Source organism: Streptomyces sp. NPDC058239, assembly GCF_042882185.1.
Taxonomy (GTDB): domain Bacteria; phylum Actinomycetota; class Actinomycetes; order Streptomycetales; family Streptomycetaceae; genus Streptomyces.
In genome coordinates, this window is record NZ_JBHVWS010000027.1 from 18,686 (window position 1) to 76,164 (window position 57,479).

The window sequence follows — 57,479 nt, forward strand, 5'->3', positions numbered from 1 at the left end:
GCGGGCCGGGGCCGCGTCGCCGGGGGGGGGGGCGGGGCCGGGGGGCGGTCTCGGGCCCCCCCCCCCCCCGTCGCCCCCCCCCCCCCCCGCCCGCCACCCCCTCCCTCCGCTGCTGCGGAATCACCTCGTCCGCCGTCACCACCACCGTCGCCGCCGACCACCCGTGCCGGTCCACCGCCCGCACCAGCGCCCGCACCATCTGCGGATCGAACTGCGTACCCGCACACCGCTTCAGCTCTTCCAGCGCCGCGGGCACCGGCCTCCCTGGCCGGTACGACCGGGTCGACGTCATCGCGTCGAAGGCGTCCGCCACCGCGACGACCCGCGCGAACTCGGGGATCTCCCGCCCGCTGAGCCCGTACGGGTAGCCGCTGCCGTCGAGCCGTTCGTGGTGGTGCAGGATCGCGGCCCGCGCCTCGCCGAGGAAGCCGATGCCGCGGACGATCTCGTGCCCGTACTCCGGATGCAGTTCGATCACCCGCCGCTCCTGAGGGGTGAGCGGTCCGTCCTTGCGGAGCACCCGGGTGGGGACGCCGAGCTTGCCCACGTCGTGCAGGATGCCGGCGAACCGGAGAACCTCCAGCCGGTCCTGGTCCATGCCCAGTTCGCGGGCGATGAGGACGGAGGCCTGCCCGACCCGTTCGCTGTGACCGCGGGTGTACGTGTCCTTGATGTCGACTGCCTGTACCAGTGCCCTGATGGTGGCGCGGTGGGCGGCGTGCTCGCGGTGGTACTGGGCGAAGACCCAGCAGGAGATGTACATCGGCAGCAGGACGATGAGCGCGGACAGCGGCCCGTACGGACCGCGCCACAGGACGGCCATCATCAGCCCGGCGAGGCCGTGCACCAGGTGCGGTCCCAGCGAGCGGGACAGCAGTCCGCTCCAGGCACGCCGCACGGGCAGCCGTTCGGCCGCGACCAGGATGGAGCCGTCCAGAGTGGTCAGGACGAGACTGAAGGCCAGGGCGGCGGCACAGGCGGGCAGCAGGGCGTACGGAAGGTCGGGGAGCCGGTCGGGGCCGGTACCGGTGCCGCCGAGCGTGGCGGCACCGCCGAGCAGACCGTGTACGGACGAGGCCGCCCAGACGGTGACGGCGAGCTGCGCGGTCCGCCAGACACGCCGTGCGGTGGCGGGCGGGGCCTCCACCCGGCCGACGAGTGATCCGGGGATCGCGACCAGGGCGGCCGCGGCGGGCGGCAGCAGAAAGGCGGCGGCGAGCAGCAGCGGAAAGAACGATCCGGCGCCGATCGGCACGGAGCTGCCGAAGAAGGGGCAGCGCCCGGGGAGTTCACGGACCAGATAGAGCCCGGTGAGCAGTCCGACGGTGGCCCACGGGGTCCCGGCGTCCGTTCCCAGCGCGGGGAGCACACATAACAGGGCGCCGACCGCGGCCGTCAGAATGTACGCGCGCGCCGCCCCGCGTGTGGCTCTCACCCGCCCCGCCCGCCCCCCAATATGGTCAATGAAGGCGCCAGGCTAGCGAGTTGTATGTCCCGTCGAGCGTCAATGAGCCCGATTAGCACATTCGGGTGATGTGCGCGGGACGCGGACGATACGGGGGGGCGCGGCTACGAGTGACAGCCGCCGGGCGTCACTCCTTGGCGACGGTCGGCTGACCGGTCTCCGACGCCGTCACGTCCTGCTCGGGCACCGCCTGCCCCGAGCGGATCAGGTCGATCCGGCCCATCACCTTGGAGCGCAGATCGGTCGGCACGTCGTCCTGGCCGCAGCAGCGCTTCACCAGCTTCTTCACGGCCTGTTCCAGGCCGTACTTCTCCAGGCACGGGGAGCACTCCTCGAAGTGCACCTCGAACTTGGAGCAGTCGCTGTCGGGCATCTCGTGGTCGAGAAACTCGTAGAGATGATCGAGGACCTCTGAGCAGTCCGTCTCATGCGGCTCTCCGCAGCTCATGAGCCCGAGCCTTTCCGATCGTCCGACTCTCCGGCACCGGCCGGGACGAGCCCGCGCTCACGGGCGTAGTCCTCCAGCATGCCGCGCAGTTGGCGGCGGCCCCGGTGCAGTCGGGACATCACCGTACCGATGGGAGTCCCCATGATGTCCGCGATCTCCTTGTAGGCAAAGCCCTCTACATCGGCGAGATACACGGCGATGCGGAACTCTTCGGGGATCGCCTGCAGAGCGGACTTCACATCCGAGTCGGGAAGGTGGTCGAGAGCCTGCGACTCCGCGGAGCGCAGGCCGGTCGACATGTGCGACTCGGCGCGCGCCAGCTGCCAGTCCTCGATCTCCTCGGCGGCGCTGCGCTGGGGTTCGCGCTGCTTCTTGCGGTACGAGTTGATGAAGGTATTGGTGAGGATGCGGTACATCCATGCCTTGAGGTTGGTGCCCTCACGGAACTGGTGGAAGGATCCGTACGCCTTGGCATACGTCTCCTGGACCAGGTCCTCGGCGTCCGCGGGGTTGCGCGTCATGCGCAGCGCGGCCGAGTACATCTGGTCGAGGAAACCGAGAGCGTCCCGCTCGAAACGCGCATTGCGCTCGGCAGTCGTCTCCTGTGCGCGGCCGTCGTCGGTCCCTGTGTCGGTCCCAGTGACCGGACCCACCTCCTCCAACGCTGTGGCGGAGCCGAAACCGGACCCGCTCGAATCGGAGAATAGTCGACCTTGCTTCGAGACGGGCTGTCGATCCGATCCGCTCAGTGCCCGCTCGGGAGTGGTCTTGGCCGCATGCAGGACCGTCCACTCCAGGTCAGCGGCGTTCGAGCGGCGCGGGCAGATGGTCGAACCCATGCGACGGACTCCCTCTCCACATACGACGTTGATGTACCGATGTCACCGACAACAGTGGCCCCTCGCTCAACATTCCCGGGGGTGTGCCCGGGCTGCCGCCGCGGGTGTGACCGGGCTCCACCCGCAGGAGGGCGTACATCAGACGAGGGTGGACAGCCACTCGATCACGGCGGCGGTGAGGATCTCCATCGCCTGATCCTCGGTCAGGCCGGACTTCTTCGGTACGGCGAACCCGTGGTCGCCGTGCGGCACCTCGGTGATCTCGTACTCCCCCGGAGGGAATTCGGCGGGCCGCCCGAACGGGTCATTGCCGCCCTGCACGACGAGCGTGGGTACTGCGCATCCGAGGAGCTCGTCCTTGCGGGACTTCTCCGGCTTCCCCGGCGGATGCAGCGGAAAGCTGAGCGCGAGGACGGCGTGGGCACCGAGCTCCGCCGCCGTACGGCAGGCCACCCTTGCCCCTGCGCTGCGCCCTCCCGCGACGACGGGCAGCCCCGCGGCGGTGAGCGCGGGCCACAGGCCCCGCCATCCGGTGTCCAGGGTCTTCGGGGCGGGCGCGAGTTTCCTACCGGCGACCCGCCACGGCTGCTCCACCAGGGCGACGGTCACCCCGTGGGCGGGCAGCGCGGCGGCCAGGGCGCGCAGGTCGCGGGTCTCGATGCCGCCACCCGCGCCATGGCTGACCGCGAGCACCAGGCGGGCGTTCTTCGCGTTCTCGGCGGGCAGCCAGGTGATCCTGGCCGGCCCGGCCTCCGTGTCGACCGTCTCGGTCCTGCGGCCTGTCTCTGCGGTACTCACGCACCCCATCCTGCCCGGTCGGAAGAGACTCAGAAGAGCGTGCTCACTTCCGGCGCGGCCAGCTCCTCCAGCAGCTCGGGACCGTTGTTGCGGACGTTGCTGACGGCCGTGGCCACCGGATAGGCCCGCATCAGCCCGCCCGGCGGCGGGGTGAGCAGCCCCTTCAGCTCCTCGATGTCGGTGCGCGACGGGTCGAGCCAGGCGTCCCACCGGTCCGGGGTCAGCATCAGCGGCATCCGGGGGTGGATGTCGGCAAGTGCGGCCGGGCCCTCGGCGGGGGCGACGGCGAGCGGGGTGGTCTCCGCCTCGGTCGTGATCACCGAGCAGGTCACCCACCAGGCCATCGGATGATCGTCCGGCAGGGTCCGGTCGCGCCAGAACTCGTACAGTCCGGCCATCGCGAAGACCGATCCGTCGGCGGGTGTCACGAAGTAGGGCTGCTTGCGGGGCCGCTTCTTCCTGCCCTTCTCCTCCAGCTGCCGCTCATCCGCACCGGTGACCCACTCGTAGTAGCCGTCGGCGGGCAGGATGCAGCGCCGGGAGACGAAGGGGCGGCGGAAGGACGGCTTCTCGTGGACGGTCTCCGCACGGGCGTTGATCAGGCGTGCGGCCCCCTCGGGGGACTTCGCCCAGGACGGTACGAGCCCCCATTTCAGGGCGCGCAGCTGGCGAACCGGACGCTGATCATCTGCGTCTTTCACAGGACGTTCCAGTACGGCGTAGACCTCCTTGGTCGGCGCCACGTTCCAATCGGGCGCCAAGGTCTCCGCCGGTTCCCACTTCTCTACCTGGAAGAGTCCGGTCAGATCCTCGGGCCGCCGACTCGCTGCATACCGTCCGCACATAAGTGCCAGACTGCCACGACTGTCACGACGACAGGACGCCGATACCGCAAGGAGCCGCCCACGCCATGGACAGCACCGATCTGGGCAATCTGTGGGACCGCGTCTTCGGCACCCAGCCCGCGCCCGAGCAGTGGCTGGTGGTGGTGACCGGAACGCTCGCACTGATCGCCGTCGTACCGAATCCGATATGGCGGCTGAGCCGCAACGCGATCACCATCGCGCACGAGGGCGGGCACGGGCTGATCGCACTGCTCACCGGACGACAGCTGTCCGGCATCCGGCTGCACTCGGACACCAGCGGGCTGACGGTCAGCCGCGGCAAGCCGACCGGAATCGGGATGATCCTGACCGCGGCTGCGGGCTACACCGCCCCGCCGCTGCTGGGCCTGGGCGGGGCGTGGCTGCTGGTCAACGGCAGGATCACACTGCTGCTGTGGGTGGCCACCGCACTGCTCGCGGTGATGCTGGTGATGATCCGCAATGTGTACGGGGCACTGACGGTGATCCTCACCGGGTCGGCCTTCCTGCTGGTGTCCTGGCTCGCCTCGCCCGCCGTGCAGTCACTCTTCGCCTACACCGCGGTCTGGTTCCTGCTGCTCGGCGGCGTACGCCCGGCCTTCGAGCTCCAGTCGAAGCGGCGGCACGGCGGTGCGCCCGACTCGGACGCGGACCAGTTGTCGCGGCTGACGGATGTGCCGGCCGCGCTGTGGCTGTTCCTCTTCCACGCGGTGTCGCTCTGCTCACTGATCGGCGGCGGGCGCTGGCTGCTCGGCATGTGAGGGCCGGCGCCGACCGGCGACACCTACCACGCTTTCGTTACGTACCGGTTTCGTCTTATTTGATCGAGATTCGGGTTTGCCATGAGCCACTAAAGTGAGGTCCATGACCGAAAGTGCCGTGCACCCCGCCCTCTGGCCCGCCCCCCGAGCGAGCGGCGCCGTCGACGCGACCGTCACCGTGCCCGGATCGAAATCGGTCACCAATCGCGCCCTCGTCCTCGCCGCTCTCGCCGCCGAGCCCGGCTGGCTGCGCCGCCCGCTGCGCTCCCGCGACACCCTGCTGATGGCCGAGGCGCTGCGCGCGATGGGCGCCGGCATCGAGGAAGGCGTCGGCCCGGACGGCTCCGGCGAGGCCTGGCGGGTCATCCCCGCCGGGCTGCACGGCCCCACCACGATCGATGTCGGCAATGCCGGGACGGTCATGCGCTTCCTGCCGCCGGTCGCGGCCCTCGCCGACGGCCCGATCCGCTTCGACGGCGACCCCCGTTCGTACGAACGCCCGCTCAACGGCGTGATCGACGCGCTGCGGGTACTGGGCGCCCGGATCGACGACGACGGGCGCGGCTCACTGCCGATGACCGTGCACGGCGGCGGTGCGCTGGACGGCGGACCGGTGTCGATCGACGCCTCCTCGTCCTCCCAGTTCGTCTCGGCGCTGCTGCTGTCGGCGCCGCGCTACAACCAGGGAGTGGAGGTGCGCCACACCGGCGCGAGACTCCCCTCCATGCCGCACATCCGGATGACCGTCGACATGCTGCGGGCCGTCGGCGCCCAGGTGGACGAGCCGGAGACGGGCGGCGAGCCGAACGCCTGGCGGGTCTCCCCCTCCGCCCTGCTCGGCCGCGATCTGACCGTCGAGCCCGACCTCTCCAACGCCCAGCCGTTCCTCGCCGCCGCACTGGTCACCGGCGGCCGGGTCACCATCCCCGACTGGCCCGAGCACACCACCCAGCCCGGTGACGCCCTGCGGGAGATCTTCACCGCGATGGGCGGCAGCTGCGAGCTGACCGAGCGCGGCCTCACCTTCACCGGTTCGGGCCGTATCCACGGCATCGACGTCGACCTCGGCGAGGTTGGCGAGCTGACCCCGGGCATCGCGGCGGTCGCGGCCCTCGCCGACGGCCCGTCCACCCTGAGCGGTGTCGCTCATCTGCGGCTGCACGAGACGGACCGGCTGGCCGCGCTCACCAAGGAGATCAACGGACTCGGGGGCGACGTCACCGAGACCGCCGACGGGCTCCACATCCGGCCCCGGCCGCTGCACGGCGGTACCTTCCATACGTACGACGACCACCGGATGGCAACTGCGGGGTCGATCATCGGCCTTGCCGTCCCCGGAGTGGAGATCGAGAACGTGGCGACAACCGCCAAGACCCTGCCGGACTTCCCGCAGATGTGGACCGGAATGCTCGGGGCCTGAGACATGCGCCGCTACGGCAAGAACCCCGACGAGGACGACATCCGGTTCCGCCCCAACCCGAAGGGCAACCGGCCTCGCACTCATACCCGCCCGAAGCACGAGGACGCCGAGGAGGGCATGGTCCTCACCGTCGACCGCGGCCGCCTCACCTGTCTCGTCGACGGCCGTACGGTCATGGCGATGAAGGCCCGTGAGCTGGGACGGAAGGCCGCCGTGGTGGGTGACACCGTCTCCATCGTCGGCGATCTGTCCGGCGACAAGGACACCCTCGCCCGCATCGTCCGTATCGGTGAGCGCCGCTCGGTGCTGCGCCGGACCGCGGACGACGACGATCCGTACGAGCGGGTGGTCGTCGCCAACGCCGACCAGCTGGCGATCGTCACCGCGCTGGCCGATCCGGAACCCCGCCCGCGGATGATCGACCGCTGTCTGGTCGCCGCGTACGACGGCGGGCTCTCCCCGCTCCTGGTGCTGACCAAGTCCGATCTGGCCTCCCCGGACAAGCTGCTGGAGGCGTACACCCCGCTGGGCGTCCCGTTCATCGTCACCAGCCGCGAGGAACTGGAGAACGGCGACGCCGCGGAGCGGGTCCGCGAGCAGCTGCACGACCGGGTCACCGCATTCGTCGGGCACTCCGGTGTCGGGAAGACGACCCTGGTCAACGCACTCGTGCCGAAGGACCGGCGGCGTACCACCGGGGTCGTCAACGCGGTCACCGGCCGTGGCCGGCACACCACCACATCGGCGCTGGCGCTCCCCCTGCCCGACTACCGCGGCTGGGTGATCGACACCCCCGGTGTGCGCTCCTTCGGGCTCAACCACATCGACCCGTCCCGGGTGATCCACGCGTTCCCCGACCTGGAGCCCGGCACCGAGGACTGCCCGCGCGGCTGCACCCACGACAGCAATCAACCGGAATGCGCCCTTGATGCCTGGGTGGCGGACGGACACGCAGATCCGGCGCGGCTGGAATCGCTGCGGCGCCTGATGTCCACCCGGGAGCGGCGCGAAGGCGACTGACCCCGGCACGTTTGCGATCTGCTGACGCAGGTAAGTGCATAATCACGCCCAGCGAGGCAAGGCGGTCACCGACGTGGGAGGGCACTGACGATGGCGTGGCTGCTGGTCGTGGTCGCAGGACTTCTGGAGACCGGCTTCGCCGTCTGTCTGAAGCTCTCGCACGGCTTCACCCGGCTCTGGCCGACCATCGCGTTCTGCATCTTCGCCCTCGGCAGCTTCGGTCTGCTGACACTGTCGCTGAAGAAACTCGACGTGGGGCCCGCCTACGCCGTATGGACGGGCATCGGCGCGGCGGGCACCGCGATCTACGGCATGGTCTTCCTCGACGACGTGGTCTCCACCCTCAAGCTGGTCTCGATCTCGCTGGTGATCGTCGGAGTGATCGGACTGCAGCTCTCGGGCTCGTCCAACTGACCGCGCGTCACGCTCACCCCACGGCAACCGTCAGCGGGAAGTGGCACGCGGAGGTGCGACCGGCGCCCGCGCCGACCGGCACCTCGCTCTCGCACCGGCCACGCGCTCCACGCCCAGTAGGACGTCGCTGCTCATCGTCCCGTCCCCTCTGCCTCTTGCTGGACTGTGGCGGTGCGGCCGTGTCCGCTCGTCGGGCAGAGGGCGTCGCGCAGACCGTCGCCGACCGGATTCACCGCCGGTACGAAGACGATGAGCAGCGCGGCGGGGAAGAAGAACATCCACGGGTAGGTCACCGCGGCGCCGGTCGTCGACGCGATGAGCGTGCCGAGCGAGACATCGGGGGCCCGGACCTGGCCGGCACGGACTACGCGAAGGTCGGCCGGCTCAAGCAGGGCCCGGCGGCTCCCGGTCCGCCGGTGCTGCTCCGTCTCGCGCACCGAGCGTTCGCCCGGCCGGCCGCCACTCCGCCACCTCGCGCACCAGCGGTGCCGCCTCCCCCTCCGTCCCCGGAGGAGCCGGCACCAGCGCGTAACTCAGTGCGAGCCTCAGTGCGATCTCGCAGGTGGCGGCCAGTACCTCCGGGTCGTGCGGTGGCCGTCCCTCGTCGAGGGCGGCCACCGCTCGCGCTCTGACCTGGCCGAGCAGCTCGGCGGGCGTCGGTGTCCCGGCATCGGCGCGCCGCTGGGCGGGCACGAGCGATGCAGTCGGCGCCGCGGGGTGTGCGGGACGGGGTAATCGCTCCCCCCAGCAGCCCGTGAGCAACCCCCTGACCAGGGCATCCGCCCGAACGGCGCGGATGGTCCAGGCAGCGGTGGCCGCCAGCCTGTCCCCCGTACCGCCTGCTGATCCCAGTGCCCGTTCGACACCGGCCAGATAGCCGTCGGCGGCGCTCCGGACCAGGGCGCGGGCCAGGCCGTCCTTGCTGCCGAACTCGTTGTAGAGGGTCTGCCGGGAGACTCCGGCGGCGGACGCGACATCGACCATGCGGACCGCCGACCAGGGCAGGCCTGCCAGCGCCGAGAGGGCGGCGTCCAGCAATGCATCTCGCGCTGTGGGCATCATCGCCTCCCGCGCCAAGGGCTCTGCGTCCCAGAGTTGACTCGCTTGCGAGGACTGTCAATGGTCCGAGCGGCCGCGGGGTCCTGTAGCTCTGTTCACCTGCGGTCGATACTGTGACGACATGCCCGATTACCACGATGATCTGCGCCTCGCCCATGTGCTGGCGGACGCCGCCGACGCGGCGACGATGGACCGGTTCAAGGCCCTGGATCTCAAGGTCGAGACCAAGCCGGACATGACGCCGGTGAGCGAGGCCGACAAGGCCGCCGAGGAACTGATCCGCGGCCACCTCCATCGGGCGCGCCCGCGCGATGCGATTCTGGGCGAGGAGTACGGAATCGAGGGCACCGGCCCGCGGCGCTGGGTCATCGACCCGATCGACGGCACCAAGAACTATGTACGCGGTGTGCCGGTCTGGGCGACGCTGATCTCCCTGATGGAGGCCGGCGAGGACGGGTTCCAGCCGGTGGTCGGCGTGGTATCGGCCCCCGCACTGAACCGGCGCTGGTGGGCGGCGAAGGGTGCGGGGGCGTTCTCCGGCCGCAGTCTGACGTCCGCGACCCGGCTGCATGTGTCGAAGGTGGAGCGGATCACGGACGCCTCGTTCGCGTACGCATCGCTGAGCGGCTGGGAGGAGCAGGGCCGGCTCGACGGGTTCATGGATCTGACCAGGGCCTGCTGGCGCACTCGCGGGTACGGGGATTTCTGGCCGTACATGATGGTCGCCGAGGGATCGGTCGACATCTGCGCGGAACCGGAGCTCTCGCTCTGGGACATGGCCGCCAACGCGATCATCGTCCAGGAGGCGGGCGGGAAGTTCACCAGCCTGGACGGAGTGTCCGGCCCCGGCGGCGGCAACGCCGCGGCCTCGAACGGACTGCTCCACCACGAACTCCTGGGCTATCTGAACCAGCGCTACTGATCCGGATCACGCCCCCGAGGGGCGTCGCGCACCACCGCACGCCCCTCGGATGATCTCGTCCCCCCTTGTTCCGGTCACGTATCGGTGCAACTCTGAGAGTCCCCCCGCTTGTGAACTTGTGAACCGGCTCACGCAGTCGCTTCACGAAGGAGGTGGCTCTCTTCATGCTCGTCCGTGACGCCATGAGCACGCTGGTCCTCACCATCGGACCGACCCATACGCTCCGCCAGGCCGCCCGGCTGATGTCGGTCCGCCGCATCGGAGCCGCAGTCGTCCTCGACCAGGACACCAGCGGGCTCGGCATTCTCACCGAGCGCGACATCCTCAACGCGGTCGGCTCCGGCCAGAACCCCGACGTCGAGACCGCCGCCACCCACACCACCACCGATGTGGTCTTCGCCGCGCCCACCTGGACCCTGGAAGAGGCCGCGGAGGCCATGACGCACGGCGGTTTCCGCCATCTGATCGTGCTGGACGACCACGGGCCCGTCGGCATCGTCTCGGTCCGCGACATCCTGCGCTGCTGGGCGCCCACCAGGCGCCGCCACCACGCGGATCTCGTCGGCTGAGCCCCCATGAACGACCGGTGGGCCGGCCCCTCCGAAGAGGGAGCCGGCCCACCGTCGACGACAGGCGTCCTCATCAGCCGCGCAGGGCCTGGACCGCGGCCTCCAGACGCTTGCCGAAGTCGCCGTCCGCCTGGCGGAAATTGTTGATCGCGCGCTCGGCGATGTCATCGCGCGACACCTTGGCGATGAACCCGGCGAGGTTGTCGATCAGCCGGGCCTTCTCGTCCTCGGAGAAGAGCCGGTAGAGGTTTCCGGCCTGCACGAAGTCGTTGTCCTCGGCGTGGCTCGGGGCCTCGTGCGTGCCGATCTCACCCGTGACCGAGGTGGGCCCCCACAGGGGCCGGTCCGTCTGGACGGGACCACCGAAGCTGTTCGGCTCGTAGTTCTTCGCACCCTTGTGGCGGCCGTCGTACAGGTAGCCGTCACGGCTGTTGGTGCGCGCCTCGGTGGCGTGCGGGCGGTTCACCGGCAGGTGGTCGGCGTTGATGCCGACGCGGTAGCGGTGGGCGTCGCCGTACGCGAAGAGACGGCCCTGGAGCATCTTGTCGGGGGACGGACCGATGCCCGGCACGAAGTGCGCGGGGCTGAAGATCGACTGCTCGGTCTCCGCGAAGATGTTCTCCGGGTTGCGGTTGAGCTCCAGCTTCCCGATCTCGATCGGCGGGTAGTCCGCGTGCGGCCACACCTTGGTGAGGTCGAACGGGTTGAAGCGGTACGTGGCCGCCTCGGCCGCCGGCATGATCTGGACCTGCACCGTCCAGGACGGGAAGTCGCCGCGCTCGATCGCCTCGCGCAGATCGCGCTGGTGACTGTCCGGGTCCTCACCGGCGAGCTTGTTGGCCTCGGCCTGGGTGAGGTTCTTGATGCCCTGGTCGGTCTTGAAGTGGTACTTGACCCAGAAGACCTCACCGGCCTCGTTGCTCCACTGGTACGTGTGCGAGCCGTACCCGTTCATGTGACGCAGCGTGGCCGGGATGCCGCGGTCGCCGAACAGCCAGGTCACCTGGTGGGTGGACTCGGGCGACAGGCCCCAGAAGTCCCAGACGTTGTCCGCCTCCTGCGAGCCGGTGTACGGGTCGCGCTTCTGGGTGTGGATGAAGTCCGGGAACTTGATGGCGTCCTTGATGAAGAACACCGGGGTGTTGTTGCCGACGAGGTCGTAGTTGCCCTCTTCGGTGTAGAACTTCAGCGCGAAGCCGCGGGGGTCGCGCACCGCGTCGGCGGAGCCGAGGTTGCCCGCGACGGTCGAGAAGCGGAGGAACGTCTCGGTCTGCTTGCCGACATCGGAGAGGAACTTCGCCCGCGTCCACTGCGAGACGTCGCGGGTCAGCGTGAACGTGCCGTAAGCACCGGCGCCGCGGGCGTGCACGATGCGCTCCGGAATGCGCTCGCGGTTGAAGTGCGCGAGCTTCTCCAGCAGCGACTGGTCCTGCACCAGGACCGGACCGCCGACGCCCGCGGTCTGACTGTTCTGGTTGTCGGCGACCGGCGCGCCGGCCTCCGTGGTGAGCGGTCCCTGCGTCACGTGCGCCTCCTGCGTCGTTCCTGCACATTCGTCATGTCCTGCACAGCCTGTCCCTTGGCGTATGCCGGTCCCGATCCTACAATGGACATAGTCCAAGTCAAGTGAACATCCAAAGTCACACCCGTTCGGGACCTGGTCCCCCCACTGTTAGGCTTGTTCCCATGAGTGACCTGTTGGAACGACTTCGCGGACGCGGCTGGCGCATGACTGCGCAGCGGCGTGTCGTGGCCGAGGTCCTCGACGGGGACCATGTGCATCTGACGGCTGACGAGGTCCACGCCCGGGCCGTCGCCAAGCTGCCCGAGATCTCCCGCGCCACCGTCTACAACACCCTGGGCGAGATGGTGACGCTCGGCGAGGTCATCGAGGTCTCCACGGATCGCCGGGCCAAGCGGTACGACCCGAACGCACACCGCCCCCACCACCACCTCGTCTGCGCGAGTTGCGGCGCCATCCGCGATGTGCACCCGGCGGGCGACCCGCTGGCGGATCTGCCGAGCGACGAGCGGTTCGGTTTCACGGTCTCCAATGTCGAGGTGACCTACCGCGGCATCTGCCCGAACTGCGCCGCGACGACCTGAGTCCTGCCACGGAAGGCCCCGGTGCGAGCATCACGCGCACCGGGGCCTTCCGCATGAACACTCGCAGGGGATGACACGCATCCCCACCCCCACCACGCGCGCACCCCCTTCCCGAATCTGACGGGTAGTCATATCGTCGGCGGCGATCACGTCCGCCCCGCGGCGGATCCGCACCTCGATACGCGCGAGGAGAGACCCGTGGGAGATCCGCACCCGACCCCACCCACAACCGCAGCCACCAGCCCCAAACTCCGCGCCGACGCGCTCACCCGCTCGTTCGGGCGCGGCGCCAAGGCCCTGTCCGCCCTCGGCCCGCTCGATCTCTCCATCGCACCGGGCGAGTTCACCTGCATCGTCGGCCCGTCCGGCTGCGGCAAGTCCACGCTGCTCAGGATCGCCGCCGGACTGCTCCGCCCCAGCTCCGGCGAGCTGTCCATCCGTACGACCTCACCCCGTCCGGCGGCGATGATCTTCCAGGACTACGGGATCTACGACTGGAAGACCGTGCTCGCCAATGTCCGGTTCGGTCTCGACATCCAGCGCGTACCGCGCAAGGAGGCCGATGCCAGGGCGCGCGACTGGCTGGCCCGGATGGGGCTCTCCGACTTCGCTGGGGCATATCCGGCCGCCCTCTCCGGCGGGATGCGGCAACGGGTCGCGATCGCCCGTGCCCTCGCCGTCGAACCCGGGATGCTGCTGATGGACGAGCCGTTCGCGGCGCTCGACGCCCAGCTGCGCACGATCCTCCAGGACGAGCTGCTCGACCTCACCCAGACCACCCGTACCACCACCCTCTTCATCACCCACAGCCTCGAAGAGGCGATCGTGCTCGGGGACAGGGTGCTGGTGATGTCCGCCAGACCGGGGCGGATCATCGCCGAGCGCCGCCCGCCGTTCGGCCGACCGCGCACCGGCGGGGTCCGGTCGGCACCCGAATTCACCGCGCTGAAGAGCGAGTTGTGGGAACTTCTGCGCGGCGAGGTACGCAGGGAGGCGGTCCCGGCATGACCACCACCGTGAACGCCACGAAGCCCGACGACGGCGTCCTGATCCGCAGACCGGGCCCGCAGGAGCTGCATCCGGTACGCACCCACCGCAGGCGCCGCGCCCTGGAACTCACGCTCGCCGTCGCCGTACCGCTGCTCCTCGTGCTGCTCTGGCAACTGGCCGCGGCACAGTCCTGGATCGACGACCGGGTCTACCCCGCCCCCTCCACCATCCTGGCGGACGGCTGGGACCGGGCGGCCGCCGGTGAACTGTGGCCGGATGTGTGGGCCACGCTCAAGCGGGTCCTGGGCGGCTATGCGATCGGCACCGTCGCGGGATACGCGCTCGGCCTGCTGATGGGCTCGCTCTCACTCGTACGGGCGGCGCTGGAACCGTTGCTCGATGCGCTGTACGTCGTGCCGAAGCTGGCCCTGCTGCCGGTCTTCCTCAATATGTTCGGCCTCGGTGAAGGACCGCAGATCGCTCTGGTCGCCGCGACCGTCTTCTTCTTCGTCTGGATCTCCACCATGGCGGCCGTGCTCGCCGTCCCGGTCGGCCACCGTGATGCCGGTCAGGTCTTCGGCGCCTCGCCCTGGCAGATGTTCCGCCATGTGCTGCTGCCCGCGTCGCTGCCCGCGGTCCTGGTCGGGGCACGGATCGCGGCGGGGGTGGCCGTGCTCGTCATTGTCGCCTCCGAACAGATCGCCGCGGCCGACGGTCTCGGCCATCTGATCTTCGACTCCCGGGCGCTGTTCCAGAACGACGTGATGTTCGTCGGCATCGTGTGTGTGGCGGTCCTCGGTGTCGTCTTCTCCGAAGTGGTGCGGATCGCCGGGCGACTGCTCACACCGTGGGCCCCGCGCGACCGCGGCCGCAGCCAGTCCTGAACGGCTCCCCATGTTCTTCGTACGGAGGCACTGTGCGTACACATACCCCCTTCACCTGCACCGTCGTGCTCGTCACGGCATCCCTGCTCGGCGCGGCAGGCTGCGCCGGGAACGACTCCGCCGAGGACAGCGCCGCCGCGCCGCGCACCGTCAAGCCCGTCGTGGGCTGTGGCGCCGGCAGTTGGACCGACCCTGCCGACCTCGCCCCCGACCGGAAACCGGCCCGCTGCGACAAGGGCACCCCGGCGGCCCAGCCCCTGGCGAAGAAGCGGAAGATCACCGTTGCCACCGGCACCCTGAGCGCGGAGTACGTAGCTCCGCTCCAGGTCGCGGTGGCGAAGGGCGAGTTCGCAAAAGAGGGGCTGGATGTCGAACTGAAGGTACTGCCCACCCCGGACGCCCTGCCGCTGCTCGCCAAGGGCGATGTGGACGCCCAGTGGGCGGCTCCCGAGGCAGCCGTGATGAACGGCATCAACGGCGGCTTCGACATCAAGTGGGTGGCAGGGAACTTCTCCCCCGACCCCACCTCCAAGAGCGGCCTGTGGGTGCGTCTCAAGGACGGCGAGAGCGCCGATCACGTCGAGATGGCGGGCCGGAAGATGGGCACGATGATCGGCAAGGGCTCGGTCATCGCGTACCCGATGGACACCTCCCTGAAGAAGCACGGCGGCGGCCTCGACAAGATCAGCTTCCAGCAGCTCGGTTCCGCAGACGTGCTGACCGCGCTGCAGAACGGCGGCGTGGACTCGGCCTGGCTGCTCGACCCGATCTGGCGCAAGGTGGACGGCGACAAGAAGTACGCGTTCCTGGGCGGCCAGCCCGTCGGTGAACCGCTCGGCGGCCTGCTCTTCGGCCCGACGCTGCTGGACGAGGACCCAGACGCGGGCGTCGCCTTTCTCCGCGCCTACATACGAACGGTGAACACCTATTTCGCCGGTGACTACAAGTCCGATCCCGCCTTCGTAGCCGAGCTGGCGAAGCTGATGAAGACCGACGAGGCCACGCTGCGGTCGACCCCGTCGATGCGCATGGACTGGGAGATACGGAAGGGCACGACGGACCGGCTGCAGAAGGCGTACGCCGATTCGGGCGTCTCGAAGGGCACTCCGGTGCCGGAGACAAAGGCCGTCGACCGGGCGATGTACTCGGAGGCGGTGGGCCACAAGCTCTGACTCGCGCGCATGCGTATGCGCAGAAGGCCGGATCCCCTAAAGGATCCGGCCTTCTGCGTTCAGTAGCGGGGACAGGATTTGAACCTGCGACCTCTGGGTTATGAGCCCAGCGAGCTACCGAGCTGCTCCACCCCGCGTCGTTGAACCCAACAGTACGTCACGCCCTGGACCAGCGCAAATCCGTTTCTGCGGGCCGTGCGGGGCCGCCGCGCACGGCTACGCGGTCAGCTCCTGATGCAGCGCCTCGCGCAGCCGGGCAGCCCGCTCGGAGACCTCCGCCGGGCCCAGTTCGACTGCCCGTGCGCACCAGCGCTGCCCCTCGGCGAGCTCCCCGCGGCGGGCGGCCAGCAGGGCGAGGCGCAGGGCCGCCCGACCGTGCCCGTCGTTCGCGGCACGGCTCCACCACAGCGCGGCCTCGCGCTCGCTGCCCTCGCGGGCCAGCAGCAGCCCGAGGTTGAAGGCGCCGTTGCGGCTGCCCGACTCGGCGGCCTCGCGGTACCAGCGGGCCGCGCTGTCCACGTCACCACGGGCCGCGGCGAGCATCCCGACACGCACCTGGGCGCGGCGGTGCCCCTGCTCGGCGGCCCGCTCGTACCACTCCTCGCACTCGGTCTTCTCCGGCATCGGCTCGCCGAGCGCGGGAGGTCCGGGCGGCGGCTGCCGCGAGTCCAGCACCCCGGCCAGCCGGAAGGCGGCCTCGGCGCTGCCGCCGCCCGCAGCGCAGCGCAGATGGCGCTCGGCCGCCTGCTCCTCGCCGTGGTGCAGCAGGGCCATGCCGACCTGGAGCGCTGCCTCGGTATGGCCTGCCGCAGCGGCCCGCTCGTACCAGACCAGTGCCGTACGGTCCTCGTCGCGTCCGGCGTACAGGATGCCGAGATTGAAGGCCGCGTCGACGCTGCCCGCCTCGGCCGCCTTGGAGAACCAGGGCTCGGCGCCGGTCGCGTCGCCCGCCTGGAGCAGGAGTACGGCCAGCGCATTGGCGGCCTCGCGGTGGCCCGCGTACGCGGCGCGGCGGTACCACTGCTCGGCCTGCGGCGTACGGTCCTGGGCCGCGCAGAGCAGCCCCAGGTTGTAGGCCCCGTTGACGTCGCCCGCATCCATGGCAGCGCGGTACCAGCGCTCGGCGGTCTGCTGCTCGCCACGGGCGGCGTGCAGGGCGCCCAGGGCGTTGGCGGCGTTCCCGTCGCCGTCCTGGGCGGCGCGCAGCCACCACACGGCGGCGCTCTCCTCGTCGCCCGCGTCACGCAGCAGGAATCCGAGCGCGCAGGCGGCCCGCGCCTCGCCGGCCTTCGCGGAGATGAGGTACCAGCGGCCGGCCTCCTTGGGCTCGCCGCGCTGTTCGAGGATGGCGCCGAGGTGCAGGGCGGCACGCCGGTGGCCACGCGCGGCGGCCTGCCGGTACCACTGCTCGGCCTCGCCCACGCGCCCGGTCGCCGGACCGGCCACGGGGCCGTCGTCCGAGCGCACCGCGGACCGGGCGGCGGCATCCGGACGACCGGCTGCGCCCGCGCCGGGTCCGGGACCAGGTGCGGGACCCAGGCCCGGGCGGCCGAAGGCGTCGTGCGGGTCGTCGGCGGTGTTGCGGTCCAGCATGCGCGCGAGGCGGTACGCGGCCTCCCGGTGCCCCTGCTCGGCGGCGGCGCGCAGCCAGCGCTCGGCACCGACGTCGCTGCGGTGTTCCAGCAGGTCGGCGAGGGCGTATGCGCCCAGGGCATGGCCCTGCTCGGCGGACTGCCGCAGCCAGTACTCGGCGCCGGGCTCATCGCCCCGCTCGCGGTAGTGGCGACCGAGGGCGTGCGCGGCTGCGGCGGAACCCGCGACGGCTGCGATACGCCACCAGCCGGCCGCGTCGTCGGTGTATCCGCGCTGGTGGAGGAGGACGCCCAGGTTGTTGGCCGCGGCCCGGTCGCCGTCGGCGGTGGCCGCTCGCAGGTAGGGCTCGGCACCGTCCAGATCGCCGCGGCGCAGCAGCAGGGCACCGAGGACGCTCATCGACGTGGTGTCGCCGGCGTCGGCGGCGCGACGGTGGCGCGCCTCACTCTCGGCGCTCTCCGGGCTCTCCGAGGTCTCGTGACTCTCTGCAGCCTCAATGGCCCCGGAGCTCCCGGCGACCCCGGTACTCCCCGTGCTCTCTGCACTCTCCGTGCTCTCGACGGTCGCGGCACACCCCACAGTCTCGGCGGTCTCGGTCGTCCCGATGATGTCGGTGGTTTCAGTGGTCTCGCTGTTCTCCGCGGCGGCAACACCAAAAGCCGCATTCATCACGCTATCCGGCCGATGGACGCGACGCCGCACAAACCGCCCTGTCTCCAACAGAGTTGCCCTGTCCCCCATAAATACCATCGTCGCACCACCTACAACCCGCGTACACCTGGTATATCGCGGCCAGTGAGGTCACTTCAGCGTTTTGTCGACATGCCCACAGAGAGATAAGTCAAACACGTCCGGGCTCAACTCGTGCCCCGCGAACCGCACTTCACACCCACCACACATAAAAGTCGTCACGGCACGACGAAGGCCCGGATCCTCGAAAGGATCCGGGCCTTCGTCTTTCAGTAGCGGGGACAGGATTTGAACCTGCGACCTCTGGGTTATGAGCCCAGCGAGCTACCGAGCTGCTCCACCCCGCGTCGTTGTGTTCAAACCGTACCACGACGCGGGGGTGGGTCTTTACCGGGTTACTCAGCCACCACTGCCGGCATCGGATGCTTTATCCGCACTATCCGAATTGCCTGCATTATTTGCACTGCCCGACTTGGGCTGAGCGGCCGCCGCACGCTGCAACGCGTCCTGCAGATCCGCCTGGGCCTTGCCGTAAGCGCTCCAGTCCTGCTTCTTCAGTGCTGCCTCGCCTTCCGCGTAGGCCTTCTGCGCATCCGCGATCGCCTTCTTCAGCGCCGCGTCACCAGTGGCCGGTGGCTGCGTGGTGCCTGGTGGCCGGGTGGTGTCCGCAGGCGGCTCGGTGGTGCCGGAGTCCGTCACCCCGAAGACCGCGTTGAGTGCCTCTCCGAGGCTGTTCTCGAAGACGGTCTTCGACCCGTAAGAGGCGGCGACCTTGCGCAGCAGCGGGTAGTTCTGCGTGCCACCGCGCGTATACACCGGCTCGATGTAGAGGAAGCCTCCTTCGAGCGGCACGGTCAGCAGGTTGCCGTACTCGATGTCGGAGTCGGTTCCCTTGAGGTTTCTCACGAACTCGGCGACATCGTCGTTGCCGTTGAGCTCACTCTGTACCTGACCGGGGCCCTTCACCGTGGTGGTGACTCTCAACAGCCTTATCGTGCCGTAGTCCTTGCTGGCCGCATCCGCGTCCACCGCCATGAACGCCCCGAGGTCGGGCCGCCCCTTCGGGGTGAACGTCGTCGTCAGCGAGAACTTCTGGGCCGTCTGGTCCGGCATCTTTATGCTCAGGTAGTACGGCGGGACGGCACCGGACTCCTTGTTGGTCGGGTCGTCCGGGACCTGCCAGGCGTCACTGCCGCTGTAGAACTGGGCGGGGCTGGTGACGTGGTAGCGGGTGAGCAGCTCGCGCTGCACCTTGAACAGGTCCTGCGGGTACCGCAGGTGGTCCATCAGGTCCTTGGGGATGTCGGACCGCGGCTCCACCGTCCCCGGGAACGCCTTGCGCCAGGTCTTGAGGACCGGGTCCTCAGTGTCCCACTCGTAGAGCTTGACCTTGCCGTCGTACGCGTCGACGGTGGCCTTCACCGAGTTGCGGATGTAGTTGACCTGGTTCTGCTGGGCAACGACCGCACGCTGGTTGGTGGTCAGCGAATCGGCCGTGGTGTCACCGAGCGTCGTACGCGAGGCGTACGGGTACCCGTTGGTGGTGGTGTAGGCGTCGACGACCCATTGGATGCGGCCGTTCACCACGGCCGGATAGGCGTCGCCGTCGATGGTCAGCCACGGGGCGACCGCCTCGACGCGCTCCTTGGGTGTGCGGTTGTAGAGAATCCGCGAGCCCTCGCCGATGGCCCCCGAGTAGAGGATCTGCGGCTCACTGAACGCCACGGCGTACGCGGCGCGGTTGAAGGCATTGGAGAGACTGACCCCGCTGTTGCCCTGGTAGCTGGTGGTCTTCTCGCCGTCCTCCTCGTAGTCGAGCTCCTTCTGGGGCCCGCCGACGATGGAGTACTGCTCGGTCTTCTCGCCGTAGTAGATCTGCTGCTCGTACTTGCCGAGCTCACCCGTGGTCGGCAGACCGGACTCGGTGAAGTCCGGGGAACCCTTCGGGTTCTTGCCGGTCGTCGTGCCCCGGGCCGCGATGGCACCGTAGCCGTGGGTGTAGGTGAAGTGGTCGTTGATCCAGTTGCGCTTGGGGATGCCGTCGAGGTTGAGCTCGCGCAGACCGATGACCGTGTCCTGGTCCTTGCCGGCGGCGTCCTTGTAGCGGTCCACGTCCAGCGTCTTGGGGAACTGGTAGTAGTTCCTCTTCTGCTGGAGCTGCTGGAAGGCCGGGGAGACGACGTTGGGGTCCATCACCCGGTAACTGGCGGCATCGTCCGCGCCGGCGCGCAGCTTGGCGTCGTCGTTCGTCGTGCTCTTGCCCGAGTAGTCGTCGACCTGCGCGTTGTCGATGTCGTACGCGTCACGCGTCGCTTCGATGTTCTTCCGGATGAACGGCGCTTCCTTGGCCTGCTCGTTCGGCTGGACCTGGAACTTCTGCACGATCGCCGGGTACAGCCCGCCGATCAGAATCGCCGAGAGCACCATCAGACCGAAGCCGATCATCGGGAGCTGCCAGGTGCGGCGCCAGAGCGTGGCGAAGAAGAGCACGGCGCAGATCGCGGCGATGCAGAACAGGATGGTCTTCGCCGGAAGGTAGGCGTTGGCGTCGACGTACCGCAGGCCCGTCCAGTTGTCCGTGGCCTTGAAGTCGCTGGACTTCACGGCCAGGCCGTACCGGTCGAGCCAGTACGCCACGGCCTTCAGCGAGACGAAGACACCGAGCAGCACCGACAGATGGCCGGTGGCCGCACCGGTCGCCCGCGCGCCGGGGCTGGTGATGCGGAGGCCGCCGTACAGATAGTGGGTCAGTGCGGCGGCGATCAGCGAGAGCACCGTGGCCGCGAAGCCGAAGCCCAGCAGGAAGCGGTACCAGGGCAGATCGAAGGCGTAGAAGGACACATCCAGATGGAACTGGGGGTCCTTCTGGTTGAACGCCACGCCGTTCACATACATCAGCCAGGTGCGCCACTGACCGGAGGCGGATGCTCCGGCGATCAGTCCGACGAGCGCGGTGATCGCGAGCAGCACCCACTTCTTGTACGGGGCGAGACTCATCCGGTAGCGGTCCAGGCTCTGCTGCTCCAGCGACATCGCGCTCAGCGGCGGCCGGAGCCGGTGCGCGAGCCAGATGTTCAGGCCGACGGCGATCGCCATCAGCAGTCCGAAGACGAGGAACAGCCCGATCTTGGTCCACAGGGTGGTGGTGAAGACGGACGAATACGCGACCGACCGGTACCAGAGCCAGTCCGTCCAGAACCCGGCGAACATGACGAACGCCATGGCGAGAACCGCCAGGACGCCCAGTGTCATGAGCAGGGTACGGGCACGCCGGGACGGGCGGCCGACTCTGATCCGTGGCCCGGTCGGGCCTCCGCCGCGGTCCGGCATCTGGAAAGCCAACGTGCGCACCTCGAAGTTCGCGGGTCGTGTGAAGCGGGCCCAGCGATCGTAGAGCCCACCTATGCAACTTACTGAGGCTTTACCTAGTTCCCGTTCCCGGGGCGGAAGGAGGCAGGATGTTGGCCATGCCCAACGTTTCCCCCTCAGGCCCCCCGATGGCCGCGAGCCCCCTCACCGTCGCCGTGCTCGAAATCGACGAGTACATCTCCGGCCTCGGCTGGGACCAGCCGGCCCGGCTGTTCGCTCTCGTCGACACCGCCCGGCTGCGGACCCAGGAGCCGGGCCTCGCCGCCCAGCTCGGTCTCGACAGCTCCGACTCCCCGACCGCCTCACTCACCCCCATCGAGCAGGAGGAGCTTCCGCCGGGCACCGCCCTGGACGAGTTCCTCGCCACGATCGCCTGGCCCGACGCGGTGATCGGATGCGCGATGACGGTGGAACGGCTGATGCTGCCGCCGTCCGCCGAGGGCTCCGTGCCGGAGGGGCTCAGCGATGCCCAGCTGACCAAGTGGGTCGCCAAGCACCCGGAGCGCCAGGAGGTGCGGATGACCGTGGCCGTCCTTCGGGACGGCACGCGCGAGTCTGCCGTACGGCTCCGCGAGAAGGACTCCCCCAGCGAGGTGCGGACCGGCGCCGGACTGGTGCCCGGACTGGCCGACGCCCTGGCCGCGACCTTCGAGGCCTGACCCAGCCGCGTCCCCGCCGAGGGGGCGCGGTCAGCCTGCCGAGCAGCTCGGCAGGCCGGCCGTGTCCCCCGCCCGGATCTTCTCCAGCGACTTCTTCGCGTCGTCGATCGTCTTCACCTTCACCAGCGTGAGTCCGCTCGGGGTGTCCGAGGCTGCGGCCTTGCAGTTGTCGTTCGGCGTCAGGAAGTACCGGGCGCCCGCGTTGCGCGCACCGACCAGCTTCATGTTGATGCCGCCGATCGGGCCGACCTTGCCCTTGTCGTCGATCGTGCCGGTACCGGCGATGAACTTGCCGCCGGTGAGCTTGGTGGGCGTCAGCTTGTCGATGATGCCCAGGGAGAACATCAGACCTGCGCTCGGGCCGCCGACATCGGCGAGCTTGATGTCGATCCGGAACGGGAACGTGTGGTCCGTCCCGGCCTGGATGCCGACGATCGCGCGGTTCTCCTTGGGAGCCTTCGCAGTGGTGATGACGATCTTCCGGCTGCCCTCGGGCTCCTTGCCCGCCTTCTCGGCCGCCTGCGCCGTCTTCGCCGGGATGATCGTGAACGTGACGTCCTCGCCGGGCTTGTGGCGGGTGACGAGCTTCGCGACATCCTCGGGCTGCTTCACCGCGGTGCCGTCGACCTGCTTGATCACATCGCCGGCGTGCAGCTTGCCCTGGGCGGGGCTGCCCTTGATGACCGTGGAGACCACGACGCGCGACGACACCGGGATGCCCAGCTCGGTCAGGGCGGCAACCTTGGCGCTCTCCTGGGACTGGCTGAACTCCTCGGCGTTCTCCTGCGTCGACTGCTGCTCGGTCTTGCCGTCGGGGTAGAGCGTGTCGTGCGGTACGACCACACCGTCGTGGGCCAGCCAGCCGTAGACGGCCTCGACGAGGTTCATGTTGTAGTCGGCGCCGGTGACCCTGACCGTCGTCATATTGAGGTTGCCGGACGTCGGGTACGTCTTGTGTCCGGAAATCTGCAGGACCGGTTCGCCTTCGACCTTGCCGAGGGTGTTCACGGTCGGCCCCGGAGACATCTCCGAATACGGCACTGGAATCAGCACGCCTGCGCAGAGCAGCGCGATGAGGATCAGCGTGGAGGCGAGCATCGTCGCGGTGCGGCGTGGCATGGAACGACAGTACGGGAAGGGTCTGTCAGTGCACCGTCGGGGCCGCTCCGGACGGGGCGCGGAGCCGGGCGTGGCACTGTGCCGGAGGGTGTCCGCAGCCGGCACCGCTGTGCGGATTGGCGACTGCGTACGTTCGATGGAGGTCAGACAACATCGGAACCGGAGTGCGGTTTCTCCATCGCCTCACGGAACCGGGCGTACCCGGCGAGTTCTGAGACATCACCGGCCGTGCCATTACGGGTGGCCCAGCTTCCCCATATCGCAGCACCGAATGCAGCGAAAAGCGGAATCAGCAACCAAGCGAGTGCTGCCATTACGACCTCCCTACCCCATGAGCGACCGCAACTGACCTATCAGCAGATTAACCATCTGCAGAACCAACGCTCACGGCAGGGGTGCGGTTACGCAAATCGGGACAGCCGACCACCCGATCGGCTTGCGCTCAGCAGGCGCCCACCCACTCCTCGGTGCCGTCCGAAAAACGCTGGTGTTTCCAGATCGGAACCTCGTGCTTGAGGTCGTCGATCAACTTGCGGCACGCCTCGAACGCCTCGGCGCGGTGGGGGCAGGAGACGGCGACGACCACAGCGAGGTCGCCCACTCGGAGGTCACCCACCCGATGGACGGCGGCCAGCGCCCGGACCGGGAATTCCGCGACGACCTTCTCGGCCACCCGGCGCAATTCGTCCTGAGCCGAGGGATGGCAGGAGTACCCGAGCGCACCGACGTCCTGACCGCCGTCGTGGTTGCGCACCGTACCGACGAAGAGCGCCGTGCCGCCCGCGGCATCGTCCCCGACCGCCCGGAAGATCTCGTCGACCGACAACGGCGTGTCGCGAATCGCCAGCAGCCGGATGGGGTCGCTTGCCGCCTGCTCGCCGGGGTGGTCGTGGGTGGAAACCATGGGGCCCATGGTGCCGTACCGCACCGACATCGTGGAATAGCGTTTTCCACCGGCGGGCCGCCCCTGACCTTGGAGCCTTCTACAGACGGATCGCCGCCCCCTAGATCCGGCGGCGGGCCTTGCGGGCGCGGCGGACCAGGGCGGCGGTGCCGAGCAGCGCCACGGTCGCACCGGCGGCACCTGCCGCGGTGGCGTCCTTGCGCCCGAGTCGGCGTCCGGCGACGGTGTGCCGGCCCTCGACCTCTTCGAGGAGCGCGGCGAGCACCTCCTCGTTGGTCCAGCTCGGGCGCCAGCCCGCGTCGTGCAGCCGGCTCACGCTGACCACCCAGGGGTGCATCGTGTACGCCAGATCGCCCGCCGGGGACGGGGTGAGGCCGATCCGGTGCAGTCGGGCGGCGGCGCCGAGTGCCACGGCGGAGGGCAGTTCCATCCGTCGGACGCCGCTGAGCTCCTCGACCTCCTCCTGTTCGAGCCAGCCGTCGCAGCCGACCGCGAACTCGCCGTCGATCTTCTCCAGCGCGGCGTACTCCAGGGCCGTGACCAGGTCGTCGACGTGACAGAACTGCCAGGTGGGGCGTGATCCGGCGACGACCAGGAGGCGCGGCGACTCGAAGTAGCGGGTCAGCGCGGTGTCCGTACCGCCGACCAAAACGGTGGGGCGGACCACGGTGACATTGAGGCCGGGGTGCGCGCGGGGTGCGCGGCGCCCGAGCCGTTCGATCTCCAGGAGGTCGCCGACGCCGGTGGCCTCCGCCGTCGCACGCAGCTCGGCGTCCTCGGCGAGAGGGATGTCGTTGTCGGGCAGCGCCCCGTAGACCATCGCCGAGGTGCACAGCACGACCCGGTGGACCCCGACGGCCGCGGCGGCCGTCAGCACGGTCTGGGTGCCGCGCACGTTGTAGGCGGTGCGGGCGGCGGGGTCGGTCTCCAGGTCGAGATCGAGTGCCAGATGCACGACGACATCTGCGCCACGCAGCTTTTCTGCGATGGCGGGATCCCGTACGTCGAGGATGTGCCAGGTCGCCTCGGAGACTTCTCCTCGGCGTTCGTCGATGGCGATGACCTGCTTGATCTCCTCGGAAGCCGCGAGGCGTGCGGTGAGCAGCTCACCGACGCCTCCTGCGGCTCCGGTGACCGCGACGACGGGGCCACGGTTCCTGGAGCGGCTTTTTGCGGGCTTGTTCTCGGTCGAGGGGTCGGACAGGTTTCGCGCTGCGCGAACCTGAGGATCTGGGGAACTCACCGGGCGTCTCCAGCGGTTGTCTTCAGTACGTACCCGAATGACGCGTACGTACCAGGTGGCGTCCATCCTGCCGCAGGCCGGGAGCCGGCGGAGCACTGAGGCCCCAAGCGGACTTTTGGTGTCTACGCTGGATGGTGATGTCGGGCAGTCGCCGTCGGTTCGAGCCGGCGGCCCTACGAGCCGAGGAAACCCGTGAGTGACACCCCATTCGGATTCGGCCTTCCGCCGGAGGAGCCGGAGAACGGCGACGAAGGCAAGAAGAAGGACCCCACCGGAGGTGGGCAGGGTTCCGGCGGGCCGTCGAACCCGTTCGGCTTCGGGCCCGGCGCGGGCGGGGACAACCCGTTCGCGGCGATGTTCGGCACGATGAACCCCAACGACCTGGGTGCGGCCTTCCAGCAGCTCGGCCAGATGCTGAGCTACGAGGGCGGCCCGGTGAACTGGGACATGGCCAAGCAGATCGCCCGCCAGACGGTCTCGCAGGGCACGCCGGACGGCACCAAGGACGCGAGCGTCGGCCAGTCCGAGCGGTCCGCGGTCGACGAGGCGCTGCGGCTTGCCGACCTCTGGCTGGACGGCGTGACCTCGCTGCCCTCCGGTTCGGTCTCCACCGTGGCGTGGAGCCGTGCGGAGTGGGTCGAGGCGTCTCTCCCCGCCTGGCAGAAGCTGGTCGACCCGGTGGCCGAGCGCGTCGGTCTGGCCATGGGCGATGTGCTGCCCGAGGAGATGCAGGCGATGGCGGGCCCGCTGATCGGCATGATGCGGTCCATGGGCGGCGCGATGTTCGGCCAGCAGATCGGGCAGGCCGTCGGTGTGCTGGCGGGCGAGGTGGTCGGTTCGACCGACATCGGACTGCCGCTGGGCCCGGCGGGCAAGGCCGCGCTCCTTCCGCTGAATGTGGAGAGGTTCGGCAAGGACCTCAGCGTGCCGCAGGACGAGGTGCGGCTGTATCTGGCCCTGCGCGAAGCCGCCCACCAGCGGCTTTTCTCCCATGTTCCGTGGCTGCGCTCGCATCTGTTCGGCGCCGTCGAGGGGTACGCGCGCGGCATCAAGGTCGACACCAGCAAGCTGGAGGACGTGGTCGGCCAGTTCGACCCGTCGCAGCCGGAGCAGCTGCAGGACGCCCTGCAGCAGGGAATGTTCCAGCCGGAGGACACACCGGAGCAGAAGGCCGCTCTGGCCAGGCTGGAGACGGCGCTCGCACTGGTCGAGGGCTGGGTGGACGCGGTGGTGCACGAGGCCGCGAGGTCCCGCCTGACCTCGGCGGACGCACTGCGCGAGACCATGCGCAGGCGCCGCGCCTCCGGCGGGCCGGCCGAGCAGACGTTCGCCACGCTCATCGGGCTTCAGCTGCGTCCGCGGCGGCTTCGTGACGCCTCGCGCCTGTGGGCATCGCTCACGGACGCCCGCGGTCTCGACGGGCGCGACGCCCTGTGGGAGCACCCCGACATGCTGCCGACCGCCCAGGACCTGGACGATCCGGACGGCTTTGTGCATCACGAGCAGCTGGACTTCTCCGAGCTGGACAAGATGCTCGGAGAGGCCGCGAAGGGTCCGCAGAAGCCCGGGACCGAAGCGGGCGAAGCGGGCTCCGAGGGAGCCGACGACCGGAAGAACGACGGCAAGGGCGAAACCGACCAGTGAGCCTGTACGACGACGCCGTTCTCGTGCTGAAGGGGTACGAGAACCAGGTGGATCCGGCCCAGGAGGAACTGCGCCAGGTCTATCTGGACCACCTGGCCCGGCATCCCGACGGCATGTGGAAGGCCTGCGAAGCCGGACATCTGACGGCCAGCGCACTGGTGATCGATCCGGAGCGCGGCCGGGTTCTGCTCACCCTTCACCGCAAGCTGCAGATGTGGCTGCAGATGGGCGGCCACTGCGAGCCGCAGGACACCACGCTGGCCACCGCGGCGCTGCGTGAGGCCACCGAGGAGTCCGGCATCAGCGGCCTGACCCTGCTCGCGGGCGGACCGGTGACGCTGGACCGCCACCCGATCCCCGCGCCCTGTCACTGGCATCTGGATGTGCAGTACGCGGCGCTGGCGCCGTCGGGCGCGACGGAGCAGATCAGCGACGAGTCGCTGGACCTGCGCTGGTTCGCGTACGACGAGGTCGCGTCGGTGGCCGATACATCGGTCCTACGGCTGATGACGCGCGCCCGCGCCGCGCTGGAGCAGCGCGGGTAGGGGCGGCATGCGGCACGGCTGAGGGGCGGTCTCCGGGGAGACCGCCCCTCAGCCGTGTTTGTCCGTGACGGTGCGCTGCCGCTCAGTTCCAGGAGTTGTTCTGGTTCTGGCCGTGGGCGCCGTGCTGGCCCATTCCGTACTGGGCCCGGACGCCCTGGCCGATCTCGTGGTTCTGCGGGGGCAGCACCTCGCTCGGCTGGACCAGGGCGAAGCCCTGGCCGAGGAAGCTGAGCTCCCAGCCCTCGCCGGTGTTGCCACGCCGCCGCCAGACGCCCGAGGAGTGTGTCTGGGCCTGCATCTGCACGCGCAGCGAGCTGGACCAGGCAACGATCGCGTCGGCATCGGCGTTCACGTACTTGTCCGGCGTGACCTGCATCATCAGCGGCTGGCCCGAGGTCATCAGAGCGACCTTGCCGGTGCCGGAGATGTTGAGCTGGTACTTGCCGGTGCCCGAGATGCCGTACTGGCTGTCCACCGCGATGACCTCGGTGTGCAGCGAGGAGTCGAGCGCCAGGACGTAGGCGCTGTCCACCGTCATGCCGTCGTGGTCGACGTCCACGACATGGATGTACTGCGCGAGGTTGGCGAGATAGACGGTGCCCTGCCCGGAGCAGCGCATCAGGTCGAGGCCCTCACCGGTGCTCGCGCGGGCGCGGCGCTGCCCGTGCGACTGGTACTCGCCGTCGAACTCCATCAGTCCCTGGTAGGCGACCATGGCACCCTTGCGGGCGAGGACGTCGTCCCGGCCGGTCAGCGAGACCCGCAGAAGCTGCGGGTTCTGGACGGTGTACCTGTCCTGGGACTGCTGTTCCGTGTAGCTGAAAAGCGGACTCTGCATGGTGTGTTCTCCCTCCCCCTCAGTTCCGGATCCGCAGGCGGTCGGTACTGTCCTCGCTCGGCTGCACGACGACGATGCCCTGGCCGGAGAAAGCCATCTGGTACGCCTCGCCACTGCCCCGCCCGATGAGCGAGGATGCCTTGAAGCTGCGCTTGCCCTTCACCTTGAGGTTCGGGGACCACGCCACGAGGGCGTCCGGGTCGACGTAGGTCTCGTCCTCGCCGCGTCCGCAGTCGACGACGATCGGTGTGCCGCGCGAGGTGATGGCGACCCAGCCGGTGCCCGAGATACATACGTTCCACAGGCCCTGGCCGGCGAACTTCGCGAGGCCCTTGACCCGCTCCACGCCCCAGGTGAGATGGCCGTCGAAGGCAAGGACGTTGGTGCCGTTGACCGAGAGGGAGTCGTTGTTGAGGTTGATGACGACCACATCGGCGCCGTAGTCGGCGAGGTAGAGCAGTCCGTCGCCGGAGCACTTCATGATCGGTGCGCCCTCGCCGGTGATCCACTGGGAGGCGATCTGGCGGACGGCGGGCGGGTTGGGTTCGTACTGGATGAAGCCCTCGTACGCGACCATCGAGCCGGTACGTGCGTAGAGGTCCTGGCCGGTGGCCATGGCGACCTTGAGCATCGCACGGCCGTGGTTCTCCATACGGGCCGTGACGGGGGTCGGGGCGTAGCCCGCGAGTTGCTGGTTCATGACGGGCTCCCTCAGACCTCGTAGGGCTGGACGACGATGAAGTTGCCGGGGGCGCCCCGGAACTGAAGGTTCACGGTCTCTCCGCTGTGTCCCGGGTACGCGTTGCGGCGCAGCCGGACCTGGCTGGAGATGATCACCTGGGACGCGGACGACCAGGCCACGACGGCATTGCAGTCGGCGAAGGTGGTCGGGGTGACGGGCAGGACGACAGGGACGCCGTGGGTCTTGACGACGACCGTGCCGGTGCCCTGGAACTGCATGGTGAACAGGGCCCCGCCGGGAATGCCGTGGCCCTCGATCCTGCGGACCTCGTGCTGCAGCGACTCGTCGAAGGCGAGGACGTTCTCCGCCGAGACACAGATGCCGTCGCCTTGCAGCTCGATGGCGTGCAGATGGGAACCGTCCTCGGCGAGGAAGACCTGTCCGCGGCCGGTGCAGCGCATCAGCTGCATTTCCTGGCCGGTGGAATTGCCGACGATGCGGCCCGCGAAACCGGCACCCTTGTAGCTGAAGTCGACCTTGCCCTGGTACATCACCATGCTGCCCTGGCGGGCGAGCACAGGCGTGCCGCCCATGGTGAGGTCGACCCGCATGAGCTGCTGGTTCTGCGGGGTCCAACGCTGCCCGGTGGCCGTCTCCTTGTACGGCTGGAGCGCGGCCTGGAGGCCGGCCCCGGCCTGCGGCACGCCTTGCGGTACTCCTTGAGGAATGCCGGGCGGCTGCATTCCGGGAGGCTGCTGGCCGTAGGGAGCAGGAGCCTGCTGGCCGTACGGAGCGGGGGCCTGCTGCCCGTACGGGGCGGCGGGCTGCTGGCCGGGGATCTGCCCGAACTGCGGCTGCTGGGACGGCTGGCCCGGCTGCCCATACGGAACCGGGGCAGGGGCGGGCGGCGGCACCGTGCCACCGAGCGGTGCCATCGGGGCTGCCATTGTCGGCGCGGCATGCATCTGCTGTTGCGGCGTGGGGGGCGGGGCCTGCGCGGCCGGGGCGCCGAAGGACGGGGCGGGCGCCGGTGCGGCCGCCTGGGCGGGCGGGGCGAACGACGGGGCGGCTGCCTGCGGCTGAGGTGCGGCGGGCTCCTCCTCGGCGACCTCGCCGCCGAAGTTCTTCAGCAGCGCGTCGAGGCCACCGTCGAAGCCCTGGCCGACGGCGGCGAACCGCCACACGTCCTTCAGGTAGAAGTCACCCAGCATCACCGCACGCTCGGTGGTGAACTCCGAACCGTTGAAGGCGTACCTGACGACCTCCTCGCCACCCGCGACGATCCGGATGTATCCGGGGCCGACCTGGGACATCTGCCCGGCACCGTCGACCGTCGCCGTGAACGACAGCTTGTGGATGTTCGCCGGAATGCGGTCCAGGGTGACGCGGAACGACTCGGTGTCACCGGCCTGGGCACCGAGGAGCTGAATGGACTCCTCGGGCGATTTAGGCTGATTGAAGAAGATGAAATACCGGTCGTCGGAGAGCTGCTCATTGGCATCGAGGCCGAAGCAGCTGATGTCAAAGGTCAGTCCCGGGCCGGCGATCTGCACACCTACGTACAGGTCCGTCCCCGGCGTGAGATCGCTGATCTTGGCCTTGTAGCCGCGTTGGAATTCCCTGGCCATGCGTAACGACCGTCCCCCATCCCGAATGTGAATGCGTCGCGCCAGGCTAACCGCAAACTCCGACATTGAGCTAAGTCGGTACACACCCGGTACAGAATCGCCGAACGTCACTCACCGCGCGCAGCGGGCAGATGCGGCAGCCGGTCGGCCGCCACCACCCCTTCGAGGTAGCCGCGAGCCCGCTCGGTCCGCGGGTACGCCTCCAGCAGCCGCCAGAATCGCGGACCATGACCGGGGACCAGCAGATGCGCGAGCTCATGGACGAGCACGTAGTCGACAACGTACTCGGGCATGCCCTGCAGCCGGTGCGACAGTCGGATGCTGCCCTCCGCCGGGGTGCAGGACCCCCATCGGGTGTTCTGATTGGTCACCCACCGCACTGACGCGGGTCTTGCCCGGCCCTGAAAATACTGGGCGGACAACCGTTCGGCCCGCTCGGCGAGTTCGCTGTCGCCGAGGATGCGTTTGCTCTCCTGGGCCGCGAGCTTGTCGAGCATCACGTTCACCCAGCGCTGCTCCTCGGCCTCCGACATCCGGGCAGGGATGAGCACGATGGTGCGGTCTCCCTCCCGGTACGCGGAGACCGTTCTGCTGCGGCGATTGCTCCTGCGGACCTCGACCGCGCTCGTTGCCGAGGCGCGGGGCGGACGGTCCGCCGCGCTGCGCTGATGGGTTCCGGCGCTGCGCGCGGGGGTCTCCCCGGCGAATCCGGGTGACGGGTCGGCGGGCACGCCATGACGTTACCCGCTGTCAGTGGGGGAAGTCCCGCCTCCGGGACGGTTCGCGCTTGATCCGCTCCACGGCATGCACCATTTGAACGACTAATACCCCATGCCTGTGGATAACTTTCTGCACACTTCGACGCCGGCCTGCATTCTGACAACGGATCTCGCGGAGATCCGGGCCACAGCCCACGCACAGAGATCATGGAACACAGACCGGGGGAACGCCGTGTATCCGATGTTGAAGCCCGCACTGCGCCGTGCATGGCGCGGCCGGGGCACCGTGCAATTCGGGGTGACCCCCGCTCATGCGGTGAAACTCAGTCCGATGGATATCGCAACGGGCTGTTTCCTGGAACTGCTCGACGGTACGCGCGGCCTGCCGCTGCTGCGCGAGGAAGCCCGTGCGTTGGATCTGTCGGACCTTCAAGTGGACACCTTGGTGGGCCGATTGACGGATGCGGGCCTGCTCGACGATGTGCGGGCTGTCGGCCCGGAGGCCGATGCGTTACGGAACCGGCCCGGCGCCCTGGAGCGGCACCGCCCCGATCTGGCGTCGCTCTCCGTCGTCCATCCCGAGCCGGGCGGCGGGATGCGGCGGCTGGCGGCCCGCCGGGCGATGCGGGTCCAGGTGCGGGGTGCCGGCCGGGTCGGTGCCGCGATCGCGGCGGTGCTGTCCGGATCCGGGGTGGGCCGGGTGGAGGTTCTGGACGGCGGATGCACCGAGCCTTGGGACGTCTCACCCGGCGGGCTTCCACCGGCAGCCGTCGGGGAGCGCAGGGACACCGCCGCCCGGCAGTTGGTGCGCAGGTCCGCCGCGGGTTCGGCTCCCCGGGCATCGGAGACGGCGGGTTCCTCGGCGGGTGGTGAGCCGGGGCTGTCACTGATCGTGGTCGCCCCTCGCGACGGCCTAGGGGTGTACGCCCCCGACCCGCGTCCGGCCGAACCGTGGATCGCTTCGGGGACTCCCCATCTCTATGCCGGAGTGATGGAGGCGACGGGAGTGGTCGGCCCCCTGGTGCTGCCCGGGGGTACGGCGTGCGCGGGGTGTCTGGCTCTGGAACGTGCGGACCGGGATGAGCAGTGGCCCAGGATGCTGTCTCAGTGGCAGTCCGGGCGGCGCACCGCTGTGCAGGCCTGTGACCTGGGGCTGGCGACTGCGGTGGCCGGTCTGGCGGCCGCCCACGCGCTGTCCTTTCTGGACGGGGAGCTGCCCGCCAGTACGGGGACCCGCTGGGAGGCCGCGCTGCCGCTGTTGGACTGGCGGTCCGAGCGGATCGGGGCGCACCTCGGCTGTTCCTGTGGAGCGGCTGGGCACACTGAGGGGGAGCGCGTCTCCGGGGTCGAAGCGGCGCACGACACAATGGCCGGGTAACCGCCGCACACGGTACGGCAGTCTGGGATTTGGAGGGGCTCATGTCTGATCTACCCCGGAAAGCGGTCACCCGTACCGCCAAGTTGGCCGCCCTGCCACTGGGCTTCGCCGGCCGCGCCACGTGGGGTCTGGGCAAGCGGATCGGCGGGAAGTCGGCGGAGCTGGTCGCCCGGGAGGTGCAGCAGCGCACTGCGGATCAGCTCTTCAAGGTCCTGGGCGAGTTGAAGGGCGGGGCGATGAAGCTGGGGCAGGCCCTGTCCGTCTTCGAGTCGGCGCTGCCCGAGGAGGTCGCCGGACCGTACAGGGCGGCACTCACCAAACTGCAGGAAGCCGCACCTCCCATGCCCAGCGGCACCGTGCACGCGGTGCTGGAGGAGCGGCTCGGCGAGGATTGGCGAGAGCTGTTCCTCGAATTCGAGGAACAGCCGTCGGCCGCCGCATCGATCGGTCAGGTGCACCGGGCGGTGTGGCACGACGGGCGGGAAGTCGCGGTGAAGGTGCAGTATCCGGGCGCCGGAGAGGCGCTGCTCTCGGATCTGACCCAACTCAGCAGGTTCGCCCGGTTGCTCGGTCCGCTGATCCCCGGAATGGACATCAAACCGCTTATCACGGAGCTGCGCGACCGGGTCTCGGAGGAACTGGACTACGAGCAGGAGGCACGGTCGCAGCGGGACCACGCCGAGGAGTTCGCAGCCGACCCGGACGTGGCGATCCCCGCTGTGGTGCACCAGTCCGACCAGGTTCTGGTGACGGAGTGGATGGACGGTGTTCCGCTGGCCGACGTGATCGCGCAGGGCACGCCGGAGCAGCGGGACCGGGCCGGCCAGTTGCTGGCGCGCTTTCTCTTCTCGGGCCCCGCGCGCACCGGGCTGCTGCACGCAGACCCCCATCCGGGCAACTTCCGGCTGCTGCCCCCAGAGGACGGTGCCGGCGAGGCCGGACAATGGCGGCTCGGAGTACTGGACTTCGGCACGGTTGACCGGCTGCCGGGTGGTCTGCCGCAGCCGATCGGGGACTCCCTGCGACTGACGCTGTCGGGTGATGCGGATGCGGTGTATGAACTGTTGCGCGAGGAGGGGTTCGTCAAGGACTCGATCGACCTCGACCCGGATGCGATGCTCGACTATCTCCTCCCGATCATCGAACCGGCACAGGTGGAGGAGTTCACCTTCACTCGGAGCTGGATGCGCAATCAGGCGGCCCGGATTGCGGATCCTCGTTCCCCCGCTCATCAGCTCGGCAAGCAGCTGAATCTGCCGCCCGCCTATCTGCTGATACACCGGGTGACGCTGAGCACGATCGGGGTGCTGTGCCAGCTGGGTGCGACGGTACGGCTGCGTGACGAACTGGAGTCCTGGGTGCCGGGGTTCTTGGCGGAGGATCAGCAGGAGTCCGTGGTAGAGGAGTTGGCGGGCGACGCGGCCGCCGGTGCGTAGGCAGCCTTCGAGCCCCCGGGACCGGGCCCGGGTGGCACTCACGGCCCGGAGCGTCGCGCCCCCGAGCCGTAACGCCCGGGCCGTCATGCCCTGGTGGCGCCACCAGGGGTGTCACCACCAGGCAGAATCGAGACGGCTCTCGATCGCCCTGATATGAGTGCGGGCGCACTCTTCGCAGAAGTACTGGTGTCTGCCGTTCTCCACGGAGCAGATCCAGGTCGGCGGTGCGCTCTCGCTGTCGGCGGAGGTACCGCACAGGGCACAGACGACCACGGCGGCGTCCCTCTGCGCGGGCTGCTGAATCCGGTGATGAGTCTCCTCGTCCACCTCGTGACGATAACTCCGTCTCCGCTGTGCCGCGCGGCACCACACAGCACGACCGCGGGGCCGGCCCGTTCGGACCGGCCCCGCGGAAGGGGTACTGAACTATGGGTACTGATTACTGCTGGGCAGAGCGGCTGCCCGGCAGCGGGTGCTGCTGGTACTCGGCCTGACTAGTGCATGACTGCCATGGCCAGCGCACGGCGGGCGCGCATCGAGGCGCGCTCGGCCCGGCGCTGCATCCGGCGCGCGGCAACCAGGCGCACGGCCTGACGTTGCGCGTCGGCTTCCCTCAGGCGGTCGTGCATATGAGCACGAGCCAGGGCTTCTGGGATGAGTTGCATCTCGCGGGTCCTGTTCTGACGCGAGTCGTTCGCGCCGATGATTGTGACGTTCGGTGTTGCGGAGCCGACGGGCTCATTCGTGGGGACGGACATTGGTGCCTGATTTCGGGGATCGTGGGTGTGGGGGCGGTCGATGGTTCCGATGCGCTTCATGGGTTTGGGGGCCGTGACCCCCAGTCCGGCGGTCACGCCGCGACCGGGTTCTTGCGCGGACGGCCACGCGGCCGCTTGCGAGCAACGACAACGCCCTGGATGAAGAGCTCACCACCCCAGACGCCCCACGGCTCGCGACGCTCCTTGGCGCCGGCGAGGCAGGCCTCGACGAGCGGGCAGGTGCGGCAGAGGGACTTGGCGTACTCGACGTCGGCCGGCGACTCGGCGAAGAAGACCTCCGGGTCGTAGGAGCGGCAGGGGACGGGCACGCCGAGGTTCTCGATGGCGTCGTCGAGCGCGGTGAGCGCAGTGAGGGGGATCAAGGTGGAGTCCTCCGTGAGGCCGGGCGGCGGGATCGTTTCGGAAGGCGGTACGGACGGGGCGTGCGCTTCGAGTTGCACGGTGGGTGGTGTCCTCGTCTGGTCGTTCCGGCCTGTTGGCCGGGGGGCGGCTGGTACCGGGTGTTGCTTGTCCCGAGGCTCCTTCGCGCTGTCTCGTCCGTTTGGACAAAACAAAAGGGCCGCGGATCCCGAGTGGGGTTCCGCGGCCCTGAAGGCGCCGGCCTGATTCTGAATCAGGCTGGATCACTCCAGGGTTCAGGCCCACGGAAGGCCCACATCGTGTGGTGCATCGTCTGCTTCTTGGCGCCGGATTCCGCTCCTGCACCGACGGCCGCAAAGGCATAGGCCTGGGCCTGTCCCTTCGCTACTGCTGCTGCCGGTGCCTGGGTCGGTCGCTCATTGCGCTCCCGCACGGGGAGGTTCGACAGGGACAGCGGGCTGACGGCGGAAATGCCGGACAGACCGGTGCCACGCAGCGAGGACTCCGAAGAGCAGGCGAGGCCGAGCGAGCAGGCGGAGACGACCGAGAGATCGGTCATTTTGTTGGTCTCGATGATGCTGATCACTTCAATCGCCTCCTCTCGGCGTCTCGGGGGGACCGGCGGGCCGGTCCTGCGTATTCGGATAAGTACAGCACAGGACCAGGGCTTCAGAGAAGTCGCTGTTCCCGTGGTTAAGAACCTATGGTGATGACTGGGGCGGGCGCAAACTATTTTTTCGACGAGTTTTTCTCACACCTCGTCAACGGTGTCCCCGAGCCCTTCTTCCACCGTCTCACCTGCGCAAATGGCAAGGACCGCGGTCCCGAACCGGTCCAGCTTCCGCGCGCCGACCCCGGAGATCCCGGCCAGTTCGCCCGCGCTGCCCGGCACCGCCTCGGCGATCGCCATCAGCGTCTTGTCCGTGAACACGCAGTACGCGGGCTGGCCGATCTCCTTCGCCCGGACCGCCCGCCAGTCGCGCAGCCGCTCGTACAGCGCCTCGTCCATGTCGGAGGGGCAGTCGTCGCAGCGCATCAGCTTCATCTCGCCCGCATCGGTGAGGGTCTTGCCGCAGACCCGGCACCGTGCAGGGCCGCGGCGGCCGCGTTTGACGACCGCTCCGGCGCCGGGGCCCCGTTCGATCCCGCCGCCTCCGGCCGCGCCGCGCGTACCGAGGGCCACCGAGCCGGGGCGCAGTCCGTTCAGGAACCGGCTCGGGCGCCGTCCGGCACGGCCGCCGGGCGAGCGGGACAGCGACCATGACAACGAGAGATGGAAGCGCGCCCGGGTGACGCCGACGTACAACAGCCGACGCTCCTCCTCGATCTGTTCGTCGGTCTTGGCGTAGGTGATCGGCATCATGCCCTCGTTCAGCCCGACCAGGAACACGGCGTCCCACTCCAGGCCCTTCGCCGAGTGCAGCGAGGCGAGTGTGACTCCCTGGACCGTGGGGGCGTGCTGGGCGGCTGCGCGCTCGTCGAGCTCCGCCACCAGATCGGAGAGCGTCGCCCCCGGCTTGGCCTGTTCGAAATCCTCGGCGAGCCGGACCAGCGCGGCCAGGGACTCCCAGCGGTCGCGCACCGCGCCCGAGCCTGCGGGCGGTTCCGTGGTCCATCCCTTGGTGGAGAGCACCGCGCGCACTTCCGCCGGCAGCCCCTCCGCGTCGTCGAGCAGGGAGTCGTTGCCCCCCGCGCGGGCCGCGCCGCGCAGGGCGATGCCCGCCTCCCGTACCTCCGCGCGTTCGAAGAAGCGCTCCGCGCCCCGCAGCTGGTACGGCACGCCGGCGTCGGCCAGGGCCTGCTCGTAGACCTCGGACTGGGAGTTGACCCGGTAGAGCACAGCGATCTCGCCGGCCGGGACGCCCGCGGCGATCAGATCGCGAATGCGGCGAGCGGTACCTTCGGCCTCCGCGGGCTCGTCCGCGTACTCCGTATAAACGGGCTCGGGGCCGGGCTCGCGCTGCGAGACCAGTTCGAGCCGGTGCTCGGCGGCGCGGCCGCGGGCCTGGCCGAGCAGCCCGTTGGCCAGATGGACGACCTGGGGGGTGGAGCGGTAGTCCCTGACCAGCTTGACCACCGTCGCGTTGGGGTGGCGGGTGCGGAAGTTCAGCAGGTGGTCGGGGGTGGCTCCGGTGAAGGAGTAGATCGTCTGGCTGGCGTCACCGACGACGCACAGGGTGTCCCTGTCGCCGAGCCAGAGGTCGAGCAGCCGCTGCTGGAGCGGGCTGACGTCCTGGTACTCGTCGACGACGAAGTGCTGGTACTGGCGGCGGACGTGGTCGGCGATGTCGTGGCGGTCCTGGAGGATGGCGACGGTGAGCAGCAGCACATCCTCGAAGTCGATCAGAGAGCGGTCGCGCTTCAACTGCTCGTACATCGCATAGATCTGGGAGATCTCGGCCGGATCACGTGGGGCGTCCCGCTGGGTCTTGGCGACCACGGCCGGATAGTCGGCGGGCACGGTCTGGGTGACCTTGGACCACTCGATCTCGCTGGTGACGTCGCGCAGCTCGTTGCGGTCGAGGCGGATGCGGCAGCGGGCCGCGGCCTCGGCGACCAGCTGGACCTTGCGCTCCAGCAGCCGGGGCAGGTCACCGCCGACCGCTTTCGGCCAGAAGTACTGGAGCTGGCGCAGGGCTGCGGAGTGGAACGTCCGCGCCTGCACCCCGCCTGCGCCGAGCTGGCGCAGCCGTCCCCGCATCTCGCCCGCGGCCCGGTTGGTGAACGTGACAGCAAGCACACTTGCCGGCTGGAGTATCCCCGCGCGCACCCCGTAGGCGATGCGATGCGTGATCGCACGCGTCTTGCCCGTACCGGCTCCGGCCAGAACGCACACCGGGCCGTGCAGGGCCATGGCGACCTCGCGCTGCTCGGGGTCCAGGCCGTCGAGCACGGCGTCGGCCGACTCGGGAACCTGTGGGAAAAGGGAGGAATGCGTTGCTGCTGTCACCCTGCCATGCTGCCAGGTCAAAAGAGGCGGGCGCGGAGGTTGTCCACAGGGGGGCCGCATCTGTCGTACTAATACGGGGGTGGCGGCGGGAATGGTGTTCGGCTCACGTACGTTCCCTTTCCGTGCGGCGACGCACTTTCCAGCTTTTCCGCGTGCCGGATGAGACGGATGAGACAGACGAGTCTGACAAGACAGAGGAGCGCGAAGACATGTCGGGCACTGTGACGATGTACAGCACCACGTGGTGCGGCTACTGCCGTCGGCTCAAGAGCCAGATGGACCGCGAGGGCATCGCGTACAACGAGATCAACATCGAGCAGGACCCGGACTCCGCGGCCTTCGTCGAGAAGGCCAACGGGGGCAACCAGACCGTTCCCACTGTCCTGGTGGTCGGCTCCACAGGTGTCGAGGCCGTCATGACGAACCCGTCCCTGGCCCAGGTGAAGCAGGCGCTCGCCGCCTGATCCCGCCGCTCCCGCAGCACATCGCGCCCCCTCCGGTCGAGCACCGGAGGGGGCGTTCCTGTACGCGTCCGGGGACGCTGCAGCCCGTCCGCCGTGCGTCAGCCGACGGTTCCCGGCCTCGGGAGCGGCTTGCCGTACCAGAGTTCGATCAGACGGGCCGCGATCGAGATGCCGAACGGGGGCATGATCTCGCCCGACTCGAAGGCCGCCGTCAGATCCTCGCGGGAGAACCAGCGGGCCTCCTCGATCTCCTCGCCGTCCACATTGATCTCCGACGAGGTCGCCCGTGCCATGAAGCCCAGCATCAGGCTGGACGGAAACGGCCAGGGCTGGCTGGCGATGTACTCGACCTCGCCGACCGTGACGCCCGCCTCCTCGAACACCTCGCGGGCCACGGACTGCTCGATCGACTCCCCCGGCTCGACGAAGCCCGCGAGGGTCGAGAAGCGGCCCTCGGGCCAGTGCACCTGGCGGCCCAGCAGGGCGCGGTCCTGGTCGTCCGTCACCAGCATGATGACCGCGGGGTCGGTGCGCGGGTAGTGCTCGGCGCCGCAGGCCTGGCAGCGGCGGATGTGGCCGGCTGCCGCGATGACCGTGCGCTCGCCGCAACGCGAGCAGAAGCGGTGCAGGCGCTGCCAGTTCTCCAGGGCCACCGCGTGCACCATCAGGCCAGCGTCGCGGGGGCCGAGCAGCAGTCCGGCCTCGCGCAGGCCGGCCGGGCGGGCCGGCTGGTCCATGCGGCCGGGCAGGGAGTCCTTCTGGAGCGCGAAGTAGCTGACGCCGTCCTCGTCGGTCCCGAGGAAGTAGCGGTGGGTCTCGGTGACCGGGGCCTCGAAGGCCGGGGTCATGACGATCTCCGTACCGCCGTCGGCCGTGTCGTCGATCAGCACCTGCCCGCCGGAGACGACGAACACACGGGTGGTCGGGTGGCTCCACGCGGCGGACAGCCAGGCCTCGTCGAGGCGGTGGTGCGCCGCGCGGTCGATGCCGCTGGGCGCCGTGAGACCGATGGGCCGGTCTGCGGTGGCGTTGTCGAAGGTGCTCACAGGTGCTTCCTACTCCCCCGGGATGGATCGGGTGTTCAGAGGATTCAGCGGAGTGCGGCGGCCAGCTCGCCCCAGAGGTGGGCGGCTGTCTCCACGCCCTTGAGCAGGAGGTCGAGTTCGACCTTCTCGTTGGGGGCGTGCCAGCCGTCGGACGGTACGGAGATGCCCAGGAAGAGGACGGGCGCGCCGAGCACGTCCTGCAGGTCGGCGGCGGGTCCCGAGCCTCCTTCGCGGGTGAAGAGGATCTTCTGGCCGAAGGCCCGTCCCATGGCGCGGGCCACGGCCTGCAGAGCGGGGTGGTCCAGCGGGGTCAGACAGGGACGGGTGGCGGGGGCGAAGGTGATCCGGTGACGGACACCGGTCGGTACCTGTGCCTCGGCCCAGGCCCTGACCACCTGCTGAATGTGGTCGGGGTCCTGGCCCGCGACCAGCCGGAAACTGATCTTCACCAGGGCGGAGGACGGAATGATCGTCTTGCTTCCGGCGCCCTGGTAGCCGCCGCCGATGCCGTTGACCTCGGCGGTGGGGCGGGCCCAGATGCGTTCCAGCGTGGAGTGGCCGGCCTCGCCCGACGCCGCTCGTGACTTGGCGGTACGCAGCCAGGTGGCCTCGTCGAAGGGCAGCTCGGCGAAGAGCGCGCGCTCGGTGTCGGTGAGTTCCGTCACCCCGTCGTAGAAACCGGGGATCGCGACCCGTCCGTCCGCGTCGTGCAGTGCGGCGACGAGCCGGGCCACGGCGGTCGCCGGATTGGGGACCGCGCCGCCGAAGGAGCCGGAGTGGATGTCCTGCTCGGGGCCGTACAGCTCGATCTCGCACTCGGCGAGGCCTCGCATACCGGTGCAGACCGTGGGGGTCGTCTCGTCCCACATGCCGGTGTCGGAGACGATCACGGCATCGGCGGTGAGCCGGGCGGCCTGCTCCTCGACCAGGGCGCGGAAGTTCGGTGAGCCGGACTCCTCCTCGCCCTCGATCAGCAGCTTGAGGTTGACGGCCGGGGTGGTGCGGCCGGTGGTGGCGAGGTGGGCCCGGACGCCGAGGGTGTGGAAGAATACCTGCCCCTTGTCGTCGGCGGCGCCCCGCCCGTACATGCGGCCGTCGCGGATCACCGGCTCGAACGGGTCGGTGTCCCAGCCGTCCTCACGGGCTGCGGGCTGCACGTCGTGGTGCCCGTAGACGAGGACTGTCGGTGCGTCCGCGTCGTCGGACGGCCACTCGGCGAAGACCGCGGGAGCGCCGGGCGTCTCCCAGATCTCGGTGACCGGGAAGCCGGTCTCCTTGAGCTTGGCGGACAGCCACTCGGCGCTGCGTCGTACGTCCCCGTCGTGGACCGGCTGGGCGGATACGGACGGGATGCGCAGCCATTCGGCGAGGTCGTCGAGGAAGGCTGTGCGGTGCTGTTCGGTGTACGTACGGACGGCGCTGTCCGGGGTGTCGCTCATGGCCTTGAGCCTATCGGCCCGTGGGAGGTGGCTCGTCCAGCAGGAGCCGCTCCAGCTCCGCCCGGCCCGGGAGGCGGGTGGGGCGGACGGTCTCCGCGCTGCGTACGTACAAGAACGTGGCGGTGACGTCGGTGAGCGGCAGATCGTGCAGCTCGGCCCAGGCCAGACGGTAGACCGCCAGCTGGAGGGGGTCGGCGGTGTTGGTGCGGGTGGTCTTCCAGTCGACGATCTCGTACGTGTCCCCGGTGCGGTACACCGCGTCGATACGTCCCCGGATCACCCGGCCGGCCAGAGTGATCTGGAACGGCGTCTCCACTCGGTACGGAGTACGGCGGGCGTACGGGGTGCGCTCGAAGGCCTCCTTGAGTGCGGCGAGGTCACGCTCGTCGGCGATCTCGGCGTCGCTCTCGTCGCCGCCGGGCAGCTCGTCCGGCCCGAGCATGGGCAGCGGCAGCTCCTCGAAGCGGGACTCCACCCAGGCGTGGAAACGGGTACCCCGGCGGGCCGCGGGCTGCGGGGGCCGCGGCATGGGGCGGGCCAGCTCCTGGGCGAAGCCGTCGGGGTCGTCGGCGAGACGCAGTAGCTGGGTGGCGGAGAGCGAGGCGGGTACGAGGACGTCTCGCACAGTGGCGCGGGCGCGGCGCAGTTCGCCGGTGAGGGCGTCGAGGTCGCGGTCCCAGGAGGCGAGTGTGCGGGATTCCTCGGGGGTGAGTGGCTCTTCCCCGGCGGGCTCCGGCGTGCGGGCCGCCGGGATGTGTGGCGTGGGGGCGGGGGCGTGTGGTCCGGGGGCGGGGGACGGTGGGGGCTCCTTCGACAGGGCGTCCCAGTCGTCGGCCTCGTCGGGGTACGCCTCGCCGTCGGGGAACGGGTCGTCGTCGTAAGAGGCGTCGTACGGATCGTCGTACGGATCCGGGGCGTCGGACGGCGCCTCGTAGATATCCGGAACACTCCCCGCCGCGGCGAGGGCCTCCAGATGTGCCATCACCGTGTCCGCGGCGGCCCGGCGGCGGGTCAGGGCGGTGTCGTCCAGGGGGAGCGGCCACGCCCGGTCGGCATCCTTCTCGGCGAGGGCCGGGTTCTCCTCGTCCTCGGCCGGTTCGTCCGCCCAGGCCTCGATCTCGCCGTGGCCGGCCGCGCAGTGCTCGTACAGCGCATGCAGGAAGTCGGACGGGCCGCGCGGCTTCTTCTGGGTCGGGCCCCACCAGTGGCCGGAGCCGAGCAGCAGGGTGCGGGGCCTGGTGAAGGTGACGTATCCCAGGCGGAGCTCCTCGGTGTGCTGGTGCTCCTTCATCTCTTCCTTGAAGCCCTTGAGCCCCTTGGCGTCCCAGGAGTGGATGACGGGGAGGGTGGCCGTGTCCCCGCGCAGGGCGTGCGGGAGGACCTTGGGCTGGGAGGTCCAGGCGTCGCGGGACTGGCTGCTGGGGAACTGTCCGGTGACCAGGCCGGGCACCGCGACGACGTCCCACTCCAGGCCCTTGGACTTGTGGGCGGTGAGGACCTTGACGGTGTTCTCGCCGCCGGGCAGGGCGTTGTCCAGGCCCTTCTCGTACTGGACTGCCGTGCGCAGGAAACCCAGGAAGGCGAGCAGGGTGGCCTCGCCGTCGACGGCGGCGAAGCGGGCCGCGACGTCGAGGAAGTTGGCGAGGGTCTCGCGGCGGCGGGCGGCCAGGGCGTGCGGCGATGCGGAGAGCTCGACCTCCAGGCCGGTGGTGGCGAGGACGCGGTGCAGCACGTCCATCAGGGGGTCGGCCAGCGAGCGGCGCAGGTCGCGCAGTTCGGCGGCCAGGCGGGCGAAGCGGATGCGAGCCTCGGTGGAGAACGGAAGTCCGTCGTCCTCTCCTCCGCCCGATTCGAGGAAGGTGTCCAGGGCGTCGGCGAGCGAGATCACTTCGGCCGGGTCGATGCCTTCGACGGCCTCGGCGAGGCGGCGGTCGGGGTCGAAGTCGTCCTCGTCGCCGTGGGAGGCACGGTGGACGAGGAGGCGGGCGCGGCGGCCGAGGAGTGCCAGGTCGCGGGGGCCGATCCGCCAGCGGGGGCCGGTGAGCAGCCGGACCAGGGAGGCGTTGGCACCGGGGTCCTGGAGGACCTCGCAGACCGCGACGAGGTCGGCGACCTCGGGCAGGTGCAGCAGCCCGGACAGGCCGACGACCTCGACCGGGATGTCGCGGGCCACCAGCGCGGCCTGGATCTCCGGGAAGTCACCCGCGGTGCGGCACAGGACGGCGATCTCGCCGGGCGCCTTCCCGGTCCTCACGAGGTGGGCGATCGAGTCGGCGAGCCAGTCGATCTCTTCTGTGTGGGTACGGAGCAGGGCGCAGCGGACAATGCCGTCGCGCTCGGCGCCCGGGGCGGGGCGCAGCGCCTCGACGCCTTCGTGCATGGCACGCAGGGGCGCGGCGAGGCCGTTGGCGAGGTGAAGGAGGCGGCCGCCGCTGCGGCGGTTCTCGCTGAGGGAGTAGCGGGTGGCGGGGGTGCCGTCGGCGTGCGGGAAGTGGAGCGGGAAGTCGTCGAGGTTGGCCACGGAGGCACCGCGCCAGCCGTAGATCGCCTGGCAGGGGTCGCCGACGGCGGTGACGGCATGACCGGTGGCCACCGCCCCGTTGGTCGCGCCGGACTCCGCCCCGGTCTCCACCTCCGTAACCCTTGTCCCGGGGCCCCTGCCGAAGAGGGCGGAGAGCAGCAGGCGCTGGGCGACGGAGGTGTCCTGGTACTCGTCGAGCAGCACGACGCGGAATTCGTCGCGCAGGATCGCGCCGACCTCGGGGCGGGTGAGGGCCAGCTCGGCGGAGAGGGCGATCTGGTCGCCGAAGTCGAGGACGTCGCGGCTCTTCTTGGCCTCGCGGTAGCGGCGGGTCAGCTGCAGCAGCTCACGACGGGCCTGGGCGGCCTCGGGTATCTTGCGCAGCTCGGCATTGGTCAGCCGGGCCGTTTCCAGCGTACGGAGCAGGTCGGTGTCGTACTCCGCGAGCTGTTCGGGGCGTACGAGATGCTCGGCCAGCTCGCCGTCGAGGGCCAGCAGATCGCTGACCAGCGTGGGGAACGACCTCGTCAGGGCCGGATAGGGGCCGGGCGCCTCACGCAGTACGCGGGCGGCCAGCTGGTAGCGGGTGGCGTCGGCGAGGAGGCGGGTGGTGGGTTCGAGGCCGATGCGCAGCCCGTGCTCGGTGAGGAGCCGGCCGGCGAACGCGTGGTACGTGGAGATGCTGGGCTCGCCCGGAGGGTTGTCCGGATCGATGGCGTCCGGATCAGTGACCCCGGCCGCGATCAGGGCCTTGCGGACGCGCTCGGCGAGCTCGCCCGCCGCCTTGTTGGTGAAGGTGAGTCCGAGGACCTGCTCCGGGGCGACCTGGCCGGTCCCCACCAGCCACACCACGCGCGCCGCCATGACCGTGGTCTTCCCCGACCCGGCTCCGGCCACGATCACCTGCGGGGCGGGCGGCGCTGTGATGCAGGCCGTCTGCTCCGGGGTGAACGGGATCCCGAGGAGCTCCTTCAGCTGCTCGGGATCGGTGATGCGTGAGGACACCTGACAGAGGCTAACCGGGCGCACCGACAACGTGCCGGGGCCGCCGGACGGTCCGGGCGGGCCGGTGGCCCCCGCAACAGACCCGACCGGCGGCCCGTAACAGGGTCGCCCGGTGGTCCGGGTCCGGCCTGCCTTGAACGCCGATCACCCCAACCCCGTTGCGAGGACGGCCTCATGAGCACTCGCCGCATCCGGCCTTGACGTCTCCGGCCCGCACCGGCACACGGATACGACCGAGGCGCATCCGGCCCGGGTGTATGACGTATTTCTCGGTGGCAGGGACAACCACCCCGCCGGCCGTGAGGCGGCGGCTGCCGCGCTCGCTGCCGATCCGCGCGGCTGCCTCGATGTCCGGCAGGCTCTCACTCCAGGATGTGACGGCCCTCCGGCTGTGCGCTGCACGAGGCGCGGAAGGTGCAGTGCGTGCAGTGCTGGCCGGTCGTGGGGGTGAACCGTTCGTCCAGGACCCGGCCGGCGGCCGTGGCCAGCAGGTCGGGGACCCACTCGCCAAAGAGCGGTTCCTGGGCCTGCACCTTGGGAAGGGCGTCGCCGCCCTCCTTCTTCGGGGCGGGCTGTCTCAGCTGTACGAGTTCGGCGCCGCCGGGGACGGGGCGATCGCCGTCGAAGATCTCGTCGACCGCCCCTTCCCGGACTGCCAGCTGGTACACGGCGAGCTGGGGGTGGCGGGCGACCTCGTCCTTGGTCGGGGACTGCTTGCCGGTCTTGAAGTCGACGACGTATGCCCGGCCGTCGGCGTCCCGTTCGACGCGGTCCATGGAGCCGCGGATCCGTACCTCGTACTCCCCCGCTTCGAGCGTCACGTCGAAGTCGTGCTCGCTCGCGGCGGGGGTGCGGCCGGTGCGGTCCATGACGTGCCAGCGCAGGAAGCGTTCGAGGGCGGCCCTGGCCTGTTCCTTCTCCTGCCGGGACTTCCAGGGGGCGTCGAAGACGAGGCCGTCCCAGACCGAGTCCAGCCGCTCCATCAGGACAGCCAGATCGGCGGGGGTACGTCCGGAGGCCACCTCGTCGGCGAGTACGTGGACGACGTTGCCGAAGCCCTGTGCGGCCGTCGCCGGGGCATCCGCCTTCACCTCACGGCCGAGGAACCACTGGAGCGCGCAGGTGTTGGCGAGCTGGTCGAGCGCGCTGCCGGAGAGCGAGACGGGCTGGTCCCGGTCGCGGAGCGGAACGGCGGAGCGGGTGGGCTCGTACAGACCCCACCAGCGGTAGGGATGGGCCGCCGGTACGAGCGGCTGGCCCTCGTCGTCGGTGAGCGCGGCGAGGCGGGCGAGGCGGTGGGCGGCCTCCTCGCGCAGGGCGTCCGAGGCGTCGGGGTCGACGGTGGTGGCGCGGAGTTCGGCGACGAGCGCGGCGACGGCGAGCGGTCGGCGTGGCCGGCCGGTGACGTCGCGCGGTTCGACGCCGAGCTCGGTGAGGAAGCGCGACGGCTGGTCGCCGTCGTCGGCGGGCGCCTTGACCGCGGTGACGACGAGACGTTCGCGGGCGCGGGTCGCAGCGACGTAGAAGAGGCGGCGTTCCTCGGCGAGGAGGGCGCCGGGGGTGAGCGGTTCGGCCAGGCCGTCGCGGCCGATCCGGTCCGCTTCGAGGAGCGAACCGCGGCGGCGCAGGTCCGGCCAGAGCCCCTCCTGCACCCCTGCGACGACGACGAGGCGCCACTCCAGGCCCTTGGACCTGTGCGCGGTCATCAGCCGTACGGCGTCGGGGCGCACCGCGCGCCTGGAGAGGGTGTCGGCGGCGATGTCCTGGGCGTCGACCTCCTCCAGGAAGTTGAGCGCGCCACGCCCGCCGGTGCGTTCCTCGGCGCGGGCCGCGGTGTCGAAGAGCGCACAGACGGCGTCGAGGTCGCGATCGGCGTTGCGGCCGCCCGCACCGCCGCGCAGCGCGGCACGCTCCAGCCGCCCCGGCCACGGGGTGCCGGCCCACAGCTCCCACAGGGCTTCTTCCGCGGTACCGCCGCCTTCGAGAAGCTCGCGCGCCTTGCGCAGGAGCGCGCCGAGGCGCTGGGCGCCGCGGGCGTACGCCGGATCATGTGCGACGAGCCGTTCGGGCTCGGCGAGAGCGCGGGCCAGCAGGTCGCCGGAGGGCGCCGGCACGCGATTGCCGGCGGCCCGCTCCTCGTCGCGCAGGGCCCGGCCGAGCCGGCGCAGGTCGGCCGCGTCCATGGAGCCGAGGGGGGAGGTGAGGAGGGTCAGGGCCGTCTCGGTGTCCAGCCAGGAGGGCGCTTCGGGGGCGGATTCCCGGCCGGGAGCCTTGACGGGGACCTGGCCGGGAGCCTGGTCGGGCTCCCGGCCAGGAGGAGCCGGGACCTCCGCCTCCGCACCCTCCGAGGCCGGGGCCTCCGCGCCCTCTCGGACCTCCGAGTCGGGAGTCTCCACACCCTCCGAGGCCGGGGCCTCCGTCTCCGCGCCCTCTCGGACCTCCGAGTCGGGAGTCTCCACACCCTCCGAGGCCGGGGCCTCCGTCTCCGCACCCGGCGCACCCCGGCGCAGCGCCGCTGTCGCAACCGCGCGGAGGGCCGTCAGTAGCGGGGCCACCGCCGGCTCATGGCGCAGGGGGAGGTCGTCGCCGTCGACCTCCACGGGGACGCCCGCCGAGGTCAGGGCCCGGCGCACCGAGGGGATCGTGCGGCCTCCGGCCCGTACGAGCACCGCCATCTCGTTCCACGGGACGCCGTCCTCCAGATGTGCTCGGCGCAGCAGATCGGCGATGTTGTCGAGCTCGGCGGAGGCGGTCGGGTAGGTGTACGTCTCCACGCTGCCGCCCTCGCGGACCGCGGCGAGCTCCCGGTGGGCGCGGACCTTCGCCGAGGGCAGCCGGGTCAGCGGCATCCGACGGGTGAGCAGCCGGGTGGCGGCCAGCAGTTGTCCGCCGGAGCGGCGCGAGGTCGTGAGGACGCCGACCGGTGCCGTGGCGCCGTCCGCCCGCCGGAACATCTCCGGGAAGTCGAGGATGCCGTTCACATCGGCCCCCCGGAACGCATAGATCGACTGGTCGGGGTCGCCGAAGGCGATCAGGTTCCGGCCGCCCCCGGCCCCCGGGGCGCTCCCCCGGTTGCCGGCCAGTGCATGCAGCAGCCGCACCTGCGCCGGGTCCGTGTCCTGGTACTCGTCCACGAATACCGCGTCGTACTGCCCGGCCAGCAGCGCCGACACCTCGGGGCGCTCCGCGAGCAGCACGGCCCGGTGCACCAGCTCCGCGTAGTCCAGCACCCCCTGTGCGTCCAGCACATCCAGGTACTCGGCGAGGAACTCGGCGGCGGCGCCCCAGTCCGGGCGGCCGGTGCGACGGGCGAAGTCGGTCAGCGCGTCCGGGCCCAGGCCCAGCTCACGGCTGCGGGCGAGCACCGCCCGTACCTCGTCGGCGAAACCGCGCGTGGTCAGACAGGCCCGCAGCTCGTCAGGCCAGCGGATGTGCGCGAAGCCGTCCTGTTCCAGTTCGAGCTGGCCGGCGAGCAGCTCGCGGACGGTGACGTCCTGCTCCGGTCCGGAGAGCAGCCGCATCGGTTCGGCGAAGAGGTCGGCGTCCTGATGGGCGCGGACCAGTGCGTAACAGAAGGAGTGGAACGTGGTGGCCTGCGGACCGCGGGCGGCACCGAGCCGGGCGGCCATCCGGTCGCGCAGCTCCACGGCGGCCTTGCGGCTGAAGGTGAGGACCAGGATGCGGGCCGGGTCGCAGCCCCGTGCGACACGTGCGGCGACCGCCTCGACGAGTGTGGTCGTCTTGCCGGTGCCCGGTCCGGCGAGCACCAGGAGCGGGCCTCCGGGGTGATCAACCACTGCACGTTGCGCCGCGTCCAGGAGAGGGGGATTCACGGAGCCCGGCGGGGTGCGCACCAGTCGGTACGCGCCCGCGGTCCTCTGCCGTGCCTGACGGTGCGGACTGTGCCGGGTGAAGGAGGAGGAGCTCACGTGGATCGCCGGTCCTGGTGGGTGTACTGGTGCTGAGGGTGCGGTGCGTGCCGCGAACTGTCGACGCTACGCCAGCGGGGGTGCGGTCCGGGGCGAGTCCGCTGCGTGCCTCGTCACGTTCCGTGTCACGGGGGCCGTCGCGTATCGCTTCGTGTTCCACATCACGCGCCGGGCCCGGCGCTGCCCGTTGCGCCCCCGAATGGCCGAAGCTGTCAGATGTGAGCACCTCCGCCCTTGTCCCTGTCCGCGTCCGCGCCCACACCGCCGGTGACGCCGTCCCACCGCGCCCGCTTCATGTCGAGTCGCGGCAGATGGCCCTCCGCGCTGCGAGACGCCTCGCGCAGCGGGGTGCTCTCCTCGCGGTAGTGGTCCAGCGCCCGCAGTTCGTGGCCGGGCAGCAGCGCTCCGTCTGCGCGCACCACGCGCCACCACGGCACCGCGGCCCCGTACAGCGCCATGACCCGGCCGACCTGGCGTGGGCCGCCGTCGCCCAGCCACTCGGCGACATCTCCGTACGTCATGACACGGCCGGGCGGAATCAGCTCGGCGACATCGAGCACCCGCTCCGCGTACTCCGGCAACTCGTCGATCGTCCGGTCGCCGCTCGTCCCGTCGCCGCTCGTCCGGTATTGGCTCATCCGGCCCATCCTGCCGTACGCCACCGACAGCCCGGCCCGATCCGTGTGCGCCCTTTCACGGGGCGTGCGTGCGGGAGCAAAGGAGCGTATCTTGCGCTTCGCGTGTCCGCGCAGTGCACCCTGATGCCCTCCTCTGTCGCCGGGCCGTGCCACCATCGTGCGGGCGGTGACCGGTGATACGAGAACACGAAGACCAATCAGAGGCGACGAAGGAGCAGGGCGTGCAGCCACCGAAGGCGGCGAACGCCCCCGACGCCGAGCCGTACCCGGACGCTTCGGACGGACCCGCCGGGAAGCCCGCTGCGGAGCAGGAGAAGTCCGGTGCGGAGCAGGGGGAGGTCCCCGGGCACCTGGTCGGCTCGACGCTCTCGTCCGCCGCGGCGGAACAGGCCGAGCGCGTCTCGGGAGACGAGCCGCTGCTCCCCGCCCGGGTGCACCGCCCCTCCGATCTCATGCGGCTCCTCATCGGGGTCCTGGCGATCGTCATCCTGTTGTCGATCGCCGCGTTCGCCCACGGCACGACCACCGGTCTCGAACAGGACATCAACAAGGGAACCGGCCAGGCGCCCGACATCCTGATCAAGATCGCCGGTCTGGTCTCCAGCATCGCCGTGCTGCTCGTTCCGGTCGCGTTCGCCATCGAGCGGCTGATCAAACGCGACGGACTGCGGATCGCGGACGGCGTGCTCGCCGCCGTACTGGCGCACGGCGTCACGCTCGCCGCCGACCTCTGGGTGGCGAAGTCCGCCCCCGGCACCATTCAGGACGCCCTGACCCAGCCGCAGCCCGGTGACGCGCTCACCGATCCCGTACACGGCTATCTCGCCCCCGTGATCGCCTATATGACGGCGGTCGGGATGGCGAGACGGCCGCGCTGGCGGGTCGTGCTGTGGGTGGTGCTGCTGCTCGACGCGTTCGCCATGCTGGTCGGCGGCTATACGACCCCGTTCTCGATCATCCTCACCGTGCTGATCGGCTGGACCGTGGCATACGGCACGCTGTACGCGGTCGGCTCGCCGAACGTACGGCCGACCGGTCAGCATCTGATGGCCGGTCTGCGCCGTGTCGGCTTCCGTCCGGTCACCGCGATGCGCGCCGAGGACGCACCCGACTCCGGCGATCAGAACGACCGCGGGCGCCGCTATCTGGTCACCCTGGAGGACGGGCCGCCACTCGATGTGACGGTCGTCGACCGCGAGCAACAGGCCCAGGGCTTCTTCTACCGGGTGTGGCGCAGGCTCACCCTGCGCGGCATCACCCAGCGCCGCTCCATCCAGTCGCTGCGTCAGGCTCTGGAGCAGGAGGCGCTGCTCGCGTACGCGGCGATCGCCGCCGGGGCGAACGCACCCAAGCTGATCGCCACCTCCGAGCTCGGGCCCGACGCCGTGATGCTGGTGTACGAGCACATCGGCGGCCGTTCCCTGGATGCGCTGGAGGACTCCGAGGTCAGCGACGAGCTGGTGCGCGGTGCCTGGCGCCAGGTGAAGGCGCTCCAGTCGCGGCGGATCGCGCACCGCAGGCTCACCGGCGACGCCATCCTGGCCGATCGTTCCGGCAAGGTGTTCGTCACCGATCTGCGCGGCGGCGAGATCGCGGCCGGTGATCTGGTCCTGCGGATGGATGTCGCTCAGCTGCTGACCACCACGGGTCTGCGGGTGGGCGCCGAGCGGGCCGTCGCCGGTGCTCTGGAGGTGCTCGGCCCCGATGCCGTCGCGGACTGTCTTCCGCTGTTGCAGCCGATCGCGCTGAGCCGCTCCACCCGGGCGGCCCTGCGCCGGCTCGCCCGGGAACGCTCGCAGCGCGAGCGCGAGGCGGTGCTCGATGCGTCGGACGCGGCCAAGCGTGCCAGGGCGCTCGAACACGGGGCGGCTCAGGAGACCTCCACCGCCGGTCCGGTGCCGGACCACAAGGCCGCCCGCAAGTCGCTGCGCAACCAGAAGCAGGCCGAGAAGCGGGCCATGGACGACGCGCTGGAAGAGGCGCGCGAGGAGGATCTGCTCTCCCAGATGCGGCAGCAGGTGCTGCTGATCCGGCCGCAGGCACCGGTCGAACCGGTCCGGCTGGAGCGCATCAAGGCGCGCACCCTGGTCAGCTGCATCGCCGGCGCCATCGCCGCGTACTTCCTCATCTCGCAGTTCACCCAGGCCGACTTCGGTGCGGTCGTCGAGCAGGCGGAGTGGGGCTGGGTGGCGGCCGCGGTCGGCTTCTCGGCCCTCAGCTATGTCGCGGCGGCGATGAGCCTGCTGGGCTTCGTGCCGGAGCGGGTTCCCTTCGGCAAGACCGTGCTGGCACAGGTCGCCGGGTCCTTCGTGAAGATCGTCGCCCCGGCCGCGGTCGGCGGTGTGGCGCTGAACACCCGCTTCCTGCAGCGCGCCGGGGTGCGTCCGGGTCTCGCCGTGGCGAGTGTCGGCGCCTCGCAGCTGTTCGGTCTCGGCTGCCACATTCTGCTGCTGGCGGCGTTCGGCTATCTGACCGGCACCGAGAGGACCCCGTCTTCGCTGACTCCTTCCAGGACCGTGATCGCCGGGCTGCTGACGGTCGCGGTGCTGGTGCTGGTGGTGACGGCGGTTCCGTTCCTGCGGAAGTTCGTGGTGACGCGGGTGCGGTCGCTGTTCGCCGGAGTCGTGCCGCGCATGCTCGACGTGGTGCAGCGGCCGCAGAAGCTGCTGACGGGCATCGGCGGAATGCTGCTGCTGACCGGCCTGTTCGTGATGTGTCTGGACGCGTCGGTCCGGGCGTTCAGCGGCCCGGATGTGCCGCATCTCAGTTACGCGAGCATCGCGGTGGTCTTCCTGGCCGGTAACGCGCTGGGGTCGGCGGCGCCCACACCGGGCGGAATGGGCGCGGTCGAGGGCGCGCTGACGCTGGGGCTGATCGCGGTCGGCCTGCCGAAGGAGGTCGCGGCACCGGCCGTTCTGCTGTACCGACTGCTGACGCTGTGGCTGCCGGTGCTTCCCGGCTGGCTCTGCTTCAACCATCTGACCCGCAAGGGCGAGCTCTGACCCGCAGGGGCGAGCTGACGGTTCCTCATCCGTAGCACGCGCCTGTCCGCGAGGCCGGTCGGGCGACCTGGGAGAGCCCCGGCCACCCGCTCGGACCAGTGCCTCGTGCACGGGTCCGGTTCCCGCCGCACGATGGGGCCATGAGGACCTCTCCCGCCCTGCGTGCCGCCGCTCTCGCCGCCGCCGTCACCGTGCTCCTTCCCATCACCGCCTGCTCGGAGAGCGGCAGCAAGGACGACCCGGACGGGCCGCCGCGCTCTCCGGTTGCGGCGAATGCCGCCGAGGCGAGCAGGTCCGGCGACCTCGCAGCCCAGAAGCTGACGTGGAAGCCCTGCCCTGCCCCGTCCCCGGCGCAGGGCGGCGGAAAGGCCCCGTCGCCCCTGCCCGGTGGCGCCACCTGGGAGTGTTCCTTCATGAAGGCCCCGCTCGACTACGCGAATCCGGGCGGCGAGACGATCGAGCTGGCACTCATCAGGGCCAAGGCCAAGAATCCGGACAAGCGGATCGGCTCACTCATCTTCAACTTCGGCGGTCCCGGCGCCTCCGGTGTCGCCACGCTGCCCGCCTTCGGCACCGACTACGACAAGCTGCGCGCCGGCTACGACCTGGTCAGCTTCGACCCGCGCGGGGTCGGCCGCAGCGCGGGCGTGGAATGCGAGACCGACCGGCAGCTCGACGCCCGCTACGAGACCGACGTCACTCCGGACAGCAGCGCCGAGGTGAATGCCTTCGTCAAGGACACCAAGACGTTCGCGTTGGCCTGCAAGAAGAACTCCGGCAAGGAACTCCCCTACGTCGGCACCACCAACGCCGCCCGCGACATGGATCTGATGCGTCAGGTGCTCGGCGACAAGAAGCTGTACTACTTCGGCTTCTCGTACGGCACCGAATTGGGCGGCGTCTACGCCAATTTGTTCCCGAAGAACATCGGCAGGTCGGTGCTGGACGGGGTGGTCGACCCGACCCTGGATTCCGTGCAGTCCTCGCTCGGCCAGGCCAAGGGGTTCCAGCTCGCGCTGGACAACTTCACCAAGGACTGCGTGGACCGCGGCGCCGCCTGCAGGCTCCCCGGTTCCACCGGGAAGCAGGTCGAGCAGGGGATCTCCGGCCTTCTCACCCGGCTGGAGAAGAAGCCGATCCCGGGGATCGGGTCCCGGCAGCTGACGGAGAGCCTGGCCGTCACCGGCATCGCGGCCTCCCTCTACTCCAAGGAGACCTGGCCGTTGCTGGAGCAGGGAGTGGACGACGCCGACGGCGGGGACGGTGCGCTGCTCCTCGCCCTCGCTGACTCGCTGAACGGCCGTGAGGCCGACGGGCGCTACGACAATTCGATGGCCGCCAACGTCGCCATCAACTGCGCCGACTCCAAGCAGCGGTTCACCGCGGACCAGACCATGGCGAAGCTCCCGGAGTTCCAGTCCGCCTCACCGATCTTCGGTGACTATCTGGCCTGGGGTCTGATGACCTGCACCGGCTGGCCGGTGGCGGGCGCCTGGGAGGTCCCGGACGTCAGCGCCCCGGGAGCGGCCCCCATCCTCGTCATCGGCAACACCGGCGACCCGGCGACCCCGTACAAGGGAGCGAAGGCGATGGCCGACGCGCTGGGCAAGGGCGTCGGTGTGCAGATGACGTACGAGGGCCAGGGACACGGCGCGTACAACAGCGGCGATGCCTGTGTGCAGAAGGCCGTGGACGACTATCTGCTGAAGGGCAAGGTTCCGGCGGCCGGGACGGTCTGCAAGTAATTCACCGTCCCGGACGGCCTAGCATGGGCGCACTTTCTGTACGTCGTATGTACAGGCACATCGGGGAGGGACGTACACGTGGTCGGACACGCACGCGCCGGAGCTCTGGCGGGCGCCGCACTTCTGCTGACGGGGCTGCTCGCGGGCTGTGACGGGGGTACGGACGACAAGCCGGACGACAGGACGGACCGCAGTGCGGCGTCCTCGCCCGGCCGGCCGGCCACTCCGAGCGGGCAGCCCGGCATGCCCGAGCTGCCCGCCGCTCTCACCTCCCAGCGGCCGGACTGGAACAGCTGCAAGGCCCCCGCGGGCGGCAGCGCACCCGGTGGCGACTGGCTGTGCGCGACGGTCGAGGTGCCACTGGACTACGCGAAGCCGGACGGCGACACCATTGGGATCGCCGTGATCCGCAAGAAGGCCCGGGACGAAGGCCGGCGCCTCGGCGCGATGCTGTTCAACTTCGGCGGCCCGGGCGGTTCGGGCGTCTCGATACTGCCGCGCGCCGCCGGCTCGTACAAGAAGCTCAACGCCCGTTACGACCTGGTGAGCTTCGACCCGCGTGGGGTCGCGGGCAGCGCAGGGGTGAACTGCCGTACCGACAAGGAGGCGGAGGACGCCAACCGGAAGGTGGACATGACTCCGGACACGGCGGCGGAGGAGGTGGCGTTCATGAAGGACGGCGCGGACTTCGGCGCCGGCTGCGAGCGCCGCTCCGGCAAGGTCCTGCCGTACGTCGGTACGACGAACGCCGCCCGGGACATGGATCTGATCCGTGAGGTACTCGGCGACAAGAAGCTCACCTACTTCGGCATGTCGTACGGCACGGAGCTCGGCGGCACCTACGCGCACCTCTTCCCCAAGAACGTCGGCCGGACCGTCCTGGACGCCGTCGTCGACCCGACCGCGGACGCGATCGGGCACGCCCGCAACCAGGCGACCGGCTTCCAGCGGGCGCTGGAGAACTACCTCAAGGACCGCGGCCAGGACCCGAAGGCCGGGACGCAGCGCATCGCCCGGCTGCTGGAGCAGATCGACAAGAAGCCGCTGCCGACCACCTCGGGCCGCGAGCTCAACGAGTCGCTGGCCATCACCGGCATCGTCATGCCGCTCTACTCCAAGAGCAGCTGGCCGTATCTGACGCAGGCGCTGGACGAGGCCGAGAAGAGCGGCACCGGCAACATGCTGCTCCAGCTGGCCGACGCGTACAACGGCCGTGACGAGAAGGGGCACTACGACACCCAGAACCACTCGCAGCGCGCCATCTCCTGCGCGGACAGCAAGCTCCGGCCGACGGCGGCCGAGGCCAGGGCCATGCTGCCCGAGTTCCGGAAGCTGTCCCCGGTGTTCGGCCCGTTCCTGGCGTGGGACACGGCCGGCTGGTGTGCCGAGTGGCCGGTGAAGGGTGAGCACGACAACCCGGAGGCGAGCGCTCCGGGCGCCGGTCCGATCCTGGTGGTCGGTACGACCGGTGACCCGGCGACGCCCTACGAGGGTGCGCAGAAGATGGCGGACGAGCTGGGCAAGGGCGTCGGCATCATGCTCACCAACAAGGGTGAGGGGCACGGCGCGTACGGCGAGAGCACGTGTGTGACGTCGACCGTCAACGCGTACTTCCTCGACGGGAAGGTCCCGGCGGACGGCAGGACCTGCTCGTGACGCGGGACATGTGCATGCCGAAGGGGCCGGTCCGCAGTGCGCGGACCGGCCCCTTCGGCATGCTCAGCGTTTAGTACACCGGCTTCTCGGGCTCGATCTGGTTGACCCAGCCGATCACGCCGCCGCCCACATGCACCGCGTCGGCGAAGCCCGCCGACTTGAGGACCGCGAGGACCTCGGCACTGCGGACACCGGTCTTGCAGTGCAGGACGATGCGCTTGTCCTGCGGGAGGTCCTGGAGGGCGTTGCCCATCAGGAACTCGTTCTTCGGGATCAGCCGGGCGCCGGGGATCGAGACGATCTCGAACTCGTTCGGTTCACGGACGTCGATGATCTCGATCTTCTCGTCCGCGTCGATCCACTCCTTGAGCTGCTTGGGAGTGATCGTGGAGCCGAGCGCCGCCTCCTGGGCCTCCTCGGACACGACGCCGCAGAAGGCCTCGTAGTCGATGAGCTCGGTGACGGTCGGGTTCTCGCCGCAGACCGCGCAGTCGGGGTCCTTGCGGACCTTGACCTGGCGGTACTGCATCTCCAGGGCGTCGTAGATCATCAGCCGGCCGACCAGCGGGTCGCCGATACCGGCGAGCAGCTTGATGGCCTCCGTGACCTGGATGGAGCCGACCGAGGCGCAGAGCACCCCGAGCACGCCGCCCTCGGCGCAGGAGGGGACCATGCCCGGCGGGGGCGGCTCCGGGTAGAGGCAGCGGTAGCAGGGGCCGTGCTCGGACCAGAAGACGGACGCCTGGCCGTCGAAGCGGTAGATCGAACCCCAGATGTACGGCTTGTTCAGCAGTACGGCTGCGTCGTTGACCAGATAGCGGGTGGCGAAGTTGTCCGTGCCGTCCACGATCAGGTCGTACTGGGCGAAGATGTCCATCACGTTGTCGGCTTCGAGCCGCTCCTCGTGAAGGACCACATTCACGTACGGGTTGATGCCCAGCACCGAGTCCTTGGCGGACTCGGCCTTGGAGCGGCCGATGTCGGCCTGGCTGTGGATGATCTGGCGCTGCAGGTTCGACTCGTCGACCTCGTCGAACTCCACGATGCCGAGCGTGCCGACACCGGCGGCGGCCAGGTACATCAGGGCCGGCGAGCCGAGACCGCCGGCGCCGACACAGAGCACCTTTGCGTTCTTCAGCCGCTTCTGCCCGTCCATCCCGACATCCGGGATGATCAGGTGGCGGGAGTACCTGCGGACCTCGTCGACGGTGAGCTCAGCAGCTGGCTCGACCAGGGGTGGCAGCGACACAGGAACCTCAACAATGCAGGTGGTCGGTTTCTACGTACTTCAGCTACGTACGGTTGTTCTTGCCGTAACACTGCCACGCCCCTCCTCATTCCGAGATACCAGGTCCGATCCGCGAGACGATTTCGTCCCAGTACCTGGGCAGCGCCGCGAATGGGTCCGTTTGTCCGTGTCGACTGTCCCGGTCCGTGAAGAAGATCGTGCCCGCGCCCTGCCAGCGGGCGATGCGCATGGCCTCTTCGAGGTGGGTGCGCGGAACGCCGTGGACGAAGTGCGCGAACCGTTCCGGCGGATAGGCGGCGGTCCACTCCGCCACCTGCGACCAGCGGTAGTCGGTCCATGGTCCGGAGAAGGTGACCAGTTGGTCGGCGGCCTCGGCATAGCCCGGATGCGGATGGGTGCCCGGCCCCAGCACCAGCAGCCCGCGCTCCTCCCCGTGTTCGAGAAGCGTGGCGAGTGTGCTGGTGAGACGGCGCACCCCCGCGAGGTCGGCACGCCCTGCCGGGCACCGGGCGAGATAGA

General features: G+C 70.0%; 48 protein-coding genes, 2 tRNA genes and 2 pseudogenes (1 of these 52 cut by a window edge). 20 read left to right on the forward strand and 32 right to left on the reverse strand.

Annotation, left to right across the window (positions count from 1 at the left end; translation table 11 throughout):
• The 5 genes from ACFVYE_RS26205 to ACFVYE_RS26225 form a co-directional block, all read right to left on the reverse strand.
• On the reverse strand, nt 1-1,435 hold a 1,435-nt coding region (locus ACFVYE_RS26205; RefSeq protein WP_389607486.1), incomplete at its 3' end, for an HD-GYP domain-containing protein.
• 157 nt (nt 1,436-1,592) lie between these two features.
• Nucleotides 1,593-1,913, reverse strand: coding sequence for a mycothiol system anti-sigma-R factor (gene rsrA / locus ACFVYE_RS26210; protein WP_114246548.1), 321 nt, complete (start codon nt 1,911-1,913; stop codon nt 1,593-1,595).
• On the reverse strand, nt 1,910-2,566 hold the full coding sequence (locus ACFVYE_RS26215; protein WP_189273941.1) for a sigma-70 family RNA polymerase sigma factor: 657 nt from the start codon (nt 2,564-2,566) through the stop codon (nt 1,910-1,912). Before ACFVYE_RS26215 ends, rsrA begins: the two co-directional genes overlap by 4 nt.
• 324 nt (nt 2,567-2,890) lie before the next feature.
• Nucleotides 2,891-3,550, reverse strand: coding sequence for an alpha/beta family hydrolase (locus tag ACFVYE_RS26220; RefSeq protein ID WP_389607487.1), 660 nt, complete (start codon nt 3,548-3,550; stop codon nt 2,891-2,893).
• A 29-nt stretch (nt 3,551-3,579) separates the two neighbouring features.
• Complete coding sequence (locus ACFVYE_RS26225; protein WP_383976700.1) at nt 3,580-4,395, reverse strand: SOS response-associated peptidase; 816 nt, start codon at nt 4,393-4,395, stop codon at nt 3,580-3,582.
• A gap of 65 nt (nt 4,396-4,460) precedes the next feature.
• Here ACFVYE_RS26225 and ACFVYE_RS26230 point away from each other — a divergent pair, with 65 nt between their 5' ends.
• The 4 genes from ACFVYE_RS26230 to ACFVYE_RS26245 all read left to right on the forward strand — a co-directional run bounded on the left by ACFVYE_RS26230 (nt 4,461) and on the right by ACFVYE_RS26245 (nt 8,028).
• Nucleotides 4,461-5,174, forward strand: a complete 714-nt coding sequence (locus ACFVYE_RS26230; RefSeq protein WP_389607488.1) for a M50 family metallopeptidase — start codon at nt 4,461-4,463, stop codon at nt 5,172-5,174.
• A gap of 103 nt (nt 5,175-5,277) precedes the next feature.
• Nucleotides 5,278-6,594: a 3-phosphoshikimate 1-carboxyvinyltransferase gene (gene aroA, locus ACFVYE_RS26235; RefSeq protein ID WP_389607489.1), complete on the forward strand. Its 1,317-nt coding sequence runs from the start codon at nt 5,278-5,280 to the stop codon at nt 6,592-6,594.
• Nucleotides 6,595-6,597: 3 nt separating this feature from the next.
• On the forward strand, nt 6,598-7,614 hold the full coding sequence (gene rsgA / locus ACFVYE_RS26240) for a ribosome small subunit-dependent GTPase A (protein WP_266358104.1): 1,017 nt from the start codon (nt 6,598-6,600) through the stop codon (nt 7,612-7,614).
• Between the two features lie 90 nt (nt 7,615-7,704).
• On the forward strand, nt 7,705-8,028 hold the full coding sequence (locus ACFVYE_RS26245; protein WP_383976694.1) for a DMT family transporter: 324 nt from the start codon (nt 7,705-7,707) through the stop codon (nt 8,026-8,028).
• 131 nt (nt 8,029-8,159) lie between these two features.
• On the opposite strand, the pseudogene ACFVYE_RS26250 reads toward ACFVYE_RS26245, so the two are convergent.
• Together ACFVYE_RS26250 and ACFVYE_RS26255 are read right to left on the reverse strand one after the other, a co-directional pair.
• Nucleotides 8,160-8,378: pseudogene (locus ACFVYE_RS26250) on the reverse strand (peptide ABC transporter permease); the annotation flags it as partial.
• Between the two features lie 34 nt (nt 8,379-8,412).
• Nucleotides 8,413-9,087: a TetR/AcrR family transcriptional regulator gene (locus ACFVYE_RS26255; RefSeq protein ID WP_383976692.1), complete on the reverse strand. Its 675-nt coding sequence runs from the start codon at nt 9,085-9,087 to the stop codon at nt 8,413-8,415.
• Nucleotides 9,088-9,208: 121 nt separating this feature from the next.
• Between ACFVYE_RS26255 and hisN the strand changes: the two genes are divergently transcribed.
• Nucleotides 9,209-10,009, forward strand: a complete 801-nt coding sequence (gene hisN / locus ACFVYE_RS26260; RefSeq protein WP_383976690.1) for a histidinol-phosphatase — start codon at nt 9,209-9,211, stop codon at nt 10,007-10,009.
• Nucleotides 10,010-10,173: 164 nt separating this feature from the next.
• Complete coding sequence (locus tag ACFVYE_RS26265) at nt 10,174-10,578, forward strand: cyclic nucleotide-binding/CBS domain-containing protein (protein ID WP_383976688.1); 405 nt, start codon at nt 10,174-10,176, stop codon at nt 10,576-10,578.
• Nucleotides 10,579-10,651: 73 nt separating this feature from the next.
• Here the strand turns inward: ACFVYE_RS26265 and ACFVYE_RS26270 are convergent, their stop codons facing one another.
• Nucleotides 10,652-12,103: a catalase gene (locus ACFVYE_RS26270; RefSeq protein WP_389607490.1), complete on the reverse strand. Its 1,452-nt coding sequence runs from the start codon at nt 12,101-12,103 to the stop codon at nt 10,652-10,654.
• Between the two features lie 161 nt (nt 12,104-12,264).
• On the opposite strand from ACFVYE_RS26270, the gene ACFVYE_RS26275 reads away from it, so the two are divergent.
• The 4 genes from ACFVYE_RS26275 to ACFVYE_RS26290 all read left to right on the forward strand — a co-directional run bounded on the left by ACFVYE_RS26275 (nt 12,265) and on the right by ACFVYE_RS26290 (nt 15,730).
• A complete protein-coding gene (locus ACFVYE_RS26275) occupies nt 12,265-12,684 on the forward strand; it encodes a Fur family transcriptional regulator (RefSeq protein ID WP_266358109.1) in 420 nt (139 codons plus the stop codon).
• A gap of 198 nt (nt 12,685-12,882) precedes the next feature.
• On the forward strand, nt 12,883-13,692 hold the full coding sequence (locus tag ACFVYE_RS26280) for an ABC transporter ATP-binding protein (protein ID WP_389607491.1): 810 nt from the start codon (nt 12,883-12,885) through the stop codon (nt 13,690-13,692).
• Nucleotides 13,689-14,558: an ABC transporter permease gene (locus tag ACFVYE_RS26285; protein ID WP_383974937.1), complete on the forward strand. Its 870-nt coding sequence runs from the start codon at nt 13,689-13,691 to the stop codon at nt 14,556-14,558. Before ACFVYE_RS26280 ends, ACFVYE_RS26285 begins: the two co-directional genes overlap by 4 nt.
• 32 nt (nt 14,559-14,590) lie before the next feature.
• Nucleotides 14,591-15,730 carry an ABC transporter substrate-binding protein gene (locus ACFVYE_RS26290; RefSeq protein WP_383974934.1) on the forward strand — a complete coding sequence of 380 codons (1,140 nt, stop codon included), beginning with the start codon at nt 14,591-14,593 and terminating at the stop codon, nt 15,728-15,730.
• A gap of 63 nt (nt 15,731-15,793) precedes the next feature.
• Here ACFVYE_RS26290 and ACFVYE_RS26295 read toward each other — a convergent pair.
• From ACFVYE_RS26295 to ACFVYE_RS26310, 4 genes are all read right to left on the reverse strand, one after another.
• Nucleotides 15,794-15,867: transfer RNA gene (locus ACFVYE_RS26295), tRNA-Met, on the reverse strand.
• Nucleotides 15,868-15,946: 79 nt separating this feature from the next.
• Nucleotides 15,947-18,073 (reverse strand): tetratricopeptide repeat protein, encoded by a 2,127-nt coding sequence (locus ACFVYE_RS26300; RefSeq protein ID WP_383974931.1) that lies wholly within the window; start codon nt 18,071-18,073, stop codon nt 15,947-15,949.
• A 213-nt stretch (nt 18,074-18,286) separates the two neighbouring features.
• Nucleotides 18,287-18,360, reverse strand: a tRNA-Met gene (locus ACFVYE_RS26305).
• Nucleotides 18,361-18,412: 52 nt separating this feature from the next.
• Nucleotides 18,413-21,343, reverse strand: a complete 2,931-nt coding sequence (locus ACFVYE_RS26310) for a UPF0182 family protein (RefSeq protein ID WP_383974945.1) — start codon at nt 21,341-21,343, stop codon at nt 18,413-18,415.
• A gap of 128 nt (nt 21,344-21,471) precedes the next feature.
• Here ACFVYE_RS26310 and ACFVYE_RS26315 point away from each other — a divergent pair, with 128 nt between their 5' ends.
• Entirely contained in the window at nt 21,472-22,041 is a 570-nt protein-coding gene (locus ACFVYE_RS26315; RefSeq protein WP_389607492.1) for a PPA1309 family protein, read from the forward strand.
• Between the two features lie 30 nt (nt 22,042-22,071).
• Here the strand turns inward: ACFVYE_RS26315 and ACFVYE_RS26320 are convergent, their stop codons facing one another.
• The 4 genes from ACFVYE_RS26320 to ACFVYE_RS26335 form a co-directional block, all read right to left on the reverse strand.
• Nucleotides 22,072-23,160, reverse strand: coding sequence for a PDZ domain-containing protein (locus ACFVYE_RS26320; protein WP_383974927.1), 1,089 nt, complete (start codon nt 23,158-23,160; stop codon nt 22,072-22,074).
• A 143-nt stretch (nt 23,161-23,303) separates the two neighbouring features.
• Nucleotides 23,304-23,474, reverse strand: a complete 171-nt coding sequence (locus ACFVYE_RS26325) for a hypothetical protein (RefSeq protein WP_389607493.1) — start codon at nt 23,472-23,474, stop codon at nt 23,304-23,306.
• A gap of 128 nt (nt 23,475-23,602) precedes the next feature.
• Nucleotides 23,603-24,064 (reverse strand): molybdenum cofactor biosynthesis protein MoaE, encoded by a 462-nt coding sequence (locus ACFVYE_RS26330; protein ID WP_389607494.1) that lies wholly within the window; start codon nt 24,062-24,064, stop codon nt 23,603-23,605.
• 100 nt (nt 24,065-24,164) lie between these two features.
• Nucleotides 24,165-25,307: an SDR family oxidoreductase gene (locus ACFVYE_RS26335; protein ID WP_383974922.1), complete on the reverse strand. Its 1,143-nt coding sequence runs from the start codon at nt 25,305-25,307 to the stop codon at nt 24,165-24,167.
• A gap of 192 nt (nt 25,308-25,499) precedes the next feature.
• Here ACFVYE_RS26335 and ACFVYE_RS26340 point away from each other — a divergent pair, with 192 nt between their 5' ends.
• Complete coding sequence (locus ACFVYE_RS26340) at nt 25,500-26,951, forward strand: zinc-dependent metalloprotease (protein ID WP_389607495.1); 1,452 nt, start codon at nt 25,500-25,502, stop codon at nt 26,949-26,951.
• Entirely contained in the window at nt 26,948-27,496 is a 549-nt protein-coding gene (locus tag ACFVYE_RS26345; RefSeq protein ID WP_383974917.1) for an NUDIX hydrolase, read from the forward strand. Before ACFVYE_RS26340 ends, ACFVYE_RS26345 begins: the two co-directional genes overlap by 4 nt.
• 82 nt (nt 27,497-27,578) lie before the next feature.
• Here ACFVYE_RS26345 and ACFVYE_RS26350 read toward each other — a convergent pair whose 3' ends face one another.
• The 4 genes from ACFVYE_RS26350 to ACFVYE_RS26365 all read right to left on the reverse strand — a co-directional run bounded on the left by ACFVYE_RS26350 (nt 27,579) and on the right by ACFVYE_RS26365 (nt 31,375).
• Complete coding sequence (locus tag ACFVYE_RS26350) at nt 27,579-28,334, reverse strand: AIM24 family protein (RefSeq protein ID WP_383978261.1); 756 nt, start codon at nt 28,332-28,334, stop codon at nt 27,579-27,581.
• Between the two features lie 19 nt (nt 28,335-28,353).
• Nucleotides 28,354-29,034: an AIM24 family protein gene (locus tag ACFVYE_RS26355; RefSeq protein WP_383978264.1), complete on the reverse strand. Its 681-nt coding sequence runs from the start codon at nt 29,032-29,034 to the stop codon at nt 28,354-28,356.
• Between the two features lie 11 nt (nt 29,035-29,045).
• Nucleotides 29,046-30,644 carry a TerD family protein gene (locus tag ACFVYE_RS26360; protein ID WP_389607496.1) on the reverse strand — a complete coding sequence of 533 codons (1,599 nt, stop codon included), beginning with the start codon at nt 30,642-30,644 and terminating at the stop codon, nt 29,046-29,048.
• A 107-nt stretch (nt 30,645-30,751) separates the two neighbouring features.
• Nucleotides 30,752-31,375, reverse strand: a complete 624-nt coding sequence (locus ACFVYE_RS26365; RefSeq protein WP_383978269.1) for a M48 family metallopeptidase — start codon at nt 31,373-31,375, stop codon at nt 30,752-30,754.
• Between the two features lie 220 nt (nt 31,376-31,595).
• Between ACFVYE_RS26365 and ACFVYE_RS26370 the strand changes: the two genes are divergently transcribed.
• Together ACFVYE_RS26370 and ACFVYE_RS26375 are read left to right on the forward strand one after the other, a co-directional pair.
• Nucleotides 31,596-32,741 (forward strand): ThiF family adenylyltransferase, encoded by a 1,146-nt coding sequence (locus tag ACFVYE_RS26370; RefSeq protein ID WP_389607497.1) that lies wholly within the window; start codon nt 31,596-31,598, stop codon nt 32,739-32,741.
• 41 nt (nt 32,742-32,782) lie between these two features.
• Entirely contained in the window at nt 32,783-34,177 is a 1,395-nt protein-coding gene (locus ACFVYE_RS26375; protein WP_383978275.1) for an ABC1 kinase family protein, read from the forward strand.
• Nucleotides 34,178-34,288: 111 nt separating this feature from the next.
• On the opposite strand, the gene ACFVYE_RS26380 is transcribed toward ACFVYE_RS26375, so the two are convergent.
• From ACFVYE_RS26380 to ACFVYE_RS26400, 5 genes are all read right to left on the reverse strand, one after another.
• A complete protein-coding gene (locus ACFVYE_RS26380; protein ID WP_383978278.1) occupies nt 34,289-34,504 on the reverse strand; it encodes a hypothetical protein in 216 nt (71 codons plus the stop codon).
• A 167-nt stretch (nt 34,505-34,671) separates the two neighbouring features.
• On the reverse strand, nt 34,672-34,995 hold the full coding sequence (locus tag ACFVYE_RS26385; RefSeq protein WP_093897531.1) for a hypothetical protein: 324 nt from the start codon (nt 34,993-34,995) through the stop codon (nt 34,672-34,674).
• Between the two features lie 32 nt (nt 34,996-35,027).
• A complete protein-coding gene (locus ACFVYE_RS26390) occupies nt 35,028-35,396 on the reverse strand; it encodes a WhiB family transcriptional regulator (protein WP_030915514.1) in 369 nt (122 codons plus the stop codon).
• Nucleotides 35,397-35,569: 173 nt separating this feature from the next.
• Nucleotides 35,570-35,902, reverse strand: coding sequence for a hypothetical protein (locus ACFVYE_RS26395; protein WP_383973455.1), 333 nt, complete (start codon nt 35,900-35,902; stop codon nt 35,570-35,572).
• A gap of 165 nt (nt 35,903-36,067) precedes the next feature.
• Nucleotides 36,068-38,326, reverse strand: a complete 2,259-nt coding sequence (locus ACFVYE_RS26400) for an ATP-dependent DNA helicase UvrD2 (protein WP_383973457.1) — start codon at nt 38,324-38,326, stop codon at nt 36,068-36,070.
• A 149-nt stretch (nt 38,327-38,475) separates the two neighbouring features.
• On the opposite strand from ACFVYE_RS26400, the gene ACFVYE_RS26405 reads away from it, so the two are divergent.
• Nucleotides 38,476-38,730, forward strand: a complete 255-nt coding sequence (locus ACFVYE_RS26405) for a mycoredoxin (RefSeq protein ID WP_093897475.1) — start codon at nt 38,476-38,478, stop codon at nt 38,728-38,730.
• A gap of 98 nt (nt 38,731-38,828) precedes the next feature.
• Here the strand turns inward: ACFVYE_RS26405 and nudC are convergent, their stop codons facing one another.
• Genes nudC through ACFVYE_RS26420 form a run of 3 tightly spaced genes read right to left on the reverse strand, consistent with a single transcriptional unit; the run spans nt 38,829 to nt 44,741 of the window.
• Complete coding sequence (gene nudC / locus ACFVYE_RS26410; RefSeq protein ID WP_383973459.1) at nt 38,829-39,776, reverse strand: NAD(+) diphosphatase; 948 nt, start codon at nt 39,774-39,776, stop codon at nt 38,829-38,831.
• Nucleotides 39,777-39,820: 44 nt separating this feature from the next.
• The gene (locus ACFVYE_RS26415) at nt 39,821-41,215 is read right to left on the reverse strand and encodes a dipeptidase (protein WP_383973461.1); all 1,395 of its coding nucleotides are present in this window, start codon (nt 41,213-41,215) and stop codon (nt 39,821-39,823) included.
• A 10-nt stretch (nt 41,216-41,225) separates the two neighbouring features.
• The gene (locus tag ACFVYE_RS26420) at nt 41,226-44,741 is read right to left on the reverse strand and encodes a UvrD-helicase domain-containing protein (RefSeq protein ID WP_383973463.1); all 3,516 of its coding nucleotides are present in this window, start codon (nt 44,739-44,741) and stop codon (nt 41,226-41,228) included.
• Between the two features lie 217 nt (nt 44,742-44,958).
• On the opposite strand from ACFVYE_RS26420, the pseudogene ACFVYE_RS26425 reads away from it, so the two are divergent.
• A pseudogene (locus ACFVYE_RS26425) lies at nt 44,959-45,096 on the forward strand (SAM-dependent methyltransferase); the annotation flags it as partial.
• Between the two features lie 7 nt (nt 45,097-45,103).
• Here the strand turns inward: ACFVYE_RS26425 and ACFVYE_RS26430 are convergent.
• Both ACFVYE_RS26430 and ACFVYE_RS26435 read right to left on the reverse strand, forming a co-directional pair.
• Nucleotides 45,104-48,670, reverse strand: a complete 3,567-nt coding sequence (locus tag ACFVYE_RS26430; RefSeq protein ID WP_389607498.1) for an ATP-dependent helicase — start codon at nt 48,668-48,670, stop codon at nt 45,104-45,106.
• 212 nt (nt 48,671-48,882) lie between these two features.
• Nucleotides 48,883-49,308, reverse strand: coding sequence for an MGMT family protein (locus ACFVYE_RS26435; RefSeq protein ID WP_389607499.1), 426 nt, complete (start codon nt 49,306-49,308; stop codon nt 48,883-48,885).
• Nucleotides 49,309-49,529: 221 nt separating this feature from the next.
• Between ACFVYE_RS26435 and ACFVYE_RS26440 the strand changes: the two genes are divergently transcribed.
• The 3 genes from ACFVYE_RS26440 (at nt 49,530) to ACFVYE_RS26450 (ending at nt 55,711) form a co-directional block, all read left to right on the forward strand.
• The gene (locus tag ACFVYE_RS26440; protein WP_389607500.1) at nt 49,530-52,310 is read left to right on the forward strand and encodes a lysylphosphatidylglycerol synthase domain-containing protein; all 2,781 of its coding nucleotides are present in this window, start codon (nt 49,530-49,532) and stop codon (nt 52,308-52,310) included.
• A gap of 140 nt (nt 52,311-52,450) precedes the next feature.
• Nucleotides 52,451-54,055, forward strand: coding sequence for an alpha/beta hydrolase (locus tag ACFVYE_RS26445; protein ID WP_389607501.1), 1,605 nt, complete (start codon nt 52,451-52,453; stop codon nt 54,053-54,055).
• Nucleotides 54,056-54,133: 78 nt separating this feature from the next.
• Nucleotides 54,134-55,711 carry an alpha/beta hydrolase gene (locus tag ACFVYE_RS26450; protein WP_383973472.1) on the forward strand — a complete coding sequence of 526 codons (1,578 nt, stop codon included), beginning with the start codon at nt 54,134-54,136 and terminating at the stop codon, nt 55,709-55,711.
• A 70-nt stretch (nt 55,712-55,781) separates the two neighbouring features.
• Here ACFVYE_RS26450 and moeZ read toward each other — a convergent pair whose 3' ends face one another.
• Together moeZ and ACFVYE_RS26460 are read right to left on the reverse strand one after the other, a co-directional pair.
• A complete protein-coding gene (moeZ, locus tag ACFVYE_RS26455; protein WP_114246509.1) occupies nt 55,782-56,960 on the reverse strand; it encodes an adenylyltransferase/sulfurtransferase MoeZ in 1,179 nt (392 codons plus the stop codon).
• 85 nt (nt 56,961-57,045) lie between these two features.
• Nucleotides 57,046-57,479 carry the 3' portion of a spherulation-specific family 4 protein gene (locus tag ACFVYE_RS26460; protein WP_383978335.1) on the reverse strand. Its footprint extends 382 nt past the window's final position, so the window shows 434 of its 816 coding nt (coding positions 383-816); the start codon falls outside the window, past its right edge; its stop codon occupies nt 57,046-57,048.

Bases quoted from the DNA above. Each gene is read 5' to 3' on its own strand.
- rsrA (WP_114246548.1), bottom strand. From the start codon at position 1,913: ATGAGCTGCGGAGAGCCGCATGAGACGGACTGCTCAGAGGTCCTCGAT.
- ACFVYE_RS26225 (WP_383976700.1), bottom strand. From the start codon at position 4,395: ATGTGCGGACGGTATGCAGCGAGTCGGCGGCCCGAGGATCTGACCGGA.
- ACFVYE_RS26230 (WP_389607488.1), top strand. From the start codon at position 4,461: ATGGACAGCACCGATCTGGGCAATCTGTGGGACCGCGTCTTCGGCACC.
- aroA (WP_389607489.1), top strand. From the start codon at position 5,278: ATGACCGAAAGTGCCGTGCACCCCGCCCTCTGGCCCGCCCCCCGAGCG.
- rsgA (WP_266358104.1), top strand. From the start codon at position 6,598: ATGCGCCGCTACGGCAAGAACCCCGACGAGGACGACATCCGGTTCCGC.
- ACFVYE_RS26245 (WP_383976694.1), top strand. From the start codon at position 7,705: ATGGCGTGGCTGCTGGTCGTGGTCGCAGGACTTCTGGAGACCGGCTTC.
- ACFVYE_RS26255 (WP_383976692.1), bottom strand. From the start codon at position 9,087: ATGCCCACAGCGCGAGATGCATTGCTGGACGCCGCCCTCTCGGCGCTG.
- hisN (WP_383976690.1), top strand. From the start codon at position 9,209: ATGCCCGATTACCACGATGATCTGCGCCTCGCCCATGTGCTGGCGGAC.
- ACFVYE_RS26265 (WP_383976688.1), top strand. From the start codon at position 10,174: ATGCTCGTCCGTGACGCCATGAGCACGCTGGTCCTCACCATCGGACCG.
- ACFVYE_RS26275 (WP_266358109.1), top strand. From the start codon at position 12,265: ATGAGTGACCTGTTGGAACGACTTCGCGGACGCGGCTGGCGCATGACT.
- ACFVYE_RS26285 (WP_383974937.1), top strand. From the start codon at position 13,689: ATGACCACCACCGTGAACGCCACGAAGCCCGACGACGGCGTCCTGATC.
- ACFVYE_RS26300 (WP_383974931.1), bottom strand. From the start codon at position 18,073: ATGGTATTTATGGGGGACAGGGCAACTCTGTTGGAGACAGGGCGGTTT.
- ACFVYE_RS26310 (WP_383974945.1), bottom strand. From the start codon at position 21,343: ATGCCGGACCGCGGCGGAGGCCCGACCGGGCCACGGATCAGAGTCGGC.
- ACFVYE_RS26315 (WP_389607492.1), top strand. From the start codon at position 21,472: ATGTTGGCCATGCCCAACGTTTCCCCCTCAGGCCCCCCGATGGCCGCG.
- ACFVYE_RS26320 (WP_383974927.1), bottom strand. From the start codon at position 23,160: ATGCCACGCCGCACCGCGACGATGCTCGCCTCCACGCTGATCCTCATC.
- ACFVYE_RS26325 (WP_389607493.1), bottom strand. From the start codon at position 23,474: ATGGCAGCACTCGCTTGGTTGCTGATTCCGCTTTTCGCTGCATTCGGT.
- ACFVYE_RS26330 (WP_389607494.1), bottom strand. From the start codon at position 24,064: ATGGTTTCCACCCACGACCACCCCGGCGAGCAGGCGGCAAGCGACCCC.
- ACFVYE_RS26350 (WP_383978261.1), bottom strand. From the start codon at position 28,334: ATGCAGAGTCCGCTTTTCAGCTACACGGAACAGCAGTCCCAGGACAGG.
- ACFVYE_RS26355 (WP_383978264.1), bottom strand. From the start codon at position 29,034: ATGAACCAGCAACTCGCGGGCTACGCCCCGACCCCCGTCACGGCCCGT.
- ACFVYE_RS26360 (WP_389607496.1), bottom strand. From the start codon at position 30,644: ATGGCCAGGGAATTCCAACGCGGCTACAAGGCCAAGATCAGCGATCTC.
- ACFVYE_RS26375 (WP_383978275.1), top strand. From the start codon at position 32,783: ATGTCTGATCTACCCCGGAAAGCGGTCACCCGTACCGCCAAGTTGGCC.
- ACFVYE_RS26385 (WP_093897531.1), bottom strand. From the start codon at position 34,995: ATGAAGCGCATCGGAACCATCGACCGCCCCCACACCCACGATCCCCGA.
- ACFVYE_RS26400 (WP_383973457.1), bottom strand. From the start codon at position 38,326: ATGCGGCCCCCCTGTGGACAACCTCCGCGCCCGCCTCTTTTGACCTGG.
- ACFVYE_RS26405 (WP_093897475.1), top strand. From the start codon at position 38,476: ATGTCGGGCACTGTGACGATGTACAGCACCACGTGGTGCGGCTACTGC.
- ACFVYE_RS26415 (WP_383973461.1), bottom strand. From the start codon at position 41,215: ATGAGCGACACCCCGGACAGCGCCGTCCGTACGTACACCGAACAGCAC.
- ACFVYE_RS26435 (WP_389607499.1), bottom strand. From the start codon at position 49,308: ATGAGCCAATACCGGACGAGCGGCGACGGGACGAGCGGCGACCGGACG.
- ACFVYE_RS26445 (WP_389607501.1), top strand. From the start codon at position 52,451: ATGAGGACCTCTCCCGCCCTGCGTGCCGCCGCTCTCGCCGCCGCCGTC.